The following is a 57,069-nucleotide window of genomic DNA, read 5'->3' as shown; positions in this document are numbered from 1 at the left end:
GGCCGCCGGCTTGACCGGCTTGGCCAGGTAGTCAAGGCCAGCGGCGTGCACCGTGGCCAGGGTTTCCTTGCTGCCATCGGCGCTGATCACCACCCCCGGCACCGGCTCGCCCAGGCGCGTGCGTAGCCAGCCCATCAGCCCGGTGCCGGTTTCGCCGTCGTCCAGGTGGTAGTCCACCAGCGCCAGGTGCGGGCGCATGCCCTGGGCCAGTAGCGTTTCGCATTCGGCGCGGTTGCGCGCGGTGTACACCTGGCAGCCCCAGCGGCTGAGCAGGCTGTTCATGCCCACCAGGATGCTGTCTTCGTTGTCCACGCACAGCACCTGCAGCCCGGCCAGCGGCTGGCTGGCTTGCTCCACCGGGGCGCTCGGCGCCGCCACGGCCTGCCGGGCGATGGGCACATTGACGCGGAACACCGTGCCCTTGCCGGGCCAGGAACGCACCTCCAGGCGGTGGCCGAGTACCCGGCACAGGCCATCGGCAATCGCCAGGCCCAGGCCCAGGCCTTTCTCGGCGCGGGTCTGGTGGCTGTCCAGGCGCTTGAACTCCTGGAAGATCACCTGCAGCTTGTCGTCGGCAATGCCCGGGCCGCGGTCCCATACCTCCAGCCACAGGCGTTCGCCCTGGCGGCGCACGCCCAGCAGAATCGGGCTCTTGCCGTAGCGCAGGGCGTTGGTGAGGAAGTTCTGCAGCACCCGGCGCAGCAGCTTCATGTCGCTGTCGACCCGCAGGCGGCTGCCACGCAGGCGGAATTCCAGGCCCTTCTCGGCGGCCAGCACCTTGAACTCGGCGCCCAGGGTGTCGAACAGCTCATTGAGCGCGAATGGCTTGGCGTCGGGGGTGATCTTGCCGTTTTCCAGGCGCGAGATGTCCAGCAGGTCGCTGATCAGTTCCTCGGCTGAACGCAGCGAGCTGTCCATGTGCTGCACCAACTGCTGGGCCTCTTCGTTCATGCCCTCGGCCTGTTGCGACAGGGCGGCGGAGAACAGCCGCGCGGCATTCAACGGCTGCATCAGGTCGTGGCTGACCGCAGCCAGGAAGCGGGTCTTGGACTTGCTCACCGCTTCAGCCTGGCTCTTGGCCTCCGACAGCGCCTGGTTGAGCTGCGACAACTCCTGGGTACGCTCGGCCACGCGCTGTTCCAGCCCCTCGTTCGAGTCGCGCAGGGCCTGCTCGGCCTCGCGGAACGGGGTGATGTCGGTGAAGCTCATGACGAAGCCGCCACCGGGCATCGGGTTGCCGATCAGCTCGATTACCCGGCCATTGGGAAACAGCCGCTCGGAGGAGTGCGCCCGGCCCTGGCGCATCCAGTGCAGGCGCCGGGCCACGTGCACCTGCGCCTCGCCGGGGCCGCACAGGCCACGTTCGGCGTTGTAGCGAATGATGTCGGCGATCGGCCGGCCAACGCTGATCAACCCCTCGGGGTAGTTGAACAGTTCCAGGTAACGGCGGTTCCAGGCCACCAGGTGCAGGTTCTGGTCGACCACGCTGATACCCTGGTTGATGTTCTCGATGGCGCCCTGCAGCAGGGCACGGTTGAACTGCAGCACCTCGCTGGCTTCGTCGGCGATGCGCACCACGTCTTCGAGCTGCATGTCGCGGCCTTCGATGGCGGCCTTGACCACGGCGCGGGTCGAAGAGCTGCCCAGCACACCGGCCAGCAGGCGTTCGGTGTGCTCGATCCAGTCGCCATCGGCGTTCTGGTTGGGGTTGAAGCCCTTGCCCTGGCGGTAGGCGAAGCGAATGAAACTCTGTCGCGCACGCTCTTCACCGACGAAGCGCGAGGCCAGGTTCAGCAGGTCGTCGATCTGCACCGCCAGCAGCGGCTTGCTGCTGGGCCGGGCGCTGGTTTGCTGGCCAATGAAACGGCCAGCCTGCCAGTGTTCCGAAACCCGCGTACGCGAGAGCATCGACACCCACACGAACAGGGTGAAGTTGCCCGCCAGCGACAGCACCACGCCCTGGGTCAGCGGGGTGATCGGCAGGTCCAGCGGGTTGCCGTGCAGCCAGGCAAGGCCCGGGAACAGGCCCAGCGGCACACCCAGGCTATGGGCGATGATCGGCAGCACCAAGGTGTAGAACCACAGGAAGATGCCTGCCGCGAGGCCGGCGAACACGCCGCGCCGGTTGGCCTGTTTCCAGTACAGCGCACCGAGCATGGCCGGGGTCAGTTGGGTTACGGCGGCGAAGGCAATCTGGCCGATGGTCGCCAGGCTTGCGGTGGAGCCGAGCAGGCGGTAGCTGACGTAGGCCAGCAGCAGGATGACCACGATGGTGACCCGGCGCACCGACAGCATCCAGTGGCGGAACGCCTCGAACGGCCGCTCGGCGTTGGTGCGGCGCAGCAGCCAAGGCAGCAGCATGTCGTTGGACACCATGGTCGACAAGGCCACCGCCTCGACGATGACCATGCCGGTGGCCGCCGAGGCGCCGCCGATGAAGGCCAGCAGCGCCAGGCTCGGGTGCGCCTCGGCCAGCGGCAGGCTGATGACGAAGGAGTCGGAAATCACCGTGCCGGGCAGCAGCATCTGCCCGGCCAGGGCAATCGGCACCACGAACAGCGCGGCCAGCGCCAGGTACAGCGGGAACACCCAGCGCGCCAGGCGCATGTCCTGGGGTTCGATGTTCTCCACCACCGTGACGTGGAACTGGCGCGGCAGGCAGATGATCGCCATCATCGCCACGGCGGTTTGCACCACCATCGACGGCCAGTTGATGGTTTCCTGCCAATAGCTTTCCAGGTGCACCGACTGGCGCGCCTGGGTGAACAGGTCGTCGAAGCCATCGTAGAGGTTGAACACGATGAACACGCCCACCGCCAGGAAGGCCAGAAGCTTGATCATCGACTCGAAGGCAATCGCCAGCACCATGCCGCGGTGGTGCTCGGTCACGTCCAGGCTGCGCGTGCCGAACACGATGGCGAACAGCGCCAGCACCAGCGACACCACCAGCGCGGTGTCCTGCACGCGGGTACCGGTGGCGTCGGCATTGGCGCCGATCAGCAGGTTCACGCCCAGCACGATGCCCTTGAGCTGCAGGGCGATGTAGGGCAGCACGCCGACCAGGCAGATCAACGCCACCACCACCGCCAGGGTTTGCGACTTGCCGTAGCGTGCGGCGATGAAGTCGGCAATCGAGGTGATGTTCTGTTGCTTGCTGATCAGCACCATCTTCTGCAGCACCCAGGGCGCGAAGATCAGCAGCAGGATCGGCCCCAGGTAGATGGGCAGGAACGCCCACAACTGCTCGGCGGCCTGGCCGACCGCGCCGAAGAAGGTCCAGCTGGTGCAGTACACCGCCAGCGACAGGCTGTACACCCAGGCACGCAGGCGCGGCGGCAACGGTGTGCTGCGGCGGTCGCCGTAGAAGGCGATGGCGAACATGACGGCCATATAGGCCAGGGCGACCACGGCGATCAGCCCGCTGGACAACGACATGAAGACTCCGGAGCAAAAAAGATAACGCGGTCCCGATCAATCAGTCTGGCACGCAGGCAGGGGTTCGTCAGCGCCGACGATGGTCGCAGGGGCGTGTTGTCGCAGCCCCCGGTTTATGCTATCCCTGTAGGAGCGGGCTTGCCCCGCGAAGAGGCCCACCAAGGCGCCATCACCCACGACGGGTGCCCAACCCATAAAACACCCCCGCCAGTATCACCGACATCACCAGCAGGTAGAAGACCACCCCCGGCCACCACCGCCCCAGGGCAAACCCTACCAGCACCGGCCCCAGCGCCGCGCCCAGGTTGGACAGGTTCTGCGCCCCGTAATACACCCCACGCAGATGCTCCGGTGCGATCAGGTCGATGAACATGTATTCCGCCGGGATGACGATGATTTCCCCCAGGGTGAACACCAGCATTGCCAGGCACCAGGCCAATACCGAGCCGGCCATGGCGAACCCCAGCAACCCGGCGATGAACAGCGCCATCCCGGCCAGCAGCCACGGCATCAGCTGTTGCCGGCCAATGCGCCGGCCGATCAGGTATTGCAGGGCGATCACCGTCACCGCGTTGGTGGTCACCAGGTAGCCCACCAGCCGCGCTGCCTCGCTGGCGCTGCTGGTCACCACCAGGTATTGCGACAGGTAGGCGGTGAACTGGCCGAACACCACTGCGCTGAGTACACCGCCCAAGGTAAAGCACACCAGCCGCCGGTCGCGCGCCAGGCCCAGCGCCACCTGCGCGAAGCTGGCGCCCGGTTGCGCTGTAGTGCGGGCGTGCAAGGCTCGGTCGCCCAGGCGCCAGTAGGCCAGGCACATGCCAAGGCCGATGAAGGCGGAGGCCGTGAACGGCAGGTGATCGTCCAGTTCCAGCAGGGCCACGCCAAGCATCGGCCCCACGGCGTAGCCAACATTGCTCAGGGTGTATTTGATGGCGAACACCTCGGCGCGCTGCTCGACCGGCAACAAGGCGCAGAAGCCCGCCTTGGCGGCAATGTCCACCACTGCCAGGGCCAGGTTGATCAGCACCAGGCACAGGAAGAACAGCAGCGCCACGCGGCTGGCCATGGCCACGATGAAGGCCAGGGCGAACACCAGCGTGCTGGCGCTGACCAGGGTGTGGTTGCGCACGGTATCGACCAGGTGCCCGCCATACAGGCTCAGCAACGAGGCGACGATCAGGGCACCGCCGATCAACAGGCCGATCTGCCCAACGCCGAGTTGAAAGTTGTCGCTCAGGTACACCACCAGGTAGGGCAGGGTAAGGGCGCGCGCAACCGTCAGGGTAAACGTAGTCGCTAACAGTAGGCGAATACTGGCGGGGTAACCCCTGATTACGGCGAGCATTGCCACATCCTTGTCGTTGGTTAACCCAAGCATAAGCCACGCAAGGCCCCTGTAGGAGCGGGCTTGCCCCGCGAACACCGGCAAAGCCGGTGCCAGCCACCGCAACCCCAACGACCAGCGGAGGATTGACAGCCCGCCACCCACGGGGAATACTCTCGGAAAATTCATATATATGTTTATATAACAAGACGAGAGCCGACCCATGCACCTACTCTCCGGTGATGCTCGACTACCCCGCTACCAACAACTGCGCGACCACTTGGTCGAGCAGATCGCCAACAACCGCTGGCGCCCGGGCGAAGCGATTCCGACCGAAGCCGCCTTGGCCAGCGAGTTCGACATGTCTGTGGGCACCGTGCGCAAGGCTGTCGACGTCCTGGTCGCCGAAGGCGTGCTGGAACGCCAGCAGGGCCGCGGCACCTTCATTCGCCGCCCGCAGTTCCAGTCTTCGCTGTTCCGCTTCTTCCGTTTCGAAACCGTCAACGGCGAACGGGTGATGCCGCAAAGCCGCATCCTCTCCATCGAGCCGGTGCCTGCCCCGTCAGCGGTGGCCGAGGCCCTGGGCCTGGCGGCCGAGGCTGAAGTGATTCGTATCGTGCGTACCCGTCTGCTGGGCGCCCAGCCGGTGCTGGCCGAAGAAATCTGGCTGCCGCGCCAGACCTTCCAGCCACTGCTGGACGTCGCCCTGCACGACAAGGGCCCGTTGCTGTACCCGATCTACGAGGAGCTGTGCGGCCAGGTCGTCGCCTCCGCCGAAGAGACCCTGACCGCCGAAGCGGTCGATGCGGTGCACGGGCGCCTGTTGCAACTGCCGGCCAACAGCCCGGTGGTGGTGATCGAGCGCCTGGCCCGCGACTACGCCGGCAAACCTCTGGAATGGCGCCGCTCGCGCGGCCACGCGCAGCACTTCCGCTACCGCGTCGACATTCGCTGAGTTCATAGCCGGCCGCTTCACCCTTTTACCCGTCTGCGCCGTTCTGCCACGGCGCAGTGGCTTCGCCTGCCCGGTCGCCAGCGTGCCAAGAGCTTCGGCGCGCCCGGCCGTAACACACACGACTAGAAGGATAACAACCATGTTCAGCTGGTACCGCCAGATCACCTCACGGGAGCGCAAGACGTTCTGGGCCTGTTTCGGGGGCTGGTCGCTCGATGCGCTGGAAGTGCAGATGTTCGGCCTGGCCATCCCCGCACTGATCGCCGCGTTCTCCCTGACCAAGGCCGATGCCGGCCTGATCAGTGGCCTGACCCTGGTCACCTCGGCCATCGGTGGCTGGCTCGGCGGCACCCTGTCGGACCGCTACGGGCGCGTGCGCACCCTGCAGTGGATGATCCTCTGGTTCTCCTTCTTCACCTTCCTTTCCGCGTTCGTCACCGGCTTCTACCCACTGCTGTTCGTCAAGGCCATGCAGGGCTTCGGCATCGGTGGCGAGTGGGCCGCCGGCGCGGTGCTGATGGCCGAAACCATCAACCCGAAATACCGCGGCAAGGTCATGGGCACCGTGCAAAGCGCCTGGGCGGTGGGTTGGGGCCTGGCCGTGGGCCTGTTCACCCTGATCTATTCGCTGGTGCCGGCCGAGTACGCCTGGCGCGTGATGTTCTTCGTCGGCCTGCTGCCGTCGCTGCTGATCATCTGGGTGCGCCGTAACGTGCCGGAGCCCGACAGCTTCCAGCGCCTGCAGAAAGACAAGGCCATCCCCGGCAGCTTCTTCAGCTCCATGGCCGGTATCTTCCGCCCCGAACTGCTGCGCGTGACCCTTCTGGGCGGCTTGCTGGGCCTGGGTGCCCACGGTGGCTACCACGCGGTGATGACTTGGCTGCCGACCTTCCTCAAGACCGAGCGCAACCTGTCGGTGCTGAACTCCGGTGGCTACCTGGCGGTGATCATCTTCGCCTTCTGGTGCGGTTGCGTGGCCAGTGGCCTGCTGATCGACCGCATTGGCCGGCGCAAGAACATCCTGCTGTTCGCCCTGTGCTGCGTGCTGACCGTACAGGCGTATGTGTTCTTCCCGCTGACCAACACCCAGATGCTGTTCCTCGGCTTCCCGCTGGGCTTCTTCGCCGCCGGTATTCCGGCCAGCCTGGGTTCGTTCTTCAACGAACTGTACCCGGCCGACGTGCGCGGTGCCGGGGTAGGCTTCTGCTACAACTTCGGCCGCGTGCTGTCGGCGGTGTTCCCGTTCCTGGTTGGCCACATGAGCGAAAGCATGTCGCTGGGCAGTGCCATCGGCATCGACGCCGGCATCGCCTATGGCGTGGCCATGGTCGCCGCCCTGTGCCTGCCGGAAACCCGTGGCCGCAACCTTGAGTCCACCCCTGCGCCGCACATGGCTGGCGCAGTCGCCAAGTAACCTGACCTTGTCCGTATGAGAACCATGCCCGACGTTTCCGCTCCACACCTGACCGCCATCGACAGCCATGCCCACGTGTTCAGCCGTGGGCTGAACCTGGCCAGCGGGCGGCGTTATGCGCCCAGTTACGATGCGCCGTTGGGCGACTACCTGGGCCAGCTGCTGGCCCATGGTTTCAGCCATGGCGTGCTGGTTCAGCCCAGTTTCCTCGGCACGGACAACCGCTACCTGCTGAGCGCCCTGCAGACGGTGCCAGGGCAGCTGCGCGGAGTGGTCATGCTCGACCGCGACGTCGAGCCTGCCACCTTGGAGGAAATGGCCCGCCTGGGCGTGCGCGGCGTGCGCCTGAACCTGATGGGGCAGGCGCTGCCCGACCTCACCGGCGCCGAGTGGCGGCCGCTGTTCGAGCGTATTGGCGAACAGGGTTGGCACCTGGAACTGCACCGCCATGTGGCGGACATTCCGGCGCTGGTGCAGGCACTGGAGCCCTACGGGCTGGACATCGTGGTCGATCATTTTGGCCGGCCTGATGCGCGCCTGGGGCTGGGGCAGCCGGGCTTTGCCGAGCTGCTGACGTTGGGCGGCAAGGGCAGGGTATGGGTGAAGGTGTCGGGCATCTACCGGTTGGAAGGTACGCCTGCGCAGAACCTGGCGTTCGCCCGCCAGGCGCTGGGGGCGCTGGAGGCGCACTATGGCGCCGAGCGGCTGATGTGGGGCAGTGACTGGCCGCACACCCAGCATGAGGCGCAGGTGAGCTTTGCCTCGGTGGTCGAGCAGTTCGAAGCGCTGGGCTGCTCGGCCGAATTGCGCCAGGCATTGCTGGTGAACACCGCCCAGGCTTTGTTCGGTTTCGAATGACGAGGCCTACAGGGTTACGCTGACCGGGTAGGAGCGAGCGTAGCTCGCGATTGGGGCGCGCAGCGGCCCCGGCTGTTCACTTTTGCAGCTCATGATGCCGGGGCTGCCTTGCAGCCCATCGCGAGCTGCGCTCGCTCCTACCAGATGCCCCCCGCTGCCTTCTATCAGAACCGGAACCGGCTGATCATCTGCTGCAACTGCCCACCCAACCGCGCCAGTTCCACGCTGGACGCCGAGGTCTGCTGGCTGGCCTCTGCAGTCTGTTCGGAAATATCCCGCACCGTCACCACGCTGCGGCTGATCTCCTCGGCCACCGCGCTCTGCTGCTCCGACGCCGCGGCAATCTGCTGGTTCATCAGCTGAATTCCCGACACCCGCTGGGTAATCCCCTCCAGCGCCACGCCCGCCTCACGCACCAGCGCCACGCTGCTCTGGGTCAGGCTCTGGCTCTGCTCCATCAGCTCGCTCACCGAGCGGGTGCCTTCTTCCAGGCTGCCGATTGCCGACTCGATCTCCAGGGTCGAGGCCTGGGTGCGCTGTGCCAGGCTGCGCACTTCATCGGCCACCACGGCAAAACCACGGCCCGCCTCGCCGGCCCGGGCGGCTTCGATGGCGGCGTTGAGCGCCAGCAGGTTGGTTTGCTCGGCCACCGCCTTGATCACATCCATTACCTTGCCGATGCGCTGGCTTTCGCTGCGCAGGGCATCCATGGCTTCGCCGGTGGCATCCACCTGGCTGGCCAGGCGGCTGATCTGGGTGACCGCGCGGTTGACCACGCTGTCGCCTTCGCGGGCTTCTTCGTCGGTGGCACTGGCCGCCTGGGAGGCTTCGCCAGCATTGCGCGCCACTTCATGCACGGTGGCGGCCATTTCCTGCATGGCAGTGGCCACCTGGTCGGTTTCCACCTTCTGGTTGTTGGCCCCGGCGCTGGTTTGCTCGGTGATCGCCGACAGCTCCTCGGTGGCGCTGGCGATCTGCGAAATGCCGTCGCGCACCTGGGCGATCAGCTCGCGCAGGTTGCCGGTCATGCCTTGCAGGGCGTTCTGCAACTGGCCGACTTCATCGCGGCGGCGGCTGCTCGGTTGTTCGCCGAGGTCGCCCCCAGCCACCCGTTCCATGGCCCGCAGGGCCTGTTGCAGCGGGCCGCTAACCTGGCGTGCGATCAGCACGGCGGCGAGGCTGCCGATCAACAAGGCGAGCAGGGTGGTAGCAATCTGCAGGTTCTTGGCGAACTGGCTGTCGTTGACCACCAACACCGCCTGGGCATCGAGCAGTTGGCCGATCAGGCCATTGAGGGTGTCGATGTCCCGGGCCATGGCGCTGCGGTAATCCACCAGCTTGCTGACTTCGCCACGGAAGGCCTCCACCGCGCTGGCATAGGCCCGCACCTGCTGCTGCAACTGGGTGAAGGCGTCGGCGGAGCTGCCGTTGAACCTGGCCACCAGGCCTGGCAGGTCGTTCACCGTGGTGGCGATCTGCGTGTTCATCAGCTTTTCGGTTTCGGCGTTGGTGTTACCGGTGTAGCCGCGCACGTGGTAGCGCAGCAGAATCAGGTTTTCGCGGATCTGGTTGATCGCCTCGATGCGCACGAAGCGCTGCTCGGCATCGGGCAGGGCGCGCACCTGCTTGCGGATGTTGTCGATGCTGGCGAACGACTGGGTGGCCAGCACGCCCATTTCCTTCTGCGCCGCACGCATGTTCTGGTACGACTGCAAGCTCAGCGCCTGGTTGTTGGCAAAGGCCTGCAGGCTCTGCTCGGCCTGGCCAACCAAGGCCAGGCTCTGGGGCTTGACCAGCGAACCGCGCAGGGTCGCCAGGGGCGCCTGGAACGCCTGCAGGGCGCTTTGCAGGGCCTGGGTTTCGTTGTCTGCGCCATTGGCCATGGCATGGCGCAGGCGTGCTTCGCGCAAGTCGCCGAGGGCGTCGTTCAGGCGCGACACATTGCTGACCACCTCGCTGCGCCGCACCAGGCTGCCCAGCCCGTCCCAGCCGATCAGCGACTGGATCAGGGTGAGGCACAGCACCAGGCCGAAACCGAGGAAGAGTTTGTGGGCGATCTTGAGGTCGCCGAACCAGGTAAACATTACTGCCGAGCTCCTTTTCTTATGCGTTTGGAGGAGACCTGAGGTCTGTTCCTTCTGTCAGATATAGTCATCTATATGAATTATCGGCATGTGTAACAAAATCTGAACAGCCCTGGCGGTAAAATTAATGTCACTGTGCTATCAAGTTGTGACCCAGTTCCGAACGGCTTGCCAGGGGGCGGCTTTCGCAGGCAGATTTGTGGCTCGGCGCCGCCTGCGTCGCTCTAATGACAAAAGCCCCTCAGGAACAAGGACGATGAGTCACCCCTCGCAATTCACCTTGCTCGGCAAGCGGCGTTTCCTGCCGTTCTTCATCACCCAGTTGCTGGGTGCCTTCAACGACAACCTGTTCAAGCAGTCGCTGATCCTGGCCATTTTGTTCAAGCTCAGCCTGGGCGATGGCGACCGTTCGATCTGGGTCAACCTGTGCGCGCTGCTGTTCATCCTGCCGTTCTTCCTGTTTTCGGCGCTGGGTGGGCAGTTTGGCGAAAAGTTCGCCAAGGACGCGCTGATCCGTGCGATCAAGGTGGCCGAAATCGGCATCATGGCGGTTGGCGCCCTCGGCTTCGCCACCAACCACCTGGCGCTGATGCTGCTGGCGCTGTTCGGCATGGGCACCCACTCGGCGCTGTTTGGCCCGGTGAAGTATTCGATCCTGCCCCAGGCCCTGCGTGAAGAGGAATTGGTAGGGGGCAACGGCCTGGTGGAAATGGGCACCTTCCTTGCCATTCTGGTCGGCACCATTGGCGCCGGCGTTATGATGGCTACCGACAACTACGCCACGGTGGTAGCAGGTGGCGTGGTGGGCACCGCGGTGCTGGGCTACCTGGCCAGCCGCTGGATTCCGCGTGCGGCAGCGGCGTCGCCGCACATGGCGCTGGACTGGAACATCTTCAAGCAGTCGTGGGTGATCCTGCGCATGGGCCTGGGGCAGACCCCGGCCGTGTCGCGGTCGATCGTCGGCAACTCGTGGTTCTGGTTCGCCGGCGCCATCTACCTGACGCAGATCCCGACCTACGCCAAGGACTGGTTGCACGGCGATGAAACCGTGGTCACCCTGGTATTGACCCTGTTCTCGGTGGGTATCGCCCTGGGCTCGCTGCTGTGCGAGCGCTTGAGCGGGCGCAAGGTGGAAATCGGCCTGGTGCCGTTCGGCTCGTTCGGCCTTACCTTGTTCGGCCTGCTCTGGTGGTGGCATTCCGGCGATGTGCCGGTGGCCGCCGCGCCGCATGACTGGCTGGCGCTGCTGGGCATGCACCAGGCCTGGTGGGTGCTGCTGTCGATCGTTGGCCTGGGCGTGTTTGGTGGGTTCTACATCGTGCCGCTGTATGCGCTGATCCAGGCGCGCACCGCCGAGCACGAGCGGGCCCGGGTGATTGCCGCCAACAACATCCTCAATGCGCTGTTCATGGTGGTGTCGGCCATCATCACCATCGTGTTGTTGAGCGTGGCCAAGCTGAGCATTCCACAGCTGTTCCTGGTGGTGTCGCTGCTCAACATCCTGGTCAATGCCTATATCTTCAAGATTGTGCCCGAGTTCACCATGCGCTTCTTGATCTGGCTGCTCAGCCACTCGATGTACCGCGTGGAGCACCGCGACCTGGAGCGCATCCCCGACGAGGGCGCAGCGCTACTGGTGTGCAACCATGTGTCGTTCGTCGATGCGCTGCTGCTGGGCGGGGCCATCCGCCGGCCGATCCGCTTCGTCATGTACTACAAGATCTACAACCTGCCGGTGCTCAACTTCGTGTTTCGCACAGCCGGCGCCATCCCGATTGCCGGGCGCAACGAAGACCCGGCCATCTACGAACGCGCCTTTGCCCGCATTGCCGCGTACCTGGCGGACGGTGAGCTGGTGTGCATCTTCCCGGAAGGCAAGCTGACCGGCGACGGCGAGATCGATGTGTTCAAGGGCGGTGTGAGCCGCATCCTCGAAGAAACCCCGGTGCCGGTGATTCCGTTGGCGTTGCAGGGCTTGTGGGGGAGCTTCTTCAGCCGCGACCCGGCCAAGGGCTTTTTCAAGCGCCTGTGGTCGCGGGTAACCGTGGTGGCTGGCGCCGCCATCCCGGTGGAGGCGGCGCAGCCTGAGGCGTTGCGCGAGCAGGTCAGCCGTTTGCGCGGCAGCCTGCGCTAGGGCAGGGCTCAGCTGGCGCTGACTTTCAGGCCGATCAGGCCGGTGACGATCAGCGCCACGCTAACCAGCCGTACCAGCGCCATGGACTCGCCGAACAGGATGATGCCGGCGATCACCGTGCCGACCGCACCCACGCCGGTCCAGATGGCATAGGCGGTGCCCAGCGGCAGCTCTTTCATGGCCAGGCCCAGCAGGCCCAGGCTGATGGCCATGGCGGCCACGGTGAGGGCGGTGGGCAGGGGTTTGCTGAAGCCGTCGGTGTATTTCAGGCCGACCGCCCAGCCGACCTCGAACAGGCCGGCGAAGAACAGGATGATCCAGGACATGGTGCGTCTCCATCGTGCTTGATGATGGGGCCGTCCCCGGGGTGGTCACGCGGCGCGTCGTGAGGCCGTCCTCACCGTGGCCACCATGGTGCACACCTACAGCCTTCCGGGCAAGCTTGCCAGCCTCATGCTGCCCCTGTAGGAGCGGGCTTGCCCCGCGAAGAGGCCGGCACAGCAACCCTCAATGCCTGACCGGTTCAACCTGTTCAGCCTCACCCGCAGGCGCTTCCATCCGCCGGAACCAGGTCGACAGCAGCGCCCCGGAAATATTGTGCCAAACGCTGAACAACGCACTCGGCACCGCCGCCAGCGGCGAGAAATGCGCCGCCGCCAGTGCCGCCCCCAGCCCCGAATTCTGCATGCCCACCTCCAGCGCCAGCGACTTGCGCTGGGCCAGCGGCAGCTTGCAGCACTTGCCGGTGAGGTAACCCAGCAGGAAACCAAAGCTGTTGTGCAGCACCACCACCGCCATGATCAACAGCCCGGATTCGGCAATCTTGGCCTGGCTGGCCGCCACCACCGCGCAGACGATCATCACGATGCTCACCACCGACACCAGCGGCAATACCTGCACCGCCACCTGCACCCGCGCCCCCAGCAGCCGCTGGGCCAGCACACCGAGCACGATGGGCAGCATCACTAGTTGCAGAATCGACCAGAACATGTCCATGAAGGACACCGGCAACCAGGCCGAAGCGAGGAACCAGATCAGCGCCGGGGTCAGCAGCGGGGCGAGCAGGGTGGTGACTGCAGCAATCGCCACGGCCAGCGCCAGGTCGCCTTTGGACAGCCACACCATCACGTTCGACGCGGTACCGCTCGGGCAGCAGCCCACCAGGATCACGCCCACGGCAATTTCCGCCGGCAGGTGGAACAACTGGCACAACAGCCAGGCCATGCCCGGCATGATCACGAAGTGCGCCACCACCCCCAGGGCCACACGCCAGGGCTGGCGGGCCAGGGCGGCGAAGTCGTCGAGCTTGAGCGTCAGCCCCATGCCGAACATCACCAGGCCCAGCAGCGGCACGATGGCCACCTTCAGGGCGATGAACCACTGGGGTTGCAGGAAGGCCAGCACGGCGAACACCAGTACCCACAGGGCGAAGGTGTTGCCGACGAAGCGGCTTAGGGCGGCGAGGGCACGCATGGGGCAAGTCCTTTTCTATTTATAGCTATATGAATTTCACTGGCCCTTTCGCGGGACAAGCCCGCTCCTACACAGGTTGTCATGCACCTGTAGGAGCGGGCTTGCCCCGCGAAAGGGCCGGCGCTGGCAACCACACAACAGCAGGCCAGCCCCGGCATTTCACACCGAATCAGACCCCTTGCGGAATCTCTTCGCCACCCAGCGCCTCGAACAGCACCGGCAGGAATTCGGCAAAGGTCATCATCATCAGCTGGAAGCTGGCATCGAACTGCTGCGCAGCCTCGTCGCCACCGTCCTGTTCGGCCTGCTCCTGCAGCAGTTCCTCGAACTTCAGGCGCTTGATCACCATCTTGTCATCGAGCACGAACGACAGCTTGTCCTGCCAGGCCAGGGCCAGCTGGGTGACCACCTTGCCGGTGCTCAGGTGCAGCTGGATTTCCTCGCTGGTCAGGTCCTGGCGCTTGCAGCGCACGATGCCACCGTCTTCGGCGGTGTCGCGCAGCTCGCATTCGTCCAGAACATAGAAGCCTTCGGCCGCCTGTTGCGACTTCACCCAGTCGGTCATGGTCGCGGTTGGGGCAATTTTGACCGTGGCCGGGCGCACCGGCAGCGAGCCCATCACTTCGCGCAGGGTCGACAGCAGGTCTTCGGCGCGCTTGGCGCTGGCCGAGTTGACCAGGATCATGCCCAGGCGCGGGGCGATGGCGGCGAAGATCATCGAGCGGCGAATGAACGCACGTGGCAGGAAGGCCTGGATGATCTCGTCCTTGATCTGGTCGCGCTCTTTCTTGTAGACCTTGCGCATTTGCTCGGTCTCGATCTCTTCGACCTTTTCCTTCACTGCATCGTTGACCACGCTGCTGGGCAGGATGCGTTCTTCCTTGCGCGCGGCAATCAGCAGGAACTCGCCGCTGACGTGCACCAGGGGAGCGTCTTCGCCCTTGCCGAACGGCGCGATGAAGCCGTAGGTGGTCAGCTCCTGGCTGGCGCAGGGGCGGGCCGGCTTGCTGGCCAGTGCGGCTTCCAGCGCTTCAGCCTCGAACGGTACTTCCTGGGTCAGGCGGTAGGACAGCAGGTTCTTGAACCACATGGGGGGGAATCTCTCCTTAATGCATAAGGCGGGCATTATTCTCCGAGCAGTGCCCTCAGGCCAACCCTGTCAGAGGGCCAGCAGCCTTATAGAAGGAAAGAAAACCACGGGTTGCGCTAGGTCTTTGAAAGGCCTGGAATTTTTTTTAAAAAAATTTGAAAAAGTGCTTGCCAGGGTGCCAGCCCCTCCGTAGAATGCGCGCCACACCGAGACGAAGGGTGATTAGCTCAGCCGGGAGAGCATCTGCCTTACAAGCAGAGGGTCGGCGGTTCGATCCCGTCATCACCCACCACTCGATGTATAGCGCAGCGGTAGTTCAGTCGGTTAGAATACCGGCCTGTCACGCCGGGGGTCGCGGGTTCGAGTCCCGTCCGCTGCGCCATATTCCACTTCCAGGGCCCACTGAACACCCGGAAGTAACAAAGAAAGCGACCTTAGGGTCGCTTTTTTTGTGCCCGTCGTTTGGCGCGGCAGTGCGTTACGGCCTGAAACCGCATCGCGAGCTTTGCTCGCTCCTACCAGAACGATCATGGCCTTTGCGTAGGCCTTGGTAGGAGCGAGCGCAGCTCGCGAAGCGCCGCAATAGCGGCGCCAACCCCCCAACTCCAACCCATTGAAAAAAATCTGCATCAGGGGCTTGCCAAACATTAACCTGCTCCGTAGAATGCGCGCCTCACCGAGACGAATGGGTGATTAGCTCAGCCGGGAGAGCATCTGCCTTACAAGCAGAGGGTCGGCGGTTCGATCCCGTCATCACCCACCACTCGTTGAATAGCGCAGCGGTAGTTCAGTCGGTTAGAATACCGGCCTGTCACGCCGGGGGTCGCGGGTTCGAGTCCCGTCCGCTGCGCCATATTCCGCTTCCAGGGCCCACTGAATACCCGGAAGCCACAAAGAAAGCGACCTTAGGGTCGCTTTTTTTGTTTGCGGCTTTAGCTGCCGCGTTCCTCTTCCCGCAAGGTCAGCACCTCGACCCCATCCTCAGTCACCGCCACCGTATGCTCCCACTGCGCCGACAGGCAGTGGTCACGGGTAATCACCGTCCAGCCATCTTTCAATGTGCGTGTGCCACGCCCGCCTTGGTTGAGCATCGGCTCGATGGTGAACACCATCCCAGGCTTGAGCTTCATGCCCATGCCGCGCACGCCGTAGTGCAGCACCTCGGGCCCTTCGTGCATTTGCTGGCCAATGCCATGGCCGCAATATTCGCGCACCACGCTGTAGCCGGCGGCTTCGGCATGGGCCTGGATGGCATGGCCGATATCGCCCAGCGTGGCCCCTGGGCGGACTTCGCCAATGCCTTTCCACAGCGCGTCGTAGGTGGTTTCCACCAGGCGCCGGGCCTCGTCGTCGATGATGCCGAGGCTGTACATCTTCGACGAGTCGGCAATGTAGCCGCCTTGCTCCAGGGTGATGTCGACGTTGATGATCGACCCCTCCTTGAGCACTTCGTCGGCCTTGGGCATGCCGTGGCACACCACGTGGTCCACCGAGGTATTCAGGGCGTAGGGAAAGCCATATTGGCCCTTGCTCGCCGGGCGCGCCTTGAGGGTGTTGACGATGAACGCCTCGGCGCGGTCGTTGATCTGCATCGTGGTGACGCCGGGGCGGATGAAGGTGTCGAGGTCGGCGAACACCCGGGCCAGCAACTGGCCGGCGTGGCGCATCAGGTCGAGTTGGGCGGGGGTCTTGAGAATCACTTGGGACATGGGGGTGGGGGCGTCGCTCGTGCGGGAATTCGCTCCAGCATAGCGCCATGGATTGCCGGCTTGCCACCCTATGGTGCATTGCTTGTGCTGGCCTCTTCGCGGGGCAAGCCCGCTCCTACAGGGCTGTAGGAGCGGGCTTGCCCCGCGAAGAGGCCGGCACAGCTGGCCCATTAATTGCTGTCCTCCACCCAACCAGGGCTATCAACGTCGACAGCCCACCACCCACGACAAAGGCGCCGTGTTGCCCGGCTTGCTTACCCAGCAAGCCGGAGCAGCCGGCGCCTTTTTGCATGCCTGAATAAGGGGAACCGCCCATGACCACCCACGAAGTGCGCAGCGTCTGCCCCTACTGCGGCGTTGGTTGCGGCATCGTCATGAGCATCCAGGACGGCAAGGTGGCCAAGATCAGCGGCGACAAGCAGCACCCGAGCAATTTCGGCCGCCTGTGCACCAAGGGCCTGACCGCCCACGTGCCGCTGACCGCCCCCGGGCGCATGGAACACGCCTACCTGCGCCAGCAGCGCAGCCAGCAACCGGTGCGCAGCAGCCTTGACCAGGCCATCGCCGAGGCCGCCGCGCGCCTGCGCGGCATCATCGACCAGCACGGCCCCGACGCCGTGGCCCTGTACGTGTCCGGGCAGATGTCGCTGGAGGCCCAGTACCTGGCCAACAAGCTGGCCAAGGGCTTTATCCGCACCCGCCATATCGAGTCCAACTCGCGCCTGTGCATGGCCAGCGCCGGCAGCGGCTACAAGCTCTCGCTTGGCGCCGACGGCCCGCCCGGCAGCTATCAGGACTTCGAGCACGCCGACCTGTTCCTGGTGATCGGTGCAAACATGGCCGACTGCCACCCGATCCTGTTCCTGCGCCTGCTCGACCGAGTCAAGGCTGGCGCCCGGCTGATCGTCGTCGACCCCCGGCGCACGGCCACCGCCGACAAGGCCGACCTGTTCCTGCAGGTGCGCCCGGGAAGCGACATGGCGCTGCTCAATGGCCTGCTATACCTGCTGCACCGCAACGGCCACACCGACCCCGAGTTCATCGCCCGCCATACCGAAGGCTGGGACGCGCTGCCGGCGTTTCTCGACGACTACACCCCCGAGCGCGTGGCGGCCATCACCGGCCTGGCCGAGGCCGACCTGCTCAAGGCCGCCGAGTGGATCGGCAGCGCCAGCCAATGGATGAGCTGCTGGACCATGGGCCTGAACCAGAGCGTCCACGGCACCTGGCACAGCAACGCAATTTGCAACCTGCACCTGGCCACCGGCGCCCTGTGCCGGCCGGGCAGCGGCCCGTTCTCGCTCACCGGCCAGCCCAATGCCATGGGAGGCCGCGAGATGGGCTACATGGGCCCTGGCCTGCCGGGCCAGCGCTCGGCGCTGGTGGACGCCGACCGAGCCTTCGTCGAGGCGCAGTGGGGCCTGGCCGCCGGCAGCCTGCGTGCAGAAGGCGGCGAGGGCACCATCGCGCTGTTCGAGCACATGAAGGCCGGCGAGGTGAAGGCCTGCTGGATCATCTGCAGCAACCCGGTGGCCAGCGTCGCCAACCGCCAGCAGGTGATCGAAGGCTTGGGCCAGGCCGAACTGGTGATTACCCAGGACGCCTTCCTCGACACCGAAACCAACCGCTACGCCGATATCCTCCTGCCCGCCGCCCTGTGGGCCGAGGGTGAGGGCGTGATGATCAACAGCGAGCGCAACCTGACGCTCATGCCGCGCGCCGTCGCCGCCCCCGCCCAAAGCCTGCCGGACTGGCAGCTGATCGCCCGCATCGCCAGTGCCATGGGCTACGCCGAGGCCTTCGACTACCCCGATGCCGAAGCCGTCTACAACGAGATCCGCCGTTTCTGGAACCCCGCCAGCGGCTACGACCTGCGCGGCATCGGCTACCCCGAGCTGCGCCAGCGCCCCCGCCAGTGGCCTTGTGCACCTGGCCGCGAGGATGACCGCAGCCCCCTGCGCTATATCAACGACGGCGCCAGCCAACAGCTGCTGCGCGATGCCGAAGGCAACCGCCCCGCACTGGCATTCCCCACCCCCAGCGGCAAGGCGCGCTTCTTCGCCCGGCCCTGGCTGCCCGCGCCAGAGCTGCCGGATGCCGACTTCCCGCTGGTGCTCAACACCGGCCGTGTGCAGCACCAGTGGCACACCCTGACCAAGACCGGCAAGGTGCCGGCGCTGAACAAGCTGGAGCCAGGCCCCTTCGTCGAAATCCACCCAGGCGATGCCGCGCGCCTGGGCATCACCGCCAACGACCAGGTGGCCATCCGCTCGCGGCGGGGCCAGGCCGTGCTACCTGCACGCATCAGCGACCGGGTGATGCCAGGCAATTGCTTTGCGCCGTTTCACTGGAACGATGTGATCGGTGAACAGCTGGCAATCAACGCCGTGACCTGCGATGCAGTGGACCCACTGTCGCTGCAGCCGGCCTTCAAGCACTGCGCCGTTGCCCTGGAACGGGTGGCCGGCGAACGCATCGATGCCCTCGACCTCAACCTCGCCCCACCGGAGCTTGCGCGCATGCCAACCGCCACCCTGTCTCGCCTGCTGGGCCTGGACACCTTGCCTGCGCCAGTCCTGGCCGATGCTGAACGCCATTACCTGCAAGGCTTTCTGCTTGGCCTGGAACAGGCCCGGGCCGAAGGCGTGCCCAGCCTGCCCGCCAGTGCGCCACTGGTGGCCGAGCGGCGGCTGTTCGTCGACGGCTTGCTGGCCGGGGTGTTCGCCCAGCCGGCGGCGGCGCCCGCAGCGGCCGAGCAACGGCCGCGCCACCACGTGCTGTGGGCATCCCAAACCGGCAACGGTGAAACCCTGGCCGAGCGTTGTGCCGAGCACCTGCGAGGGGCGGGGCTGCAAGTGCAGTTGGCCTGCATGGAGGCGGTCACCCCGCAGCAATTGCGCGGCGCTGCCAGCGTGATGCTGATCGCCAGCACCTTTGGCGACGGCGATGCGCCAGACAGCGGCGCGGCCTTCTGGCAGGCGCTGCAGGGCGAGCAGGGCACGCCCTGCGCCGAGTTGCCCTATGCCGTGCTGGCCCTGGGCGATTCCAGCTATGGCCAGTTCTGCGGGTTCGGCCGCAAGCTCGACCAGCGCCTGGCCGAGCTGGGCGGCCGTCGCCTGCTGCCCAGGGTCGATTGCGAGCCGGACTTCGACGCCGCCTTCAGCACCTGGCTCGAAGCCCTGTTGCCCGAGCTGGGCAGCGCCGCAGCGCCCGAGTTACCCGCCAAGCCGGCAGCGGCAAGTGTGTTCAGCAAGCAGCAACCCTGGTTCGCCACCTTGCTGGAAAATCACCTGCTCAACGGCCCGGGTGCCAGCAAGGAAACCCGCCAGCTGGTGTTCGACCTGGCAGGCAGCGGCTTCACCTACGCCGCGGGCGATGCACTGGGGGTGTGGCCGCGCAACTGCCCGGCACTGGTCGAGGAGCTGTTGGCCTTGATGCAGCTCGATGGCCACGCCCCGGTAACGCTCAAGGACCAGCCGGCCATGCCCCTGGCGACAGCCCTCGAACACCATCTGGAAATCGCCAAGGTCACCCCGCAGCAGTTGCAAGCCTTCGCTGCCCAGGCGCCAGCGCTGCAGCGCCTGCTGCAACCGCCGTGCAAGGGCGAGTTGCAGGAGTGGCTGTGGGGGCGCCAGCTGGTCGATGTGTTGCGGGCATTTCCCCAGCAACTGCCGCTGGCCACCTGGCTAGGCCTGCTCAAGCCCCTGCAGCCGCGGCTGTACTCGATCAGTTCCAGCCCATTGGTGCACCCGCAGCAGGTGCACTTGACGGTGTCGACGGTGCGCTACGGCGCGCGCAAAGGCGTGTGCTCGGCGTTTCTGGCGGACCGGGCGCAGTCGCTGAAAGTGGCAATTTTCCCCCAGGTGTCGAAGCACTTCCGCTTGCCCGACGACGACAGCGTGCCGGTAATCATGGTCGGCCCCGGCACCGGTATCGCGCCATTCCGGGCCTTTCTGCAGGAGCGCGAGGCACGCGGGGCCGCGGGCGGCAACTGGTTGTTCTTCGGCGAGCAGTACGCGGCCACCGACTTTTACTACCAGCAGCAGTTGCAGGCCTGGCAGGCAGCGGGGCACTTGCGCCTGGACACGGCGTTCTCGCGGGACCAGGCCGAGAAGGTGTATGTGCAGCAGCGCATGCTGGAGCAAGGCGCGCAGGTGTGGCAGTGGCTGGAGGCGGGTGCGTATTTCTACGTGTGTGGTGATGCGCAGCGCATGGCCAAGGATGTGGACGCGGCGTTGCGCGAGGTGATTGCGGTGCATGGGCAGGTGGATGGGGATGCCTATGTCGAAGCGTTGAGCAAGGCCGGGCGGTATCGGCGCGATGTGTATTGATGTGCGCCAGAATGGGGAGGCCTGCACCTTGAATGTGCGTGGGCGGGGCCGGCCCTATCGCAGGCAAGCCTGCTCCTACCGTGCCCCACGCGCCTGTAGGAGCAGGCTTGCCTGCGATAGGGCCAGCAAAGGAAAACCCGTTGGCACATTCCCTGCTTAACCTCTTCTACAACAAAGCCCCCTGGTCAACGGCGATCAACCCGGGCCCCCCACCGTGATGAATACAGGCAAAGGCGCCTGGAGCTTCGGCTCCAGGCGCTTTTTTTTTGATCGAGGATCGGCTTATGAAGGCAACAGCGAACGGGCAACGAGAGCGACTGGTCATCGTCGGCAACGGCATGGTCGGCCACCACTGCGTCGAGCAACTGGTCGAGCGCGGCGCTTTGGCGCGTTTCGAGCTGCACGTGTTCGGCGAGGAGCGCCAGCGCGCCTACGACCGTGTGCACCTGTCCGAGTATTTCGCCGGCAGTTGCGCCGAAACCCTGGCCCTCTGCGAGCAAGGTTTCTACGCAGGCAGCGGCGTGCACCTGCACCTGGGCGAGGCCGTGCTGGACATTGACCGCGAGCGCCGCGAAGTGGTGACTGCCAAGGGCCGCTACGGCTATGACCAGTTGATCCTCGCCACCGGTTCCTACCCCTTCGTGCCGCCGATCGAAGGCTCCAGCGGCAACGCCCGCCTGGTGTACCGCACCCTCGACGACCTCGATGCCATCCGCGCCGCTGCAGCCAACGCCCGGCGTGGCGTGGTGGTGGGGGGTGGCCTGCTCGGCCTGGAGGCGGCCAATGCACTCAAGTCCCTGGGCCTTGAGGCGCATGTGGTGGAGTTCGCCCCACGGCTGATGCCGGTGCAACTGGACGGCGAGGGCGGCGCCGCGCTCAAGGCGCAGATCGAAGCCCTGGGCGTGGGCGTGCACCTGTCGCGGGCTACCCAGTCGATCAGTGACGGCGAGGTGTACCGCTACCGCATGAACTTCGACGGCGGCGAGCACCTGGAAACCGACCTGATCGTGTTTTCCGCCGGCATTCGCCCCCAGGACGCCCTGGGCCGCGCCTGCGGCCTTGCCATCGCCGCACGCGGCGGCGTGGTGATCGACAACCACTGCCGCAGCAGCGACCCGCGGGTGTTCGCCATCGGTGAGTGCGCATCCTGGAATGGCAGCGTGTTCGGCCTGGTGGCCCCGGGCTACAGCATGGCGCGCAACCTGGCGGCGTTGCTGATGGGCGAGGCGGCCGGCAGCTTCACCGGTGCCGACATGTCGACCAAGCTCAAGCTGCTGGGCGTGGACGTGGGCTCCATCGGCGATGCCCATGGCGCCACTCCTGGGGCACGCAGCTACCGCTTCATCGACGAGGCCAACAACGCCTACCGCCGGCTGGTGGTGGATGCCAGCGGCAAGCAGGTGCTCGGCGCCGTGCTGGTTGGCGACAACAGCTACTACGACACCCTGCTGCAATACGCCCAGAACGGCATCGCCCTGCCGGCCGACCCGGCCTCGCTGATCCTGCCGCAAGGCGGTGGCGCGCCGGCCCTGGGCGCCGACGCCTTGCCCGCCAGCGCAACCGTGTGCTCGTGCCACAACGTCAGCAAGGGCGCGGTGTGTGCGGCCATCGACAGCGGCTGTGGCGACCTTGCGGCCGTGAAAAGCTGCACCAAGGCCGCCACCGGTTGCGGCGGCTGCGCGGCGCTGCTCAAGCAGGTGTTCGAACACGAACTCACTGCCCGCGGGGTGGCGGTGGACAAGCGCCTGTGCGAACACTTCGCCTACACCCGCCAGGAGCTCTACGGCCTGGTGCGCGTCGAGGGCATCCGCACCTTCCACGACCTGCTCGCCCGCCATGGCACAGGCCACGTTGGCTGCGACATCTGCAAGCCAGCGGTGGGCAACATCCTGGCCTCGTGCTGGAACCAGCCGATCATGGACCCCGCCCTGGTGCCGCTGCAGGACACCAACGACACCTTCATGGCCAACATGCAGAAGAACGGCACCTACTCGGTGGTGCCGCGCATTCCCGGTGGCGAGATCACCCCCGACAAGCTGATCGTGATTGGCCAGGTGGCGAAAAAATACGACCTCTACACCAAGATCACCGGCGGCCAGCGCATCGACCTGTTCGGCGCCCAGTTGCATGAGTTGCCGCTGATCTGGGGGGAACTGATCGAGGCCGGGTTCGAAACCGGGCATGCCTATGGCAAGTCGACGCGCACGGTGAAGTCGTGCGTGGGCAGCACCTGGTGCCGTTACGGGGTGCAGGACAGCGTGGCCATGGCCCTGCGCCTGGAAGACCGCTACAAGGGCCTGCGCAGCCCGCACAAGCTCAAGTTCGCGGTGTCGGGCTGCACCCGCGAGTGCGCCGAGGCGCAGAGCAAGGACATCGGCGTGATCGCCACCGACAAAGGCTGGAACCTGTACATCTGCGGCAACGGCGGCATGCGCCCGCGCCACGCCGAGTTGTTCGCCACCGACCTGGACGACGAAACCCTGGTGCGCCTGATCGACCGCGTGCTGATGTTCTACATCCGCACCGCCGACAAGCTGCAGCGCACCTCGGTGTGGCGCGAGGGCCTTGAGGGTGGCCTGGGTTACCTCAAGCAGGTGATCCTCGACGACAGCCTGGGCCTGGCCGGCGAACTCGAAGCGCAGATGCAGCATGTGGTCGACCAGTATGAATGCGAATGGGCCAACGCCCTGAAAGACCCCGAGAAACTCAAGCGCTTCCGCACCTTCGTCAACGACCGCCGCGCCGACCCCGACGTGCATTTCGTGCGCGAGCGTGAACAGCGCCGGCCTGCGGCGCCGCTGCACCTGATTCCCGCCATCGAGGAGGCTGTGTGATGAACCTGAGCAATGCGGTTGTAAACCCCCAGGCGAACTGGCAAGCGGTGTGCCGCACCGATGACCTGGTGGCCGACTCCGGGGTGGTGGTGTGGCTGGATGGGGCGCAGGTGGCGTTGTTCTACCTGCCGGGGCAGGGGGTGTATGCACTGGACAATCGCGACCCGCGCTCGGGGGCCAATATCATCGGGCGCGGGTTGCTGGGCAGCCTGCAGGGCGAATTGGTGGTGGCGGCGCCGTTGTATAAACAGCATTTCAGTTTGCACAGCGGCCAATGCCTTGAAGACGCCGGGCAGCAGTTGCGGGTGTGGCCGGTGCGGTTGAACGGAGAAACGGTGGAACTGGCAATAACTTGATCCTCCCATGCCTGCCCCTTCGCGGGCACGCCCACTCCCACAACGCGGTCCTTGTAGGAGCGGGCTTGCCCCGCGAAGAGGCCGGCACAGGCTACCTAGATCACCAACCCCTGCGGCCTGCGCCCAGCAAACACATCCACCAGGCTGGCCACCACCATCTCGCCCATGCGCGTGCGGGTTTGCACCGTGGCGCTGGCCCGGTGCGGCTGCAGCACCACATCCTCACGCCCGAACAGCGCTTCAGGCGCACGAGGTTCATCGGCAAACACATCCAGCGCCGCCCCAGCGATTTCGCCAGCCTCCAGCGCTGCAATCAACGCCGGCTCATCCACCAGCTTGCCGCGGGCAATATTGACCAGGTACCCCTCGGCCCCCAGCGCCTGCAGCACCTCGCGGTTCACCAGCGCCTCACCCTTGTCGGCGGCCGCCGCCAGGATCAGCGCATCACTGTCCCTGGCCAACTGCAGCAAGTTCGCCTCGAACCCATAGGGCACCTCCTGCGCCTGCAGGTCGGTATAGCGAATCGGGCAGCCAAACGCCGCCGCCCGCTGCGCCACGGCGCGGCCAACCCGGCCCATGCCAACGATACCCACGCGCATGCCCGACACCTGCCGGGCCAGCGGCAGGGGCGCCAGGGGCGTGGCGCTGGTGGCCCACTGCCCGGCGCGCACGAAGCGATCCCCGGTGCAGATACCACGGCACAGGCCGATCAACAGGCCGATGGCCAGGTCCGCCACATCGTCGGTGAGCGCGCCGAGGGTGGCAGTGACCTGGATGCCACGGTCACGGGCATAGGCCAGGTCCACCGCATCGGTGCCCACGCCATTGACCGCCACCACTTCAAGCTTTGGCAAGCGCGCCATCAGCGCTTGGCTGATGCCCGTATGGCCACCGGTGATCACGCCACGAATGTTATCGCCATGCTGGCTGACATAGGCGTCCTTGTCGGCCTGCTCGTAATAGCGGTGTACGGTGAACAGCGCCTCCAGGCGCTCGCGAATCTGCGGAATCAGGATCGGGCTCAGTTGCAGAACTTCAGGTTTCATCACTCACTCCTTGAAAACCGGTTAGCCACGGCCGACGAACGGCATGTTGCTGGCCATCACGGTCATGTTCAGCACGTTGGCACTCAGCGGCAGGGCGGCGATGTAGCGCACCGCATCGGCCACGTGGCGCACGTCGAGCATCGGTTCGGCAGCGATCTCGCCATTGGCCTGGCGCACGCCACGGGTCATGCGTTCGGACAACTCGGTCAGGGCATTGCCGATGTCCACCTGGCTGCAGACGATGCCGTAGGGGCGGCCATCGAGCGCCAGTGCCTTGGTCAGCCCCAGCACCGCGTGTTTGCTGGCGGTGTAGGGGCCGGTGAACGGGCGCGGGGTGTGGGCCGAGATCGAGCCGTTGTTGATGATTCGCCCGCCTTGGGGTTGCTGGCGGCGCATCAGGCCGAACGCGGCGCGGGCACACAGGAACACGCCATCGACATTGGTGGCGATGACGTTGCGCCAGTGTTCAAGCGCCAGCTCGTCGATGGGCACGGCAGGGGCGTTGATGCCGGCGTTGTTGAAGATCACATCGAGGCGGCCGTGCACCTCCTCGATGGTGGCGAACAGCTGCGCCACGCTGTGTTCGTCGCGCACATCGGTAGGCACGGCCAGGGCTTCGCCGCCTGCGGCGCGGGCCTGTTCGGCCAGGGCCTGCAAGGGCTCGGGGCGGCGCCCGGCGAGCACCAGGCTGAAGCCGTCTTCCAGCAGGGCGAGGGCCACGGCGCGGCCAATGCCGCTGCCAGCACCGGTGACCAGGGCGATTTTCTTGGTTTGGGTCATGGGTTAGCTCCAGTAGGTTCAGGCTGCGTTGGCTGCTTGCCCGGCAGGGCGGGGGCCGACGCGCAGGTGCAGTTCGCCGATGCCGTCGATGCCTGCGTGAATCGCATCGCCCGGTTGCAGGGGCGCAACGCCGGGCGGGCTGCCGGTCATGATGAGGTCACCGGGGCGCAGCGGCAGTTGCCGGGACAGGCGGCTGATCACCTCGGCCAGGGCCCAGGTCTGCTGGTTCAGGTGGGCGCGCTGGCGCTCCTGGCCATTGACCTGCAGCCACAGTGCGCCTGCCAGTGGCCAGCTGCATTCAGTGGCCGGAACAATGGCGGTCATCGGCGCCGAGGCTTCGAACACCTTGGCTGTTTCCCATGGCAGGCCTTCGGCCTTGGCCTTGCGCTGGTGGTCGCGGCGGGTCATATCCAGGCCTGCGGCGAAGCCGAACACGTGCGCCAGGGCCTGCTCCGGGGCAATGTCGGCACCGCCCTTGGCGATGGCCGCCACCAGCTCGATCTCATGGCAGAACTCATCGGTTTGCGGCGGGAACGGCAGCTCGCCGTGCGCCTCGACCACGTTGCTGGCCGGTTTCATGAAGAACACCGGCTCCTGCGGCGCCGGGCCGTAGGTGGCCGGCCAGGGGTAGTTGCGGCCCAGGCAGAACACCCGGCCGACCGGAAAGCGCGCCGTGCTGCCGCGGATCGGCAGGCTGACGATGGCCGGTGGGTTGAACAGGTAGGTCATGGGGTGAATCCTCCGTGCTGGAGTGGCCAGCGTAGCCAGCGGCTGGCGTTGAAAGTTGGACGAAAGCGGGGTTGGGTTGGACTATCCCGGTAACCTGTGCCGGCCTTTTCGCGGGGCAAGCCCGCTCCTACACCGATTTCAGCAACGCACAAAACCTTTGTAGGAGCGGGCTTGCCCCGCGAAGAGGCCCTCAAATCAGGCGCTACCTTTCAACTCGATGCGATACAACTTCCCAAGCAGCAGCGAGTACGACAGGGTGCCCATCAGCGCCACCCCACCGATAAACCAGAACGCCATCGCGAACGACCCGCTGGCATGCACGATTGCGCCAATCACGATCGGTGTGACGATGCCGCCAATGTTGGCCGCCAGGCTGGTGATGCCGCCGGTGAGGCCGATCAGCTCCTTGGGCGCCACCTCCGACACCGCCGCCCACGACGCCGAGGCGATGCCCTGGGCAAAGAACGCCAGGGTCAGGATGGCGATGCACAGCACATTGGAGTCGGTGAAGTTCACCAGCACGATCGACATGCCGAGCATCGAGCCCACCACCAGCGGCAGCTTGCGTGCGAACGACAGCGAGTAGCCCTTGCGGATCAGCAGGTCGGAAACGATGCCGGCCAACAGAATGCCCACCGTGGCGCCAATGAACGGCATCACCGCGAAGATGCCGACCTTGATCAGCGTCAGCTGGCGTTCTTCGATCAGGTAGGTGGGGAACCAGGTCAGGAAGAAATACAGCGCCGAGGTACTGGCGAACTTGCCCAGGCAGATGGCCCAGACCTGGCGGTAGCGGAACAACTCGGCGACTTGGCGCCAGTCGAAGCGGGTACGTTCCTGGCTGCTTTTCACCAGCCCGCCGCCGTTTTCGATGTAGGCCAGTTCCTCCTTGCTGACCTTCTTGCAGCTCAGCGGGTCGCGGTACAGGAACAGCCACACCACGCCGAACAGAATGCCGACCAGGCCGGTGCTGTAGAACACATGGCGCCAGTCGTAGGTGGTTGCCAGCCACAGCAGCGCGCCGGTGAACAAGGCGGTGCCCAGGTACTGGCCACACACGTAGATGCTGCTGGCCATGCCGCGCTCGCGGGCCGGGAACCACACCGTCACTGCACGGCTGTTGGCCGGGAACGCCGGGGCTTCCATGGCGCCCACCGCCAGGCGCAGGCCGAACAGCGAGGCGAAGCCGCTGGCCAGGCCCTGGGCGACGGTGACCGCCGACCAGCTGATCAGCGACACGCCATAGGTCAGGCGCGAGCCGAAGCGGTCGGCAATGAAGCCGGCGGGCACCAGTGCCAGGGCGTAGGTCCAGGCGAAGGCAGAGAAGATCAAGCCCATCTCGACCTTGTCCAGGCCCAGGTCCTTGGCCATGAACGGCGCGGCGATGGAGATGTTCACCCGGTCGACGTAGTTGATGATGGTCGCCACCAGCAGCAGCGACAGCATGAACCAGCGGCGGCGGGTGGGCAGGCGCTGGGCAGGGGCCGCGTCCAGCGCGTACGACGACGCGGCGCGGGGGGTAGGGGTGCTCGACATGAGTCGACCTCGTTTGTTGTTGTTGGTAGAGGTTGGGCTGCAGGCCTTTTTCTAAGGTGGTCGTACAACGGCGTGAACGCAACGGGGGTTTTAGACCGTTTTTTGCACGACGGGCGGGGGAGGGCTGTGCTGTCCAAGAAAATTCGGGGGCGGGGTTTTGCGCGGTTTTTTTGCTGGAAGTCTTGATTTAAGGCTGCTGCGGGGAGGCGGGGTTGCGTGTTTTTTTGCAGAGGGGTTTAATTTGATGAGTTTAGACATCGTATGACTTGTGTTGCCTGTTCCGGCCCTTTCGCGGGGCAAGCCCGCTCCTACACAACAAAATCGGCCAATGCGCTGCCCCTGTAGGAGCGGGCTTGCCCCGCGAAAGGGCCGGAACACCCAGCACCCCTCTCACAGGAGCCACCTGATGCCGCCCAAGCGCGAGGTCCCGACCTACGTCATGCAGCAGCGCAGCGAGCTGATGGATTTCTACATCCGCGACCAGCGCGGCCGCCCGGCCGAGACCGCGCCGCACCGTCACGAATACTTCCAGATCCAGGTCAACCTCGGCGGCGACACGGTGCAGCACATCGGCAACGTGCAGCGCCCCTTTCGGCGCAACACCCTGGCCTTCATCCTGCCGCACCGGGTGCACGTGATCCCGCACCCGGCCGACAGCGATTTCGTGGTGATCAACTTCTCCCAGACTTTCCTGCTGCCGCACCTGGCCTGCGACCCGATGGACCTGGAGGAAGTGTCGATTCTGCAGGCGCCGGAACTGTCGCCGTTTCGCTTTCAGGAACACCTGGACTTCTGTCTCGACGACGCCGAGTTCGCCGGCGTGCAGCAACTGCTCGATCGCATGCGCGCCCTCGACGCCAACCGCCGCTTCGGCACCCGCGAGGTGCTCAAGGGCCTGTTGCTGCAACTGATCGGCCAGGTCTGTGGCCTGTACGCCGAGCCCCTGCGCGAGCTCGCCGAGAACAACGCCGCGCAGCTCAGCCGGCGCGCCGCGTTGAACCGCATGAGCGAGTACCTGCGCCGGCACATCGACGACCCCGACCTCAACCTGCACAAGGTCGCCGCGGCCACCTACCTGTCGCCCACCTACCTGACCCACTGGCTGCGCAAGGAAATCGGCAAGACCTTCAGCGAGCTGGTGCTGGAGCGGCGCATGCATGCCGCGCGCAACTACCTGCTCAATGGCAGCCGCCCGGTAGGGGAGGTGGCGCGGCTCTGCGGCTTTGCCGATGAAGCCTATTTTTCCCGGCGCTTCCGGCAGATCCATGGCCTGCCGCCGGGGCAGTTCCGCCGCCAGCAGCGCGACCCGGATACGCCGCAGGTGGCGATGCGGTAAGCTTGCCGGCATGAACCTCGACACCCGCATCAAGTACCGCCACCTGCTGTGCTTCCTGGAGATTGCCCGGCAGGGCAGCCTGGCCAGGGCGGCCGACATCCTGGCGATCAGCCAGCCGGCCATTTCCAAGACCCTCAAGGAACTCGAAGACCTGCTGGAGGTGCGCCTGTTCGAGCGCAGCCGCCAGGGTGTCGAGCTGACCCCGGCCGGCACCCGCTTCATGCGCTACGCCGGGCCCAGCGTGCAGGCCCTGCGCGATGGCGTGAGCAGCCTGCGGGGTGAGGCGCGGGCGCCGTCGCAGGTGCGTATCGGCGTGCTGTCGACGGTCGAGGGGTTGTTGATGCCCGAGGTGCTGTGCCGCCTGCACCAGCGTCACGAGGCGCTGGTGATCAGCGTGGTGACCGGGGTCAGTGCACAGTTGCTTGGCCAGCTGCGCCTGGGCGAACTGGAGCTGGTGGTCGGGCGCATGACCGACAGCCCGCAGATCCAGGGCCTGTCGTTCGAGCACCTGTACAGTGAATCGATGGCCCTGGTGGTGCGCCCTGGCCACCCGTTGCTGGCGAGCGCGCCGGTGGAGCGCCAGCGGGTCGGGCGCTATCCGTTGGTGTTGCCGCCGCCGGGCACCACCATCCGCCAGCACGCCGACAGCCTGTTCGTGCAGTGCGGCATCCAGATGCCCGCGCAGCGGCTGGAAACCTTGTCACTGGCGCTGAGCCGGCGCTACCTGCTGGGCAGCGATGCGCTGTGGGTGGCGCCGCGCGATGCGGTGCTGCTGGATTTGCGCCGCGGCGAGCTGGCCGAGCTGGACCTTGGCGTGCGTGAGCCGGGCGGCTCGGTGGGCATCAGCCGCAACGCCGCCTTGCCGCTGAGCCTGCCAGGGCAGTGGGTGTGCGAGGTGCTGCGCGAAGTGGCCGAGCAATACCGGGAAGGGCGCTACCCGTAGCCGAAGGCGCACACCAATCCGGTAGGCGCGAGCAGAGCTCGCGATACGATGTACCAGGCCTGCAAAAGCCTTCAGAACCCCCAGCAATAAAACCTCACAATTTCCAGGCAAACCCGGCACAAAGGGTCAATACTGGCCAATGGCTGTAAACCTTGCATGAAGAAGCGTTTACCTACTGAACTTCCTTACGAAAACCCGCTCCTATGCCGGTAGCCATTGGTCATGGCCGCCTGCTAAGCTCGCGGCTTTACCCTGATTGCCCTTATGGCGCATGAACAAGGAAATAGCATGAAACAGCATCGTTTGGCGGCTGCGGTTGCCCTGGTAGGCCTGGTACTGGCTGGCTGTGATCAACAGACCAGCAGCCCCGAGCTGAAGACTCCGGCACAGAAAGCCTCCTACGGTATCGGCCTGAACATGGGCAAGAGCCTGGCTCAGGAAGGCATGGAAGACCTTGATTCGAAAGCGGTCGCCCTCGGCATCGAAGACGCCGTTGGCAAGAAGGAGCAACGCCTCAAGGACGAAGAGCTGGTAGAAGCCTTCACCGCGCTGCAGAAGCGCGCCGAAGAGCGTCTGGCCAAGGCCAGCGAAGAAGCCGCCAGCGCCGGCAAGAAATTCCTTGAAGAGAACGCCAAGAAGCCAGGTGTGGTCACCACCGCCTCGGGCCTGCAGTATGAAGTGGTCAAGAAGGCCGACGGCCCGCAGCCCAAGCCTACCGACGTGGTGACCGTCCACTACGAAGGCAAGCTGATCGATGGCAAGGTGTTCGACAGCTCGGTCGAGCGCGGCAGCCCGATCGACCTGCCAGTCAGCGGTGTGATCCCAGGTTGGGTCGAAGGCCTGCAACTGATGCACGTCGGCGAGAAGTACAAGCTGTTCATCCCGGCTGAACTGGCCTACGGCGCCCAGAGCCCGAGCCCGCTGATTCCGGCCAACTCGGTACTGGTGTTCGACCTGGAACTGATCGCCATCAAGGACCCGGCCCAGCTGCAGGGTGGCGAGGCGCCAGAGGCCGATGCACCGGCTGAGGCACCGGCCAAGTAAGTGCTTGAGCCTAACGCCGCTGCGCGCTTCTAGCTGATGCTTGCAGTTGCCCCCAACGCCCCGTTTCGACGGGGCGTTGTCGTTTATGAACCATCCTTCACCGAACCTGCTGTTGCACAGGTTGTCCCACCTAGGGCACTGTGAAGCAACGCCACGCTGCTGACGCAAATCGTTTGCGCAGTTGAAACGACTGTGTAAAAAACGCCCGATCTGACCGGGGCCCTTGCCGAGTGGGCACCTGCCGTCAGAAACGTCGCCCTGTTCACAAGGTTATCCACAATAAATGTGGATAACCTGAGCCTGCTGGAGGCCCCATGAGCGCACCCTGGAATTTCGCCCGCTTCCTGCCCCTGGCCGAGCGCCTGCTCAGCCGTGGCCGGTTGCCGGCGCTGTTGTTCGCCGTGGCCCGCAAAGGCCCGCGGCTCGGCCAATTGCGTGAAGACGTCAAGTTGCTGCAGTCGCTGTGCCTGGCCTGGTGGCGTGGCGAGTACCGCGCCATCAGCCCCAAGGCACTGGTGACCATCGTTGCCGGCCTGCTGTATTTCGTCAGCCCCCTGGATGCCATACCCGACTGGATCGTCGGCGTGGGCTTTCTTGACGACATCGCCGTGCTTGGCTGGGTGCTCAAGACCGTGGCCGATGAGCTGGCGCGTTTCAAGGCCTGGCGCGACAGCCAGGCGCCAGAGCGCCTGCGCGTGGTCGAACGCCTGCCCGATTCCCCTGAAGCCCTGCGCCTGGAGCGCAACCCGCACTGAAAAAGAGCCAGTCGCCCACACACTCCCGCGCTTGGTAATATAATTGGCATAAGGGTTATGCCTACGGATTACATGCCGTAATCCTACGTAAGGGGGTTGTAATGGGTATTCAGGTTATTAGCCGGGACGGTCAGCCCGAGTACGCCGTCGTGCCCTGGGAGCAATACCAGGCGCTGCTCAAGGCAGCTGGGCAGGCACCTGCCGAGGTGGCTGCCGGGGCAGAGGAGCAGGGCCCAGCGCCTGCCAGCCTGCCGGCATTCAGTGAAGTGGCGCAGCTGCGCCAGGCCAAAGGCATCGCGCCAGAGCAGCTGGCGCGCAATGTGGGGGTCAGCCCGGCCTACCTGGCCATGATCGAGTCGGGCGAGCGCCAGCCGGATGCGGCGATTCGCCGAGCCCTGGCCTGGCACCTGGGGGTGGCCGGCTGGAGCGAGCCGTCATGAGCCAGGTCAGGATCAGCCGTCAGCATTGGCAAAACCTGCTGGACGAGCTTGACCTGGCCCGACGACAACGCCACCTGCTCACCTACCGTGCGCTGATCGAGCGCTTGCAACTGCCCAGCCCGGCCATGCAGACGCTGACTGCCGCGCTGGAATACCTGGCTGTGCTGGACGCCCGCGCCGAGCAGCCGCTGCGCAGCTCGCTGGTGATCAGCCAGGGGGCAAGCCGCTTGCCACGGACTGGCTTTTTCGAGTGTGTGGAGCGCCTGGGGCGCTTTACCGGGCCTGTGGATGGCATGGAAGCGGCGTCCTGGCATGCTTCCGAGGTGGTCAGGGTGTTCGAGTACAGCTACCCCGAACCTGCCTGAGCGGCCGCCCCGGTAGGAGCGAGCGCAGCTCGCGATGGGCTGCAAAGCAGCCCTGGGGTTATGAGCCGCGAAGCTGAAACCCTGGGGGCGCTGCGCGCCCCATCGCGAGCTACGCTCGCTCCTACCGGGCTTGCCATGCCTCTGTAGGAGCGGGCTTGCCCCGCGAAGAGGCCATGACCGGCAATGCACTTCGATGAACCAGGCCACAAGGCCTGCCATCCACGCCCAGCACTTCCAGGGACTCCAGGTGCTGATGGCGGCCGAACAACTCGATGACTTGGCCAAGGGTGGCATTCAAGCCCACGGTGGGCTGCCCGCCAGAAGCCACCGGCATCACCGGCGCCACCACCTCCCGCACCCCCAATTCCTGTGGCCGCCCCAGCAAGTACCCCTGCACCAGGTCCACCCCCATCTCGGTCAGCACCGCCAGCTCTTCGGCAAGCTCGATGCCTTCGGCAATCACCTGGGCCCTCGACGCCCGGGCAATCTGCAGGATCGAACCCACGAATTCGCGCTTGAGCGGGTCGCAGTGGATGCCGTCGATGAAATGCCGGTCGATCTTCACGTACTCCGGGCGCAGCTCCGACCACAGGCGCAGGCTCGAATAGCCCGCGCCCAGGTCGTCCAGGGCGATGGAAAAGCCCATGTCGCGGTAGTGGTGCAAGGCATTGGACAGCAACTGGAAATCGTCGGTCGGCGTTTGCTCGGTCAGCTCGATCACCACGCGGCTGGGCTCAAGCCCGACCTGTTCGAGCAGCTTGAGGGTGCGCCCGGAAGGGTAGTTCGGCTCCAGCAACGATTCCGGTGAAATGTTCAGGAACAGCTTGCCGCCCAACTGCTGCTCGCTGAAACGCCGGCACGCGCTTTCCCGGCAAGCGGCTTCCAGATCGGTCAGGCGGCCAGCCTGGCGGGCGATGGCGAACAGGTTCAGGGGCGAATGCAGCGGGCTGTTGGACGGCCCGCGGCTCAGCGCTTCATGGCCGTGGATGCGCTGCTCGCTGAGGCAAATGATCGGCTGGAACAGGCTATGGATGCTGCTTTGAGCCAGGATGGCGCCCAAGGCACTGAGCTGTTCGGCAACGGTCATGACGGATTCCTGAAAATGAAAGGGCCGGGCATTTGCATGTCCGGCCCCGCTATTTCACGACAGTGCGATGACTGTTTGATGACAGGTCACATTAATCTGCCATCACTGCCGGGATTACTTTTTCGCCACCGTGCTGCTTTCGCGCAGGTAGTCGATCAGGATGCGACCGGTTTCGGCGAGGTAAGCATCGTCCTCAGGCTTGGTCTTGTCGTCATCTTCCGGCAAGGCGTCCTCGTCGACCTTCTTCAGCTCCTTCAGCGGCTCTTCACCCTTGGCCTTGCGGCGGGTGTTTTCCAGCGCCAGCTGCTTGGCCTCGATGTCGTCGTGGCGGGCACGGCGCTCCTGCTCGTTGAGGCTCACGGTCTTCTCGTCCATCAGCTTCTTGGTCAGGGCCAGGCGGTCACGGATGTAGATGAACTCTGCATCCTTGCCACTGCGCGCATCGTGCTTGGCCTTGAGGTCGGCCAGGAATGGCTTGAACGGGTCGGCCGCAGCCTTGACCACAGGGCGGATGGTGTCCCATGGCATGGCTTCAGGCAGGGCGCTCTCGCCGATTTCCTTGGTGTCGATGATCGACGGGTAGTCGATGTCCGGCAACACGCCCTGGTGCTGGGTGCTCTGCCCGGATACCCGGTAGAACTTGGCCAGGGTCAGCTTCAGCTCGCCATGGTTGAGCGGCTGGATGGTCTGCACGGTGCCTTTGCCGAAGGTCTGGCCGCCGATGATCAGCGCGCGGTGGTAGTCCTGCATGGCGCCGGCGAAAATCTCCGAAGCCGAGGCGGACAGGCGGTTGACCAGCAGCGCCAGCGGGCCTTTGTAGAAGGCGCCGGGGTTTTCGTCTTCGAGCACGTCGACACGGCCGTCGCTGTTGCGTACCAGCACGGTCGGGCCTTTCTCGATGAACAGGCTGGTCAGCTCGGTGGCTTCCTGCAGGGAGCCGCCGCCGTTGTTGCGCAGGTCGATGACCACGCCGTCGACTTTTTCCTTCTGCAGCTCGGTGAGCAGTTTCTTCACGTCGCGCGTGGTGCTCTTGTAGTCCGGGTCGCCTGCGCGGTAGGCCTTGAAGTCCAGGTAGAAGGCCGGGATCTCGATCACGCCGAGCTTGTAGTCACGCCCGTCCTGCTTGAGGTTGAGGATCGATTTCTTCGCCGCTTGCTCTTCGAGCTTCACCGCTTCCCGGGTGATCGAGACGATCTTGGTGGTCTGGTCGCTTGGCGCGTTGCTCGCCGGGATGATCTCCAGGCGCACCACCGAACCTTTCGGGCCACGGATCAGCTTGACCACTTCGTCCAGGCGCCAGCCGACCACGTCGACCATTTCCTTGTTGCCCTGGGCAACGCCGATGATCTTGTCGGCGGTGGCCACTTGCTTGGTCTTCGCCGCCGGGCCTGCCGGCACCAGGCGCACGATCTTGACCTGGTCATTGTCGCTTTGCAGCACCGCACCGATGCCTTCGAGCGACAGGCTCATGTTGATGTCGAAGTTTTCCGCGCTGTCAGGCGACAGGTAGTTGGTGTGCGGGTCGTAGGACTGGGCGAAGGTATTGATGTAGGCCTGGAAGATGTCCTCGGCACGGGTCTGGTCCAGGCGCGCCAGTTGGTTCTTGTAGCGCTTGGTCAGGGTGTCCTGAATCTGCTTGGGCTCTTTGCCGGCGATTTTCTGGCGCAGCACTTCGTCCATCACGCGCTTGCGCCACAGGTCGTCGAGCTCGGCCTGGTCTTTCATCCACGGGGCGTCCTTGCGGTCGATCAGCAAGGTTTCGTGGGTGGTGAAGTCCATCTTGTCGACACCCTTGGCCAGCTCGGCCAGGGCGAAGTCCAGGCGCTGTTTCACCCGGTCCAGGTAGCGCTTGTAGATGGTGAAGCCAGGGTCGAGGTTGCCGCTTTTGAGGAAGTCGTCGAACTGCGTCTTCCACTTGTCGAACTCGGCGATGTCGGCCGCGGTGAAGTAGCTGCGTGCTGGGTCCAGCAGCTTGATGTAGCTGTCGTAGATGATCACCGAACGGGCGTCATCGAGCGGAGGCTTGCTGTAGTGATGGCGCTTGAGCAGTTCCACCACGTTGAGGCTGGCGACGATTTCGTCGCGGTCCGGCTGCAGGCTGTCCCACTTGTTGGCGGCCGCCGCATTGCCGCCGAGCGTAAGGCTACCCAGGCCAACCATCAGGGCCAGGGCGGTGCTTGGAAGGAAATGCTTCATGCTGATTCGACGTGGAGGCAATTGATCACGCATAGTAGGCCGTCTTTTCCGTTCGCCGGTTCCACAGGAGCCGGGCAAATACTGCAAAAAGCCTGGGGAGCGGGCTCCCCAGGCTCAGTCATGTGATTCAACTATGGAGGCACTGTGAAGGCATTGCAAGGCGTTGACGGACATGTGGCCTGGGTCGAGGCCGAACGCCCGGCCTGTGACGCGGGCCAAGTACGCATTCGGGTGGCTGCCGCTGGCTTGAACCGGGCCGATTTGTTGCAAATGAAGGGGCTGTATCCTCCGCCGCCAGGGGCCAGCCCGTACATGGGCCTGGAGTGCGCCGGCGTGGTCGAGGAAGTCGGTGCCGGCGCCGACTGGCGTGTGGGCGACCGGGTGTGTGCGCTGCTGGCCAGCGGCGCCATGGCCGAAGAAGTGGTGGTCGATGCCCGCCATGTGCTGCCGGTGCCCGAAGGCCTGAGCCTGCATGAAGCGGCGGGCCTGCCCGAGGTGTATGCCACGGCCTGGCTGAACATCTTCCAGCTCGGTGGCCTGAAGGCCGGTGAGAAGGTGCTGGTGCATGCCGGCGCCAGTGGCGTGGGCTCGGCAGCGATCCAGCTGTGCAAGGCGTTTGGCAGCCCGGTATGGGTCAGTGTCGGTTCCCAGGACCGCCTGGACTACTGCGAGGCGCTGGGTGCTGCCGGTGGCGTGGTGCGTAACCACAACCTCGACGCGCTGGAAGGCTTCGGGCCGTTCGACGTGATCCTCGATCCGGTCGGTGCCAGCTACGGCGAGCTGAACCTGAAGCTGCTGGCCCGTGACGGGCGTTGGGTGATCATCGGTTTGATGGGTGGGCGCAAGTTTGAGCTGGACCTGGCGCAGGTGCTGGGCAAGCGCCTGGAGATCACAGGTTCCACTCTGCGTAACCGTGACGATGGCTTCAAGGCCGAGCTGCTGCGTGAGCTGCTACAGCAGGTGTGGCCGCTGTTCGGCGAAGGGCGGCTGTCGCCGCAGCTGGTCGACACCTACCCGGTGGAGTTCGCCCAGGCGGCGTATGCCGAGCTTGAGAGCAACCAGGTGTCGGGTAAGTTGGTGATGGTGATCGACCCTAGCCTGGTGTAAGCAGGGCTGGCCTCTTCGCGGGGCAAGTCGGGTCGCCGCACCGCCGCTCCTACAAGATAGAGGCAGTCCCTTTACCTGTAGGAGCGGCGGTGCGGCGACCCGACTTGCCCCGCGAAAGGGCCATCAGCTCCAGCTCAGAATCGGCCAGCCATTGGTCTGGGCATGCTCGCGCAGCACCGCATCAGGGTTCACCGCATACGGGTGATCCACCTTCAGCAACAGCGGCAAATCATTGCGCGAATCGGAATAGAAACTCGCCCCCTCCAGGTTCTCCTGCTCCTGGTCGAGCCATTCCAGCAAGCGGGTGATCTTGCCTTCGCGGTACGTCAGCACCCCATGGGTCCTGCCGGTGTACACCCCGTTCACCGCCTCCAGCTCGATCGCCAGGTATTCATCCACCCCCAGGCGCGCCGCAATCGGCCCTACCAGGTGGGTGCCGCTGGCCGAAATGATCAAGACCCGGTCACCCCGCTGGCGATGCTCGGCGATGCAGCGGCAGGCGTCGCCGTAGATGATCGGCTCGATCACATCTTCCACCCACGGCTCCACCAGGTGCTCGACTTCTTCCAGGGTGCGCCCGGCAATCGGTTCCAGGCTGAAGGCCATGTAGTCCTCCATCTGCAGGTGGCCCCTGCCATAGGTCTCCATCAGCTCATGGTCGCGGCGCAGGAAGTCCTTGCCGTCGACCCAGCCCAGGCGGGCCATCTGCTCGCTCCACAGCGACGCGCAGTCGCCGTGGATCAAGGTTTCGTCCAGATCGAAAATTGCCAGTGCCATCGTGTGTAAGCTCCTTAGGCTACTTCCCGCAGCGCCGTGGGGTCGATCGACAAGGAAACCCGCTGGCCATCGGCGTGCAGGTCTTGTGCCGAGCGGTTGAGCACGTCGACCACCAGTTCCACTTCACGCACGTGCACCCGGTAACGGATCACGTTGCCGAGCAGGCTGTGGCTGCGCACCTCGGCATCCAGGTCGCCGTTGATGCCCAGGGTGATCGATTCCGGGCGGATCGCCAGGCGGCTGCTGACCGGGCGCTGCAGCAGGCGGCTGGCGGCGTCGGCGTCGAGCAGGTTGTAGTTACCGATAAAGCCCGCCGCGAACAGGTCGACGGGCGCCGTATAGAGGGTTTCGGCATCGCCACTCTGAACGATGCGCCCCTGGTTCATCAAGAAGATACGGTCAGACATGGTCAGCGCCTCTTCCTGGTCGTGGGTGACGAAAATGGTGGTCAGCCCCAGCTCACGCTGGATGGCGCGAATCTGCTCGCGCAGGTGCTTGCGAATGCGCGCATCCAGTGCCGACAGCGGCTCGTCGAGCAACAGCAGGCGCGGGCGGGTCACCAGCGAGCGGGCCAAGGCCACGCGCTGGCACTGGCCACCGGACAACTGGTGCGGGTAGCGCCCGGCGAAACTGCCCAGTTCCACCAGCTCCAACGCCTCGCGCACGCGCGTTTGGCTCTCCTGGGCCTTGACCTTCTGCATGCGCAGGCCAAAGGCAACGTTCTGCTCCACGGTCATGTTGGGGAACAGGGCGTAGCTCTGGAACACCATGCCGATGCCGCGCTTTTGCGGGCTGAGCGGCACGATGTCCTGGCCATCGAGCAAAATCTTGCCGCCATCGACCGGGGTCAGCCCGGCAATGCAGCGCAGCAGGGTGGACTTGCCGCAGCCCGAAGGGCCGAGCAGGGTAACGAACTCGCCGCGTTCGATGTGGCAGTCGATGTTTTCGAACACCGGGCTGCCGGCGTAGCTTTTCTGCAGGTTCTGGACGCTGACGAAGCTCATCTCAGGGGGTGTCCTTGTTCAGGCGGTTGGCGACCCAGGTCAGCACCAGCACGAAGGCGAAATAGGAGATCACCAGGGCGCTGTTGAAGTGGCCGCTGCTGTTGCGCATGTTGTTCAGGTACACCTGCAGGGTTTCGTAGCGGGTGCCCACCAGCAGGTTGGCGAACACGAACTCGCCGAACAGGAACGAGAACGACAGCAGCAGCGCCACCATCAGCCCCTTGCGCAGGTTCGGCAGCACCACCAGCAGCGCTGCCTGCCAGGTACTGGCGCCCAGCAGCTGGGCGGCGTCCATCAGGTCGCGCAGGTTGATCGCCTGCAGGTTGTTGGTGATCGCCCGGTACATGAACGGCAGGGCGATGGTGAAGTAGCAGCCGATCAGGATCCACGGCGTGCCGACCATGGCCATCGGGCCGCTGCCGTAGAGCTGCAGCAGGCCCACCGACGACACCACCGGCGGCACCGCGAACGGCAGCAGGATCAAGATGTTCATCAGCGCATCGAGCTTGGGGAAGTGGTAGTGCACCACGAACAGTAGCGGCAGGATCAGCACCACCGACAGCACCAGTGCCCCCACGCACACCAGCAGCGACTGGCCGAAAGCCGCCAGGAAGCGCGGCTCGCTCCACAGCGCGATGTACCACTTGAAGGTCAGGCCGCTGGGCAGCAGGCTGGCCGACCAGCTGGTGGCCAGCGAGTAGAGCAGGGTGCCGGCCAGCGGCAGCAGCAGGATCAGGAACAGCAGGTACACCACCAGCCGGTGGTAGAGCCCGGCAGAGGACGTTTCAACGCGCATGGTAGCTCCTCTTGAGCAGCCATTGATGAATCACCGTCACCAGCGTCATCAGGCCCACCAGCACCATCGCCAGGGCGCTGGCCAGGTTTGGGTCGAGGCTGATGTCACCGGCCACCAGGCCCGCAATGCGGATCGGCAGCACGTTGAAGTTGCCGGTGGTCAGGGCGTACACGGTGGCGTAGGCGCCCAGGGCATTGGCCAGCAGGATGACGAAGGTGCCGAGCAGCGCCGGGGTCAGCACCGGCAGGCCGATGTGCCGCCAGAATTGCCAGTGGCTGGCGCCCAGCAGTGCGGCCGACTCGCGCCAGTCTTCGCGCAGGGCGTCGAAGGCCGGGTACAGCAACAGCACGCCAAGGGGGATCTGGAAGTAGGTGTACACCAGGATCAGGCCGCTCTTGGAATAGATGCTGAAGTCTTCGAGCAGGCCCACTTCCTTGAGCAGCAGGGTCAAGGCACCGTTGAAACCGAGCAGGATGATGAAGGCGAAGGCCAGCGGCACCCCGGCAAAGTTACTGGTCATGTTGGCGAAGGCGCTGACGAAGTCGCGCAGTTTCGAGTCCACCTGGCGCAGCGAATAGGCGCCCAGGGTGGCGATGACGATGCCGAACAGGCTCGACCAGAAGCTGATTTCCAAGCTGCGTTGCAGCGCCTGCAAGTAGAACTTCGAGGCGAACACCTTGCTGAAGTTGTCCAGGCCCCAGGCACCGCCTGACTGCAGGCTGTTGACCGCCACCCAGGCCAGCGGGGCGATCTGGAAGATCACGAAGAACACGGCGAACGGCAGCAGGCACAGCAGGGCCAGGTAGCGGCCGCGCGGGCGGTTGCTGTTGGGAGGCGTCACTTGAGCAGCTCCCGGCAGAACGACTTGTCGTGGGCCGCGCCCAGCAGCTCGCAGATGGTGCCGCACAGCTCGGTTTGCAGCGGCTTGGCGGCCGGGTCCAGGCTGAATGCGTCGCCGAACACGAACAGCGGCACCTCGCGTTCCTCGGCCAGCAGGCCATTGTGCGAGCGGTCGTTGTTCATGCCGTGGTCGGCGGTCACCAGCACCTGGTAACCCTCTTCGAGCCAGCGCGGCAGGTAGTCGGCCAGCAAGATATCGACACTGCGCGCGGCGTTGCGGTACTGGCTGCTGTCCAGGCCGTGGCGGTGGCCGATGTCGTCGATGCTCATCGGGTGTACCAGCAGGAAGTTCGGTGCGTGGCGGCGGCGCAGGTATTCGCCGTCGGCCAGCAGGTGCGAGTCGGGGTAGCGGTCGTCCCAGTAGAACAGGCCGTGCTGGATCGGCAGCTTCGGCGCGTGGGTATGGCGGTCGCGCTGGGGGTCGAAGGGCGAGCGGTTGTACAGCTCGCTCATCCAGTGGTAGGCCGCTGCCGCGGTGCCCAGGTTGGCCTCGCGGGCGTAGTGGAACACGCTGCGCTGGTTGGACAGGCGGTTGACGTTGTTGTGCACGATGCCGCTGTCGATGGGCGGCACCCCGGTGAGGATGCACTCGTACAGTGGGCGCGACAGCGACGGCAACTCGCACTCCACGCGGTACAGTGCGGCGCGGTCGGCCTCGACGTAGGCGTGCAGGTGGCCCATGGCGTGGTGGGCGACCTGGTAGTTGAGGCCGTCGAGCAGGACCAGGATGACGTTGTGATGCATGGTGGCTCCAGTCTTGAACCGCGTTGGCTCTTTCGCGGGGCAAGCCCGCTCCTACAGCGCGCAAACCTGTAGGAGCGGGCTTGCCCCGCGAACGAGGGCGTAGCCCTCGCTATCATTCCATCTCGATGATTACCTGCTCCTGCCACTTCTGCGGCAGGGCCTTGGAAGTGGCCTCCCAGGCGGCAGCATCCTTGATCGGCTGCGCCGCCTTGTACTGCGCGTTGGGCAGCAGCTTGGCCTGCACGTCTTCCGGCAGCTTCAGGTGCTCGGCACGAATCGGCCGCGCATGCCCCTTGGCCAGGTTGATCTGCCCGGCATCGCTGAAGATGTATTCGCGGGTCAGCTTGGCCGCGTTCGGGTGCTTGGCGTACTTGTTGATCACCGTGGTATAGCCGGAAATCACCGAACCATCGGACGGAATCAGCACTTCGAAGCGTTTCGGGTCGATCTGCTCGCGGTAGCTCAGGCCGTTGAAGTCCCACACCACGCCCACTTCCACTTCACCCTTTTCCAGGGTCTGGATGGTTGGGTTGGCCAGCGACAGGCGCTTCTGCTGGGCCAGCTTGGTGAACAGCTGCAGGCCAGGCTCTATGTTGCTCTCGCTGCCCTTGTAGGCGATGGCCGCGGCCAGTACGCCGTTGGCCGCCTGGGCGGCAGTACCGACGTCGCCGATGGCGACCTTGTACTTGCCTTTTTCCAGGTCGTGCCAGCTGCTCGGGCGGTCGCCTTCCTTGACCAGGTCCTTGTTGATGATGAAGGCAATGGTGCCGGTATAGGCCAGTGCCCAATGGCCGTCCTGGTCCTTGGCCCATTCAGGCACTTGGTCCCAGGTGCTGGGCTTGTACGGCTGGGTCACGCCCTTGCTCGCGGCAATCGGGCCAAAGGCTGCGCCCACGTCGCCGATGTCGGCGCTGGCGTTGTCCTTCTCGGCTTCGAACTTGGCGATTTCCTGGGCCGAGCTCATGTCGGTGTCGCTGTGCTTGAGGCCGTATTTGCTGGCCAGGTCGTCCCAGGTGCCTTTCCAGTTGGCCCAGGCATCGGGCATGCCCACGCTGTTGACGTTGCCTTCCTTGCGGGCGGCGTCTTCCAGGGCCTTGAGGTCGGGGCCGGCGGCCATGGCCGAGGTGCACAGGGTGATGGCCGAGCCGAGCAGTGACGCCATGAACAACTTTTTCATCCGAAGCTCCTTGAATGGGATGCCTTTAGCGATCGTTGTTATAGGTGAAGCCGGTGAGGGGTGACCGTGGTCTAGGTCAGCAAAGCTTGAGCCAAGGTAGGCCGCTTGCGTGACAGTTTGATGTTGGGCAAGGCCACGGCTGGCCCTGAAACTACAGCGTAGACCACCTGCTTGCCCCGGCTTTGCTGGCTTGGCGCGTTTCTGGCAAGGCCTGCCCAGGCCTTTGTCACAGGATGTTCATCAGCCCTGCCTAGGCTTGCACTATTCTCCACAGGCCCCGTTTTGGGGCTGGACTAGTCCAGATAGGTAACCTTTTGATGCAGTCGACGCCCCCGCGTGCGGTAACAGCCATCTGCCATGCCCTGCAGGAGCAGATCGAGCACGGCTTGCTGGCGCCGGGTGGCAAGTTGCCCGCCGAACGCAAGCTTAGCGAGGTATTCGATACCACGCGCATCACCCTGCGCGAGGCGCTGGTGCAGCTGGAGGCCCAGGGGTTGATCTACCGTGAGGAGCGGCGCGGCTGGTTCGTCGCGCCCCAGCGCCTGACCTACGACCTGATCGAGCGCAGCCATTTCCATGCCATGGTGCGCGACCAGGGGCGGGAGGCGAGCACCGAGTTGCTGTCGGCCCGCCTGCAACCGGCCCCGGCGGCGATCTGCGCGCGCCTGCAGCTGCCGGGGTTGTCCAGCGTGGTGCGGATCTGCCGGCTGCGGCGCATCGATGGGCGGGCGGTGCTGTACGCCGAGCATTACCTGAACCCTGCGTTCTTCCCCGATATCCTGGAGCAGGACCTGGCGCAATCGCTGACCGAGATCTATGGGCGGGTGTATGGCATCGCCTATGGGCAGGTGTGCTTCGAGATCCTGCCAACCGCCTTGCCGGTGGAGGCGGCAGCGGCGCTCAAGGTGTCGGTGGGCAGCGCGGGGCTGCATATCACCCGGGTCAACTGCGACCAGCATGGGCACTTGATCGACTGTGATCTTGAGTATTGGCGGCACGATGCCATTCGTATCCGTGCCCAGGCCGGCTGAGCGATTGGCTTGGTAGGAGCGAGCGCAGCTCGCGATGGGGCGCGCAGCGGCCCCTGGTTTTCAGCTTCGCGGCGCAGGATGCTGGGGCTGCTTTGCAGCCCATCGCGAGCTGCGCTCGCTCCTACCAGGCCTACCGTCAGCGGGGGAAAATGCGAGAGGGCCCTAGCTGGAAGACCCCGTATCCGCCATGCCACCACCACCGGTGGTCACCACCTGCACCGACAACCGCGGCGTGGCCAAATCCAGCCCGGCCTCGTCCAGCTGCCGCTTCAGCGCCAGGTTGAACGCCCGCGACACTTCCCACTGCTTGATCGGAGCCGTCTTGAACCGCGCGCGCAGAATCGCCGAGCCCGACTCGAAGCTCTCCACCCCCTGCAGCTCCAGCGGCGACCAGATGTTGCGCCGCATCAACGGGTCGTTGCGCAGTTTCTGCCCCACCTCGCGCACCAGCGAGATGGCCTGGTCGATGTTCATGCTGTGGGGGATGGCCACGCGGAAGATCGCATAGCCGAACTCGCGCGAGTAGTTCTTGATGCTCTTGATTTCGCTGAACGGAATGGTGTGCACGATGCCGTCGATGTCGCGCAGGCGCACGGTGCGGATGGTCAGGCCCTCGACCGTGCCCAGGTGGCCGCCTACGTCGACATAGTCGTCGATGGCCAGCGAGTCCTCAATGATGATGAACAGCCCGGTGATCAGGTCGGCTACCAGCGACTGCGCGCCAAAGCCGATGGCCAGGCCGATCACACCGGCACCGGCCAGCAGTGGGGTGACGTTCATGCCCATGTTGGCCAGGGCGACGATCACCGCAATGATGAAGATCACCACGAACATCACGTTGCGGATCAGCGGCATCATGGTTTGCGCACGGGCGTTGGCCAGGCCCCGGCGCGAGCGCACCAGGGCATGGTGCACGGCGGTGTCGGCCAGGATCCACACCAGCCAGGCGACGATCAGCGTGCCGGCCAGGCCCAGCAGGCGCAGGCTCACTTCATGGCCATCGCCCTCGGCAAAGCCGATCATCGACAGCCCCCACACGCGCAGGCCCAGCTCGATGAACACCAGCCAGATGAACAGGTGCACCAGCAGGTAGCCGAAATTGCGCAGGCGCTCGGCATACACCGCCTGGCGCTTGCCGGCGCGCTTGGGGTTGGCGGCGTGGCGACGTACCAGGCCGTTGAGCACCATGCACACCACCACCAGCACGGTGCACATCAGCGATTGGCGCAGGGCGGTGCTGGTGTCACCGGCGGAGACGAAGGTGGCGAACAGCGACACCGCCACCAGGATCAGCGCCGGGATGAACCAGAAGCTGCCAAGAATCTCGATGGTGTCGCTCAGCGTGCGCCGGGTCAGGCGCCGCGACAGCGGCTGGTTGCGGATCAGGTGGGCGATGGGCCGGCGGAAACGCAGGATGAACAAGCCCGAGGACAGCGCCGCGATCACGTTGGCCAGGGTCGCCAGGGCATGGGCCAGGTGCGTGCCCAGGGCCACCAGCATGCGCGGGTCGCTCATCGCCTCGCCGAAGGCGGCGAAACTGCCGATCAACCACAGCGGGCGAAACGCCTGGTGGCGCAGGATGTGCAGGGCGCGGTGGCGGTGCGGGCCGTCGAGCAGCGAGAAGGCGATCACGCAGATGGCCGAGAAGCAGGTACCCACCACCAGGGCATAGGCCAGCACCATGGCCAGCGACTTGCCCAGCGAGGGCGGCAGGGCGAAGCTCAGGTACACGGTGAAGATCAGCGCCACCAGCCACGGGCCCAGCTTGCGCAGGGCGAAGCGCACCAGGTCCCAGGTGCGTGGGTGCTGGGGCAGTTCCTCGGTGAGGCCGAAGCGCACCCGCACGCGGTGGCCCACCCAGTTGAAGGCATAGGCCAGCAGGCTCCACACCGCAATTACCGCCGCGAAACCGAACAGAATGGCCGGCCATTGGTGCACCGGCACGATCAACTCGGCCAGCTCCGCCTGGGCCTGGTCAATTTCCTGTGACCAGCGGTAGAACGGGCTGGCATCGCCGCTGAACTGCTTTTCGAAGTCATGCAGGGCGCCGCCGATCAGGCCGAGCACGCCTTGCTCGACGCTGGGTTGCGATTGCTTGGTGGCGTCGCGCAGTTTCTTCAGGTCGGCCAGTAGCTTGGCGCGTTGCTGGTCGTTCTCAAGGTTCTTGATCACCTCGTCCAGCGATTTGCCCAGGGGCTCGCTGGCTTCGGGTTGGGCGGGCGTGTTCGAACCCAGCAGGCCAGGCAGGCCCGCGGCCTGGACGGGGGCGATGAACAGCAACAGCAGCAGGGCAAGGCAACGCAGAAGGGCAGGCACCGGAAAATCTACCTCAGGTCAAACGATTGACCGAGTGTAGAGGTTTATGTCGGCAGTTTCTCCAGGATCTTCCAGCAGGTAAGGCCAAAGATGCCCAGGGTGCCGACCCACATCATCAGCACGCCGATGTTGCGCTCGCGCAGGCTGAAGCCGATGGTCAGCAGCATCAGGAAGCCGAACACCGGAATGAAGAGTGACAGGAACGGGGACATGGGCAGCGGTCCTTCTGCTTTTTGGGGGCCATGTAACAAGCATAGCGGGTTGGGCAGAAGGGGGTATTGATCCTGGGCATGGGGTTGGCAGGGCCGGCCCTTTCGCGGGGCAAGCCCGCTCCTACACCCGCGAAAGGGCCAGGCCTGCCTACACCGACCTCAAGGCAACTCGCGGCTGCGATAGAACGCGGTCAACACCTTCACCAGGTGCGCCAGGTCATGGCTGCCGCACAGCTCGCGAATCGAGTGCATGGCAAAGGTTGGCAGGCCGATGTCCACGGTGCGTACCCCCAGGTGGCTGGCGGTGATCGGGCCGATGGTCGAGCCGCAACCCATGTCGCTGCGCACCACGAAGCTCTGCACCGGCACTTCCTCGGCCATGCACAGGTGGCGGAAGAACCCGGCGGTTTCGCTGTTGGTGGCGTAGCGCTGGTTGTTGTTGACCTTGATCACGGGCCCGGCATTGAGCTTGGGCCCGTGGTTGCCGTCGTGCTTGTCGGCGTAGTTGGGGTGTACGCCGTGGGCGTTGTCGGCCGACACCATCAGCGAGCGCTGGATGGTGCGCACATAGGCATCGCCGTCCGGCAGCAGGCGCTGCAGGGTCTGTTCGAGCATCGGGCCGTCGGCGCCACAGGCCGAGCAACTGCCGACCTCTTCGTGGTCATTGCACACCAGCACGCAGGTTTCGTCGCTGTCGGCCGCCAGCAGCGCCTGCAGGCCGGCGTAGCACGACAGCAGGTTGTCCAGGCGGGCGCCGGCGATGAAGTCGCTGTGCAGGCCGATCAGTGCGGCGTCCTGGGTGTCGTAGAAGCTCAGTTCGTAATCCAGGACCACGTCGGCATTGAGCTGGTGCTCGCGGGCCAGTTGCTCGGTGAGCACGGCGCGAAAATCGATGCGCTCGTCGCCGGCCACCTGGGCCAGAATCGGCGGCAGCTCGTTCTGCGGGTTGATCTGCCAGCCTTCGTTGGCGGTGCGGTTGAGGTGAATCGCCAGGTTGGGAATGATCGCGATCGGCAGCTTGAAGTCGATCAGCTGGCTTTCCACCTTGCCATCACGGCGGAAGGTGACCCGGCCCGCCAGCGACAGGTCGCGGTCGAACCACGGCGCCAGCAGGGCACCGCCGTACACTTCCACGCCCAGTTGCAGGAAGCCCTGGCGCTGCAGCTCGGGCTGCGGCTTGACCCGCAGGCACGGGCTGTCGGTGTGGGCGCCGACCATGCGGATGCCGTTCTGCAGCGGTGGCTGCTTGCCCAGCTTGATGGCGATGATCGAGGAGTCGTTGCGGGTGACGTAGTAGCGCCCGCCGGGCACCGTGGCCCAGCTGTCGCGCTCGTCCAGGCGCTGGTAGCCGGCGGCCTCCAGGCGTTGGGCAAGGCTAGCGGTGGCGTGGAAGGGCGTCGGGGAGGCCTTGAGGAATTCGATCAGGCCGGTATTCAGTACTTCGCGCATAACTCGCTCCAGACAGCAGTGGCGCGAGTTTAGCGTATAAAGTCGAACATTTGTGTCGCAGCTCACCGCCCCTGCAGGCGCGGGCCATGCTCGCTCCAATCAGAACGGTGCAGGGCACTCGAACTTCAACCGCTCCCCGGAAACCGGGTGGGTAAAGCTCAGCATCGCGGCATGCAGGCACAGCCGTTCATGGGCCGCCAATGCCTCGGGGTTGGCATACAACCGATCACCCAGCAACGGGTGGCCAATCGACAGCATATGCACGCGCAGCTGGTGCGAGCGCCCGGTAATCGGCGTCAGCTCCACCCGGCAGTAATCCCTGCAACGCTCGACGATGCGCCAGAAGGTCAGCGCATGCTTGCCTTGCTCGTGGTCCACCACGTGGCGCGGCTTGGTCGGCGGGTCGTAGCGCAGGGGCAGGTCGATGCTGCCGCTGTCCAGTGCCGGTTGGCCCCAGCACAGCGCGGTGTAGGCCTTTTCGGTTTCACGGTCGTGGAACTGGCGCGACAGCTCGCGGTGGCTGTCGGCATCGCGGGCCAGCAGGATGATGCCGGAGGTTTCCCAATCCAGGCGGTGCACGATCAGCGCGTCCGGGTAGCCGTTTTCCTGCAGGCGGGTGATCAGGCAGTCCTTGTTGTCCTCGGCGCGGCCGGGCACCGACAACAGCAGGGTCGGCTTGTTGATCACCAGGATGGCGGCGTCTTCGTGGAGGATCTGGATGTTCGACAGCGGCATTGCTTGGTCTCGGTCAAATCGGGGAAAACCATTGGGGCCGCCTTGCGGCCCTTCGCGGGTCAAGCCCGCTCCTACAGGCCCGGTGAGGATCCTGTAGGAGCGGGCTTGACCCGCGAAGGGCTGCAAGGCAGCCCCAATGATCGAGCCAGGTCGCTGGATCAGCGATCAGGCAAGGTGATGTTCAATTCCAGAATCGAGCAGCTGCCTTGGTTTTCCAGCTCGATATGCACGTCATCGTTGCCGATGTTCACATACTTGCGGATCACTTCCAGCAGTTCTTTCTGCAGTTCCGGCAAGTAGTCCGGTTCGCTGCGCTGGCCGCGCTCGTGCGCCACGATGATCTGTAGACGCTCTTTCGCTACCGACGCACTGGTCTGTTTCTGCCTGCCACGAAAGAAGTCAAAAAGGTTCATGGTTTACTTGCCTCCAAACAGGCGCGCGAAGAATCCTTGCTTCGGCACTTCGATGAAACGCAGGGGTTTCTCTTTGCCCAGGAGGCGGTCGACCGTGTCGCTGTACGCCTGGCCGGCATCGCTCTGGTCGTCGAGGATCACCGGGATACCCTGGTTGGACGCCTTGAGCACGGCCTGGGACTCGGGGATCACGCCCTTGAGCTTGATTGCCAGGATTTCTTCCACGTCGGCGATGCTCAGCATTTCGCCCTTTTCCACGCGCTCTGGGTGGTAGCGGGTGATCAGCAGGTGTTCCTTGATCGGCTCCTCGCCGTTTTCCGAGCGGCGCGACTTGCTCGACAGGATGCCCAGCATACGGTCCGAGTCACGTACCGACGACACTTCCGGGTTGGTCACGACGATGGCTTCGTCGGCGAAGTACATCGCCAGGTGCGCGCCCTTCTCGATACCGGCCGGGGAGTCGCAGATCACGTAGTCGAACTGCTCCTTGAGCTCCATCAGCACCTTTTCCACGCCTTCCTGGGTCAGCGCGTCCTTGTCGCGGGTCTGGCTGGCGGCCAGCACGAACAGGTTTTCCAGGCGCTTGTCCTTGATCAGGGCTTGTTGCAGGTTGGCTTCGCCGTTGACCACGTTGACGAAGTCGTACACCACGCGGCGCTCGCAGCCCATGATCAGGTCGAGGTTACGCAGGCCCACGTCGAAGTCGACGATGACAGTCTTGTGGCCGCGCAGCGCGAGGCCGGTGCCGATGGCGGCGCTGGTGGTGGTCTTGCCCACACCCCCCTTGCCGGAAGTAACGACGAGAATCTTGGCCAAGGTGTTTCACCCCTAAATAAGATGGGACAGGTGTCCCTGCAATAAGCAAAAAAAACGGCAACAGGTAAAAAAGTTGCTCTAAAAATGACGGCAAGTATCCGTTAAAGACGGGTGATGTTCAACACGTCACCGGACAGGCTGACTTGCACGCCCGCACCCCACAACGGGTCGCGGCGCAGGTCTTCGCATACCTTGTACTGGCCGGCGATGGAGACCATTTCGGCGGTCATCTGCTGGCAGAAGATACGCGCCCGGGTATTGCCCTTGATGCCCGCCAGCGCGCGGCCGCGCATGGCGCCGTACACATGGATGTTGCCATCGGCGAGAAGTTCCGCACCCGGGCTGACGGAGCCGGTGACCACCAGGTCGCCCCCTTGGGCGTAGATCTGCTGGCCGCCACGCACGGGCGAGGTGATGATGCGCGTTGGCCGCACCTCTGGCTCGGCGGCAGGCGCCGGGGCAGGGGTGGGCTCGGGTTTTTTCGCTTCAGGCTCTGGCTCCAGCGGCCGCTCGCGGGCGCCGGACGGCGGCAGCACCGGCAGGTCGATGGCGATCGCCGCGGCGATGTCCTCGATGCGGCTGGCACGAATCGCCAGGGTACGCAGGCCATGGTGGCGGCAGATACGCATCAGCCCGGGCAGGTCGATCGCCCCTTCGTCGGCCGGCAGCTTGTCCAGCGCCAGCACCAGCGGCGTATTGCTGAAGAAATTGGGGGCCTGGGCCACTTTCGCCGCCAGCTGGCGGTCGAGGGCTTCCAGGTCGTTACGCCCCAGTTCCAGCACGGTGATGGCGAGCATGCTGCCCTTGAGCTGGAACACGGAGGCGGTGTCGGGAGTGTGGTTTGGGCTCATGGTCTGCATAGACGGCTTGTTGCGAAAAAAGTGCCCTGACTTATAACGATAAGACCGGTTGGCCGCAACCGGCGACGAACCGATGTAGAATGCGCGGTCTTTGTCTTGCCGGAAGCTTCAATGGAACGCCCGCGTTTTCGACCCTATTTCCTTCACCCGCGATTCTGGGGCCTGTGGCTGGGCCTGGGCCTGCTGTGGCTGGTGGTACAGCTGCCCTACCGCGCCTTGCTGTGGCTCGGCAGCGCCCTGGGTGCGCTGATGTACCGGGTGGCTGGCGAGCGTCGGCGCATTGCCGCGCGCAACCTGGAGCTGTGTTTCCCGGAGCTGTCCGACGACGAACGGCGCCGTTTGCTCAAGGCCAACTTCGCCTCCACCGGCATCGCTTTCTTCGAAATGGCCATGAGCTGGTGGTGGCCAAAGGCACGCCTGGCGCGCCTGGCGCACATCGAGGGCCTGGAGCACCTGCAGGCGGCGCAGCAGGCCGGGCAGGGCGCCATCTTGATGGCGGTGCACTTCACCACCCTGGAAATTGGCGCCGCCTTGCTGGGCCAGGCGCACACCATCGATGGCATGTACCGCGAGCACGGCAACCCGCTGTTCGACTTCATCCAGCGCAGTGGCCGCGAGCGGCACAACCTCGATTCGCTGGCGGTGGAGCGTGACGATGTGCGCGGCATGCTCAAGCTGCTGCGTTCGGGCCGGGCGATCTGGTACGCACCCGACCAGGATTACGGCGCCAAGCAGAGTATCTTCGTGCCGCTGTTCGGCATTCCGGCGGCAACGGTCACGGCCACCACCAAGTTTGCCCGCCTGGGCAAGGCGCAGGTGATTCCGTTCACCCAGAAGCGCCTTGAGGACGGCAGCGGCTATCGTCTGGTGATTCACCCGCCGCTCCAGGGCTTCCCGGGTGAGAGCGAAGAGGCCGATTGCCTGCGCATCAACCAGTGGGTCGAAGGGGTGTTGCGCGAGTGCCCGGAGCAGTACCTGTGGGCGCACCGGCGCTTCAAGTCGCGGCCGGAGGGTGCGCCGCGGTTGTATGACAAGAAAAAACGCTGATTGTTGTAGTGCCTGTACCGGCCCCTTCGCATGGAGCGGGCTTGCCCCGCGAAAGGGCCCGGCCTGAAAACACCACAACCCCAGGAAGGACGCCATGGCCCCACCCCCGGTAACCGGTCTTATCCTTTCTGGCGGCGGCGCCCGCGCCGCCTATCAGGTGGGCGTTCTGGCCGGCATCGCCGAACTGCTCCCGGCCGCTTCCACCAACCCCTTCCCGGTCATCGTCGGCACCTCGGCCGGCGCCATCAACGCCGTCACCCTGGCCAGCGGTGCCACCCGCTTCAACGACGCCGTGCAGCGCCTCACCACCTTCTGGCAGAACTTTCGCAGCCACCTGGTGATTCGCAGCGACTGGCCCGGGGTGATGCGCCAGGCCAGCCGATTCGTCGGCCACAGCCTGCTGGGCCTGGGCGGCCAGGTGCCGGTGGCCCTGCTCGACAGCAGCCCGCTGCGCGGCCTGTTGGAAGCGCACCTGAACCTCGACGGCATCGGCCAGGCCATCGCCGCCGAACAGCTGCGCGCGGTGGCGGTCACCGCCTTTGGCTACGAAACCGGCCAGGCGGTGACCTTCTACCAGGGCCGCGGCACCATCGACGCCTGGCTGCGCCACCGGCGCATCGGCGTGCCCACGCCGTTGACCATCGACCACCTGCTGGCCAGCGCGGCGATCCCGCTGCTGTTCGCACCGGTGCGCCTGGGCGATGAGTTCTATGGTGACGGCGCGGTGCGCCAGTCGGCGCCGATCAGCCCGGCGCTGCACCTGGGCGCCAGCCGCGTGCTGGTGGTGGGGGTGAGCGGCAACCCGCAGCGCCCGGCACCGCCGCTGCCCACCCAGCGGGTATTCAGCGGCCAGCAGCCGAGCCTGGCGCAGATTGGCGCGCACATGCTCAACAGCACCTTCATCGACAGCCTGGAAGACGATATCGAACTGTTGCAGCGGCTCAACCACCTCAGCCGTTTGCTGCCGGGGCACCTGGACGCGCGGCGCCTGGGGCTGGCGCCGGTGGATGTGCTGGTGGTGGCGCCGAGCCAGCCGCTGGATGAAATTGCGGCGCGGCACCGGCGTGAGTTGCCGGCGGCGTTGCGCTTGTTCCTGCGCGGGCCGGGGGCGACCCGCACCAGTGGCGCGGGGGTGTTGAGCTACCTGTTGTTCGAGGCCAGCTACTGCAGCGAGCTGATCGAGCTGGGGCGGCGTGATGCCTTGGCCAAGAAGCGCGAGTTGTGCCAGTTCCTGGGGATTTGAGTTTTTCTGTGCCGGCCCTTTCGCGGGGCAAGCCCGCTCCTACAACGCGAAAGGGCCGGCCCTGCTTACTCTGCTATCTGCAACTTGCGCGCCTGGGTATACACGTACCGCACTTTCTCGTACTCGAACGGTGAGTTCAGCTCGCCATAGCGGAATTTGGTGGTATAGCGCTTGTCCACCACGCGCAGGGCGAAGATTTCCGGGTGGTCGGTGCTGGTTTGTGCCACGTCCAGGTAGTTGATCGCCTGTTCCCCGGCATAGTCCACCACCAACCCGGTGGTGTCGCGCAGGTTCGAAGGGCCCAGCACCGGCAGCATCAGGTAAGGCCCCTCGGGCACCCCGTAGAAGCCCAGGGTCTGGCCGAAGTCCTCGCTCTGGCGTGGCAGGCCCATCTTGGTCGCGGGGTCCCACAGCCCGCCCACGCCGATGATGGTGTTGAACATCAGCCGTGCGGTGATTTCCGCCGAACGCTTGGCCTTGAGCTGCAGCACACTGTTGAACAGGTTCGGCACATCGCCCAGGTTGTTGAAGAAGTTGCTTACCCCGGTGCGCACGAAGCGTGGCGTCACGTACTGGTAGCCGCTCACCAGCGGCAGCAGTACCCATTGGTCGAGCCGGTAGTTGAAGTGGTAGATACGCCGGTTCATCGACTCCAGCGGGTCGTACACGTTCAGTGCTTCCAGGGTCGAGCGTTCGAACTCGCGCTGGTCCAGCCCCGGGTTGAATTTCAGTTCACGCAGTGGGTCGAGGAAACCGTCGCTTTCCGGGGCCAGGGTTGCGGAGCCGGCCACGTGTGGGTCGGCTTCGACCACGCTGGCCCGTGGCGCGGTTTCAGCGGCCATGGCATGGCCGGCCAGCAGCAGGGCCGCGGCGAAGAGGCATTTGTTAACCACGGAAGAACTCCAGCATGGCGTCGCTGTTGACGCGGTAATTGAGGTTGCCGCAATGGCCGCCATGGGGGTAGAGGGTCAGGCGATCGCCAAACACCTTGCGCAGGAACCCGATGTCGCCGGGGCCGAGGATCACGTCGTCGGCGTTGTGCATCACGGCGATCTTGTCGCTGCCGTGCAGGTAGTCGGCCAGGGCGTACAGGCTTACCTGGTTGACCAGTTGCAGGATGCTGTTGCCGTCGGTGCGGGCGCGCCACATCGGGATCACCTGCTCGGTCATGTAGCAGTCGAAGTCGCACTGCAGGGCGCGCTTGAAGAACGGCGTGAGGCTGCTGCCCTCGGTGATTGGGAACTTCGGCGGAATAATCAGGCCGCGGCGGTTGATCAGGTCGGAGGTAAAGGCGATGTCGGCCGCCGAGAAACGGAACGAGGTGCCGATCAGCATGGCCATCTGTTCATTGGACAAGTGCTGCTTGGACTGCTGGAAGTCATACAGCAGGGCGTCGTTGAGGTCGATGTAGCCCTTGTCCTGGAAGTAGCGGGTGAGCTTCTGCAGCATCAGTTCGTAGAAGGTGGTGCTGCGGTCGATGCCCTTGACCTGGGTTTGCACCAGCTTGTCGAGGTTGTTGATCGAGGTGTACAGGTTCACCGGCGGGTTCAGCAGCAGCACGCGCTTGAAGTTGAAGCTGCGGCGGGTTTCGTCCAGGTGGCTGACGAAGGCTGCATCCAGCGCGCCAAGGCTGTAGCCGGTGAGGTAATACTCGCTGACCGGCAGGCGCGGGTGCTGGGCTCGCACGGCCTGCATCACCCGGTACATGTCCTCGGCGTCGTCCTGGCTGATGCCGGGGGTAGCGAAGCGCGAAGCGGCGCTCATGAAGTCGTAGCTGGTGGGCGAGGACAACTGCACCACATGGAAGCCGGCCTGGTAGAACAGCTTCTTCAGGTATTCGTTGATGCTGCTGGAATAGGGCGCACCGGTGCCGGCAATGATGAAGATCAGCGGCGCCGCGTGGTCCTGGCGGGCCAGGCGATACTTGAGCTTCTTCACCGCCCAGAAGTTGTCGGGCAGGGTGAAGGCCCGCTCCGGGCGCAGGTTCAGGCTGTAGTCGGACTGGTTGATGTCATCGTCGCTGGGCAGGGTCGGGCGCTGGTCCGGCGGCGTGGTGGCAATGGTGGCCTCGAACGGGTTGGTCAAGGGGTAGCCATAGCTTGCGGCGTCGATATCCCGCGCCGAAGCGGCGGCAGCCATGAGCAGGCCGCCAAGAAGGGCGACTAGGCGCCAGGATCGAAGCATGTATTCCCCCAGAAGGATCAAGGTCGTGCGGTACGCAGGCTAGGACCATCGCTCTACCGGCAAAGTTGCCCGGTGCAGTGGCCTTTGGTGTGCTTGTTATCTGCAACATAGCTGCAGGGTTGTGATTTTGCCTTAGAACAGGGCTTGGGCGATCATGGATGATTTCGATTACCGCTATTGGAGAACGGGATGTCTCGATCGCTGCCAGCCGCTCTGTTGCTGGTGTTTCTGGCGTTGTGGCTCGCGGCCAGTTATGGCGTGCGCTATGGGCTGATGGAGGATGGCCAGTGGGTTGGTCTGTGCACGGTGCCAGCCGACCACTGGCAGTGCCAGGCGCGGGCGTGGCTGGGGCTGGGGATTCATTGGCAGGTGCTGCCCTGGGCCGGGCTTGGGCTTTCGCTGCTGGCGCAGCTCGTGGCTGGCCGGGCAGGGTGGTGGTTGGCGGTTCTGGGGCTGCTGTTCGGCATTCCCGCCCTGGTGCTGTATACCGCCAGCATCGCGGTGTTTGCGGTGGTATTGGCGGGCTTGCGTTTGGTCCGGTGACCCGCGCAGCCCCAACCGGCGCCTGCACATCCCTGGTAGGAGCGAGCGCAGCTCGCGATAGGCCCTCAAGCCTTACGCGACCTCAGGCTGCGCCACAAAGCCGCGGTCATCAGCACACTGACCAACGCCCACCCCCAGGCCTGCTGGTTTTCCAGCCCTTCCCGATACAACTGCGGCAACACCCCGGCGCCGACGATAAATGCCAGCAACGCCACCTCCGCCCGCCGCGCCGCGACCGGCCACAACAGGTAAACCACGGCCGGCAGTGCCAGCGCTGCGGTTGGGAAACTGCGATAACGCGGGTCGAACACCATCGCCAGCATGCTCACCGCCGCCGCGAACCCAGCGGCCAGCAGCCACCACCCCGCCCGTGCCTGCAACCAGGCGAACAGCCGCTTGCGCCAGCCCTCGCGGTGCACCAGCCCCAAGGCGACGTGCATCAACACCAACACGTTCAACCCAGCCAGCACCATCGCCCACAGCCACTCCCCGGCAAACCGTGCGTGAGTACGCATCAGCTCGCCCCACAACCCCAGGCACCCTGCGCCGAACGCCACCAGCAACGGCAACAGCAGCGCCGCCAGCGGCGTGGCGGGGCGCCCGACGGCCAGCAGCAGGGCCGCCAGCAGTGCCGCGCAAGCCAGCAGCCACTGTGGCCACAATGGCAAGTTGCTGACCGGGCCTTCGAGCACGCCCTTGTCCTGCCGGTTGGCGTCGTACAGCCCCCAGTAGCCGCCCACCGCGCCCTCGTTGGCCCGCTTCCAGGGTTGGTCGAATGCCTCGATCAGGTTGTAGTGCCAGCCGTTGGCCTCGGCCAGGGCCACGAACCCGCGAATGAAACGCGCCTCGTTGGCCCGGCTGGGAATGGCGGTTTCGCGCTGGCGGCCTTCACTGGGCCAGCCAGTTTCGCCAATGAAGATGTCCTTGGGCGCAAAGCGCGTGCCGAACACCCGGCGCACCTCGGCTACATGGGCCAGGGCATCGTCGATGCCGCGCGGGTCGTCTTCCCAATAGGGCAGCAGGTGGATGGTCAGAAAGTCCACCGCCGGTGCAATTTGCGGGTGCTGCAGCCAGAACTCCCAGACATCGGCGTAGGTCACCGGCACCTTGACCTGGCCTTTCACCTGTTCGATCAACCCGGCCAGGCGCTCGCCGGTGACTTCCTTGCGCAGCAGCGTCTCGTTGCCCACGATCACCGCGCTGACCACGTCGGGGTTGGCATTGGCAGAGGCAATCAGCGCCTTCACTTCCTTGTCGGTGTCGGCGGGGTTGGCATTGACCCAGGCACCGAGCATCACTTTCAGCCCATGCTTGCGTGCCAGGGCCGGAATGGCCTCAAGCCCGGTCATGGAATAGGTGCGGATGCACTGAAATCGCTCAGCCAGCAGGGCAAGGTCGGCGTCCATGCGCGCCGGGCGCAGGCGAAACGGCTGGTCGTAGGGCGACTGGTCCTTGTCG

At 65.1% G+C, this 57,069-nt stretch carries 45 protein-coding genes, 4 tRNA genes and 1 pseudogene (2 of these 50 running past the window's edge); 21 read left to right on the top strand and 29 right to left on the bottom strand.

The annotated features are described in order from the left end of the window. Both F3J44_RS24655 and F3J44_RS24650 read right to left on the bottom strand, forming a co-directional pair. Positions 1-3,435, bottom strand: partial view of a hybrid sensor histidine kinase/response regulator gene (locus F3J44_RS24655; RefSeq protein WP_167068059.1) — the 5' portion only. It extends 42 nt beyond the left edge of the window; the window shows 3,435 of its 3,477 coding nt (coding positions 1-3,435); it begins with the start codon at positions 3,433-3,435; its stop codon lies beyond the left edge, outside the window. Between the two features lie 169 nt (positions 3,436-3,604). Further along, positions 3,605-4,783 carry an MFS transporter gene (locus tag F3J44_RS24650; protein ID WP_167276899.1) on the bottom strand — a complete coding sequence of 393 codons (1,179 nt, stop codon included), beginning with the start codon at positions 4,781-4,783 and terminating at the stop codon, positions 3,605-3,607. Between the two features lie 202 nt (positions 4,784-4,985). On the opposite strand from F3J44_RS24650, the gene F3J44_RS24645 reads away from it, so the two are divergent. The 3 genes from F3J44_RS24645 to F3J44_RS24635 all read left to right on the top strand — a co-directional run bounded on the left by F3J44_RS24645 (position 4,986) and on the right by F3J44_RS24635 (position 7,989). Then, positions 4,986-5,717 (top strand): GntR family transcriptional regulator, encoded by a 732-nt coding sequence (locus F3J44_RS24645; protein WP_167068053.1) that lies wholly within the window; start codon positions 4,986-4,988, stop codon positions 5,715-5,717. Between the two features lie 139 nt (positions 5,718-5,856). Next, the gene (locus tag F3J44_RS24640; RefSeq protein WP_167068050.1) at positions 5,857-7,131 is read left to right on the top strand and encodes an MFS transporter; all 1,275 of its coding nucleotides are present in this window, start codon (positions 5,857-5,859) and stop codon (positions 7,129-7,131) included. A gap of 24 nt (positions 7,132-7,155) precedes the next feature. Continuing rightward, positions 7,156-7,989: an amidohydrolase gene (locus F3J44_RS24635; RefSeq protein ID WP_167276896.1), complete on the top strand. Its 834-nt coding sequence runs from the start codon at positions 7,156-7,158 to the stop codon at positions 7,987-7,989. 164 nt (positions 7,990-8,153) lie between these two features. On the opposite strand, the gene F3J44_RS24630 is transcribed toward F3J44_RS24635, so the two are convergent. Beyond that, the gene (locus F3J44_RS24630) at positions 8,154-10,073 is read right to left on the bottom strand and encodes a methyl-accepting chemotaxis protein (protein ID WP_167276894.1); all 1,920 of its coding nucleotides are present in this window, start codon (positions 10,071-10,073) and stop codon (positions 8,154-8,156) included. A 256-nt stretch (positions 10,074-10,329) separates the two neighbouring features. On the opposite strand from F3J44_RS24630, the gene F3J44_RS24625 reads away from it, so the two are divergent. Further along, on the top strand, positions 10,330-12,207 hold the full coding sequence (locus tag F3J44_RS24625; RefSeq protein ID WP_167276891.1) for a 1-acyl-sn-glycerol-3-phosphate acyltransferase: 1,878 nt from the start codon (positions 10,330-10,332) through the stop codon (positions 12,205-12,207). 8 nt (positions 12,208-12,215) lie between these two features. On the opposite strand, the gene sugE is transcribed toward F3J44_RS24625, so the two are convergent. From sugE to rdgC, 3 genes are all read right to left on the bottom strand, one after another. Continuing rightward, positions 12,216-12,533, bottom strand: coding sequence for a quaternary ammonium compound efflux SMR transporter SugE (gene sugE, locus F3J44_RS24620; protein WP_167068038.1), 318 nt, complete (start codon positions 12,531-12,533; stop codon positions 12,216-12,218). 181 nt (positions 12,534-12,714) lie between these two features. Further along, positions 12,715-13,680 (bottom strand): bile acid:sodium symporter family protein, encoded by a 966-nt coding sequence (locus tag F3J44_RS24615; RefSeq protein WP_167276889.1) that lies wholly within the window; start codon positions 13,678-13,680, stop codon positions 12,715-12,717. 169 nt (positions 13,681-13,849) lie between these two features. Next, a complete protein-coding gene (rdgC, locus tag F3J44_RS24610; RefSeq protein WP_167068032.1) occupies positions 13,850-14,770 on the bottom strand; it encodes a recombination-associated protein RdgC in 921 nt (306 codons plus the stop codon). A 216-nt stretch (positions 14,771-14,986) separates the two neighbouring features. Here rdgC and F3J44_RS24605 point away from each other — a divergent pair. The 4 genes from F3J44_RS24605 to F3J44_RS24590 all read left to right on the top strand — a co-directional run bounded on the left by F3J44_RS24605 (position 14,987) and on the right by F3J44_RS24590 (position 15,623). Continuing rightward, positions 14,987-15,062 (top strand) — tRNA-Val (locus F3J44_RS24605). Positions 15,063-15,075: 13 nt separating this feature from the next. Next, positions 15,076-15,152, top strand: a tRNA-Asp gene (locus F3J44_RS24600). A gap of 305 nt (positions 15,153-15,457) precedes the next feature. Beyond that, positions 15,458-15,533: transfer RNA gene (locus F3J44_RS24595), tRNA-Val, on the top strand. A gap of 13 nt (positions 15,534-15,546) precedes the next feature. Next, positions 15,547-15,623 (top strand) — tRNA-Asp (locus tag F3J44_RS24590). A 79-nt stretch (positions 15,624-15,702) separates the two neighbouring features. Here F3J44_RS24590 and map read toward each other — a convergent pair. Next, on the bottom strand, positions 15,703-16,479 hold the full coding sequence (map, locus tag F3J44_RS24585; protein ID WP_205300165.1) for a type I methionyl aminopeptidase: 777 nt from the start codon (positions 16,477-16,479) through the stop codon (positions 15,703-15,705). Between the two features lie 314 nt (positions 16,480-16,793). Here map and F3J44_RS24580 point away from each other — a divergent pair, with 314 nt between their 5' ends. After that, complete coding sequence (locus tag F3J44_RS24580) at positions 16,794-20,810, top strand: bifunctional nitrate reductase/sulfite reductase flavoprotein subunit alpha (RefSeq protein ID WP_167276886.1); 4,017 nt, start codon at positions 16,794-16,796, stop codon at positions 20,808-20,810. Between the two features lie 239 nt (positions 20,811-21,049). Continuing rightward, positions 21,050-24,000, top strand: a pseudogene (nirB, locus tag F3J44_RS24575) (nitrite reductase large subunit NirB); the annotation flags it as partial. Positions 24,001-24,095: 95 nt separating this feature from the next. Here nirB and F3J44_RS24565 read toward each other — a convergent pair. The 4 genes from F3J44_RS24565 to F3J44_RS24550 form a co-directional block, all read right to left on the bottom strand. Beyond that, positions 24,096-25,046 carry a 2-hydroxyacid dehydrogenase gene (locus F3J44_RS24565; protein WP_167276878.1) on the bottom strand — a complete coding sequence of 317 codons (951 nt, stop codon included), beginning with the start codon at positions 25,044-25,046 and terminating at the stop codon, positions 24,096-24,098. Positions 25,047-25,067: 21 nt separating this feature from the next. Then, a complete protein-coding gene (locus tag F3J44_RS24560; RefSeq protein ID WP_167068017.1) occupies positions 25,068-25,826 on the bottom strand; it encodes an SDR family oxidoreductase in 759 nt (252 codons plus the stop codon). Positions 25,827-25,844: 18 nt separating this feature from the next. Continuing rightward, a complete protein-coding gene (locus F3J44_RS24555) occupies positions 25,845-26,555 on the bottom strand; it encodes a fumarylacetoacetate hydrolase family protein (protein WP_167276876.1) in 711 nt (236 codons plus the stop codon). 195 nt (positions 26,556-26,750) lie between these two features. Then, positions 26,751-28,091 carry an MFS transporter gene (locus tag F3J44_RS24550; RefSeq protein ID WP_167068011.1) on the bottom strand — a complete coding sequence of 447 codons (1,341 nt, stop codon included), beginning with the start codon at positions 28,089-28,091 and terminating at the stop codon, positions 26,751-26,753. A gap of 406 nt (positions 28,092-28,497) precedes the next feature. On the opposite strand from F3J44_RS24550, the gene F3J44_RS24545 reads away from it, so the two are divergent. From F3J44_RS24545 to F3J44_RS24520, 6 genes are all read left to right on the top strand, one after another. Next, complete coding sequence (locus F3J44_RS24545; protein WP_167068008.1) at positions 28,498-29,427, top strand: AraC family transcriptional regulator; 930 nt, start codon at positions 28,498-28,500, stop codon at positions 29,425-29,427. 10 nt (positions 29,428-29,437) lie between these two features. Next, positions 29,438-30,370, top strand: coding sequence for a pca operon transcription factor PcaQ (pcaQ, locus tag F3J44_RS24540; protein WP_167276873.1), 933 nt, complete (start codon positions 29,438-29,440; stop codon positions 30,368-30,370). 288 nt (positions 30,371-30,658) lie between these two features. Further along, positions 30,659-31,414 carry an FKBP-type peptidyl-prolyl cis-trans isomerase gene (locus tag F3J44_RS24535; protein ID WP_167068002.1) on the top strand — a complete coding sequence of 252 codons (756 nt, stop codon included), beginning with the start codon at positions 30,659-30,661 and terminating at the stop codon, positions 31,412-31,414. Between the two features lie 314 nt (positions 31,415-31,728). Then, a complete protein-coding gene (locus F3J44_RS24530; RefSeq protein ID WP_167067999.1) occupies positions 31,729-32,169 on the top strand; it encodes a YkvA family protein in 441 nt (146 codons plus the stop codon). 101 nt (positions 32,170-32,270) lie between these two features. Further along, positions 32,271-32,609 (top strand): helix-turn-helix transcriptional regulator, encoded by a 339-nt coding sequence (locus tag F3J44_RS24525; protein ID WP_167067996.1) that lies wholly within the window; start codon positions 32,271-32,273, stop codon positions 32,607-32,609. Then, entirely contained in the window at positions 32,606-32,974 is a 369-nt protein-coding gene (locus tag F3J44_RS24520; protein ID WP_167067993.1) for a hypothetical protein, read from the top strand. Before F3J44_RS24525 ends, F3J44_RS24520 begins: the two co-directional genes overlap by 4 nt. Positions 32,975-33,095: 121 nt before the next feature. Here F3J44_RS24520 and F3J44_RS24515 read toward each other — a convergent pair whose 3' ends face one another. Both F3J44_RS24515 and F3J44_RS24510 read right to left on the bottom strand, forming a co-directional pair. Beyond that, positions 33,096-34,061: an EAL domain-containing protein gene (locus tag F3J44_RS24515; RefSeq protein ID WP_167276872.1), complete on the bottom strand. Its 966-nt coding sequence runs from the start codon at positions 34,059-34,061 to the stop codon at positions 33,096-33,098. Between the two features lie 114 nt (positions 34,062-34,175). Beyond that, positions 34,176-36,290 (bottom strand): carboxy terminal-processing peptidase, encoded by a 2,115-nt coding sequence (locus F3J44_RS24510; RefSeq protein ID WP_167067987.1) that lies wholly within the window; start codon positions 36,288-36,290, stop codon positions 34,176-34,178. 111 nt (positions 36,291-36,401) lie between these two features. Between F3J44_RS24510 and F3J44_RS24505 the strand changes: the two genes are divergently transcribed. Beyond that, positions 36,402-37,364 (top strand): NAD(P)H-quinone oxidoreductase, encoded by a 963-nt coding sequence (locus F3J44_RS24505; protein WP_167276869.1) that lies wholly within the window; start codon positions 36,402-36,404, stop codon positions 37,362-37,364. 123 nt (positions 37,365-37,487) lie between these two features. Here the strand turns inward: F3J44_RS24505 and F3J44_RS24500 are convergent, their stop codons facing one another. The 6 genes from F3J44_RS24500 to F3J44_RS24475 form a co-directional block, all read right to left on the bottom strand. Next, positions 37,488-38,141, bottom strand: a complete 654-nt coding sequence (locus tag F3J44_RS24500; protein ID WP_167276866.1) for an HAD family phosphatase — start codon at positions 38,139-38,141, stop codon at positions 37,488-37,490. A gap of 14 nt (positions 38,142-38,155) precedes the next feature. Beyond that, a complete protein-coding gene (locus tag F3J44_RS24495; RefSeq protein ID WP_167276864.1) occupies positions 38,156-39,145 on the bottom strand; it encodes an ABC transporter ATP-binding protein in 990 nt (329 codons plus the stop codon). A gap of 1 nt (position 39,146) precedes the next feature. Continuing rightward, positions 39,147-39,941 carry an ABC transporter permease gene (locus F3J44_RS24490; protein WP_167067975.1) on the bottom strand — a complete coding sequence of 265 codons (795 nt, stop codon included), beginning with the start codon at positions 39,939-39,941 and terminating at the stop codon, positions 39,147-39,149. Further along, positions 39,931-40,782: an ABC transporter permease subunit gene (locus F3J44_RS24485; RefSeq protein ID WP_167276861.1), complete on the bottom strand. Its 852-nt coding sequence runs from the start codon at positions 40,780-40,782 to the stop codon at positions 39,931-39,933. Before F3J44_RS24485 ends, F3J44_RS24490 begins: the two co-directional genes overlap by 11 nt. Beyond that, positions 40,779-41,585 (bottom strand): alkaline phosphatase family protein, encoded by an 807-nt coding sequence (locus F3J44_RS24480; RefSeq protein WP_167067969.1) that lies wholly within the window; start codon positions 41,583-41,585, stop codon positions 40,779-40,781. The genes F3J44_RS24485 and F3J44_RS24480 overlap by 4 nt, the downstream gene beginning before the upstream one ends. A gap of 112 nt (positions 41,586-41,697) precedes the next feature. Then, positions 41,698-42,762 carry an ABC transporter substrate-binding protein gene (locus F3J44_RS24475; protein WP_167276858.1) on the bottom strand — a complete coding sequence of 355 codons (1,065 nt, stop codon included), beginning with the start codon at positions 42,760-42,762 and terminating at the stop codon, positions 41,698-41,700. 317 nt (positions 42,763-43,079) lie between these two features. Between F3J44_RS24475 and F3J44_RS24470 the strand changes: the two genes are divergently transcribed. Next, complete coding sequence (locus tag F3J44_RS24470) at positions 43,080-43,793, top strand: UTRA domain-containing protein (RefSeq protein ID WP_167276856.1); 714 nt, start codon at positions 43,080-43,082, stop codon at positions 43,791-43,793. Between the two features lie 162 nt (positions 43,794-43,955). Here the strand turns inward: F3J44_RS24470 and F3J44_RS30450 are convergent, their stop codons facing one another. From F3J44_RS30450 to minC, 7 genes are all read right to left on the bottom strand, one after another. Continuing rightward, positions 43,956-46,109 carry a mechanosensitive ion channel domain-containing protein gene (locus F3J44_RS30450; RefSeq protein WP_167276853.1) on the bottom strand — a complete coding sequence of 718 codons (2,154 nt, stop codon included), beginning with the start codon at positions 46,107-46,109 and terminating at the stop codon, positions 43,956-43,958. A gap of 44 nt (positions 46,110-46,153) precedes the next feature. After that, positions 46,154-46,321 carry a hypothetical protein gene (locus F3J44_RS24460; protein ID WP_167067957.1) on the bottom strand — a complete coding sequence of 56 codons (168 nt, stop codon included), beginning with the start codon at positions 46,319-46,321 and terminating at the stop codon, positions 46,154-46,156. Between the two features lie 159 nt (positions 46,322-46,480). Next, positions 46,481-47,770, bottom strand: a complete 1,290-nt coding sequence (locus F3J44_RS24455; protein WP_167067954.1) for a M18 family aminopeptidase — start codon at positions 47,768-47,770, stop codon at positions 46,481-46,483. Positions 47,771-47,869: 99 nt separating this feature from the next. After that, on the bottom strand, positions 47,870-48,505 hold the full coding sequence (locus F3J44_RS24450) for an RluA family pseudouridine synthase (protein ID WP_167276850.1): 636 nt from the start codon (positions 48,503-48,505) through the stop codon (positions 47,870-47,872). Between the two features lie 158 nt (positions 48,506-48,663). Next, positions 48,664-48,918, bottom strand: coding sequence for a cell division topological specificity factor MinE (gene minE / locus F3J44_RS24445; protein WP_009682849.1), 255 nt, complete (start codon positions 48,916-48,918; stop codon positions 48,664-48,666). 3 nt (positions 48,919-48,921) lie between these two features. Continuing rightward, complete coding sequence (gene minD, locus F3J44_RS24440) at positions 48,922-49,734, bottom strand: septum site-determining protein MinD (protein ID WP_054893840.1); 813 nt, start codon at positions 49,732-49,734, stop codon at positions 48,922-48,924. A gap of 101 nt (positions 49,735-49,835) precedes the next feature. Then, positions 49,836-50,594: a septum site-determining protein MinC gene (gene minC, locus F3J44_RS24435; protein ID WP_167067948.1), complete on the bottom strand. Its 759-nt coding sequence runs from the start codon at positions 50,592-50,594 to the stop codon at positions 49,836-49,838. Positions 50,595-50,705: 111 nt separating this feature from the next. Here minC and F3J44_RS24430 point away from each other — a divergent pair, with 111 nt between their 5' ends. Both F3J44_RS24430 and F3J44_RS24425 read left to right on the top strand, forming a co-directional pair. After that, on the top strand, positions 50,706-51,641 hold the full coding sequence (locus tag F3J44_RS24430; protein WP_167067945.1) for a lipid A biosynthesis lauroyl acyltransferase: 936 nt from the start codon (positions 50,706-50,708) through the stop codon (positions 51,639-51,641). Positions 51,642-51,735: 94 nt separating this feature from the next. Continuing rightward, positions 51,736-52,884 (top strand): patatin-like phospholipase family protein, encoded by a 1,149-nt coding sequence (locus F3J44_RS24425; protein ID WP_167276847.1) that lies wholly within the window; start codon positions 51,736-51,738, stop codon positions 52,882-52,884. A 65-nt stretch (positions 52,885-52,949) separates the two neighbouring features. Here the strand turns inward: F3J44_RS24425 and F3J44_RS24420 are convergent, their stop codons facing one another. Together F3J44_RS24420 and F3J44_RS24415 are read right to left on the bottom strand one after the other, a co-directional pair. Then, positions 52,950-53,726 carry a VacJ family lipoprotein gene (locus tag F3J44_RS24420; protein ID WP_205300169.1) on the bottom strand — a complete coding sequence of 259 codons (777 nt, stop codon included), beginning with the start codon at positions 53,724-53,726 and terminating at the stop codon, positions 52,950-52,952. Between the two features lie 43 nt (positions 53,727-53,769). Continuing rightward, entirely contained in the window at positions 53,770-55,068 is a 1,299-nt protein-coding gene (locus F3J44_RS24415) for a serine/threonine protein kinase (RefSeq protein ID WP_167067935.1), read from the bottom strand. A gap of 189 nt (positions 55,069-55,257) precedes the next feature. Here F3J44_RS24415 and F3J44_RS24410 point away from each other — a divergent pair, with 189 nt between their 5' ends. Then, positions 55,258-55,611 (top strand): hypothetical protein, encoded by a 354-nt coding sequence (locus F3J44_RS24410; protein ID WP_167276842.1) that lies wholly within the window; start codon positions 55,258-55,260, stop codon positions 55,609-55,611. A 65-nt stretch (positions 55,612-55,676) separates the two neighbouring features. On the opposite strand, the gene F3J44_RS24405 is transcribed toward F3J44_RS24410, so the two are convergent. Further along, a protein-coding gene (locus F3J44_RS24405; protein WP_205300164.1) for a hypothetical protein crosses the window boundary here: on the bottom strand, positions 55,677-57,069 show its 3' portion. The gene runs 161 nt beyond the window's last position; only the last 1,393 of its 1,554 coding nucleotides appear in the window; the start codon falls outside the window, past its right edge; the stop codon is at positions 55,677-55,679.

The organism is Pantoea sp. Tr-811, assembly GCF_011752535.1.
Lineage (GTDB): Bacteria > Pseudomonadota > Gammaproteobacteria > Pseudomonadales > Pseudomonadaceae > Aquipseudomonas.
This window is presented reverse-complemented; position numbering and strand designations above follow the sequence as displayed.

Bases quoted from the DNA above. Each gene is read 5' to 3' on its own strand.
- F3J44_RS24525 (WP_167067996.1), top strand. From the start codon at position 32,271: ATGGGTATTCAGGTTATTAGCCGGGACGGTCAGCCCGAGTACGCCGTC.
- F3J44_RS24515 (WP_167276872.1), bottom strand. From the start codon at position 34,061: ATGACCGTTGCCGAACAGCTCAGTGCCTTGGGCGCCATCCTGGCTCAA.
- F3J44_RS24510 (WP_167067987.1), bottom strand. From the start codon at position 36,290: ATGCGTGATCAATTGCCTCCACGTCGAATCAGCATGAAGCATTTCCTT.
- F3J44_RS24565 (WP_167276878.1), bottom strand. From the start codon at position 25,046: ATGAAACCTGAAGTTCTGCAACTGAGCCCGATCCTGATTCCGCAGATT.
- F3J44_RS24460 (WP_167067957.1), bottom strand. From the start codon at position 46,321: ATGTCCCCGTTCCTGTCACTCTTCATTCCGGTGTTCGGCTTCCTGATG.
- F3J44_RS24500 (WP_167276866.1), bottom strand. From the start codon at position 38,141: ATGGCACTGGCAATTTTCGATCTGGACGAAACCTTGATCCACGGCGAC.
- F3J44_RS24645 (WP_167068053.1), top strand. From the start codon at position 4,986: ATGCACCTACTCTCCGGTGATGCTCGACTACCCCGCTACCAACAACTG.
- F3J44_RS24530 (WP_167067999.1), top strand. From the start codon at position 31,729: ATGAGCGCACCCTGGAATTTCGCCCGCTTCCTGCCCCTGGCCGAGCGC.
- F3J44_RS24520 (WP_167067993.1), top strand. From the start codon at position 32,606: ATGAGCCAGGTCAGGATCAGCCGTCAGCATTGGCAAAACCTGCTGGAC.
- F3J44_RS24630 (WP_167276894.1), bottom strand. From the start codon at position 10,073: ATGTTTACCTGGTTCGGCGACCTCAAGATCGCCCACAAACTCTTCCTC.
- F3J44_RS24625 (WP_167276891.1), top strand. From the start codon at position 10,330: ATGAGTCACCCCTCGCAATTCACCTTGCTCGGCAAGCGGCGTTTCCTG.
- sugE (WP_167068038.1), bottom strand. From the start codon at position 12,533: ATGTCCTGGATCATCCTGTTCTTCGCCGGCCTGTTCGAGGTCGGCTGG.
- minE (WP_009682849.1), bottom strand. From the start codon at position 48,918: ATGAACCTTTTTGACTTCTTTCGTGGCAGGCAGAAACAGACCAGTGCG.
- F3J44_RS24455 (WP_167067954.1), bottom strand. From the start codon at position 47,770: ATGCGCGAAGTACTGAATACCGGCCTGATCGAATTCCTCAAGGCCTCC.
- F3J44_RS24555 (WP_167276876.1), bottom strand. From the start codon at position 26,555: ATGACCTACCTGTTCAACCCACCGGCCATCGTCAGCCTGCCGATCCGC.
- F3J44_RS24410 (WP_167276842.1), top strand. From the start codon at position 55,258: ATGTCTCGATCGCTGCCAGCCGCTCTGTTGCTGGTGTTTCTGGCGTTG.
- F3J44_RS24635 (WP_167276896.1), top strand. From the start codon at position 7,156: ATGCCCGACGTTTCCGCTCCACACCTGACCGCCATCGACAGCCATGCC.
- F3J44_RS24640 (WP_167068050.1), top strand. From the start codon at position 5,857: ATGTTCAGCTGGTACCGCCAGATCACCTCACGGGAGCGCAAGACGTTC.
- F3J44_RS24550 (WP_167068011.1), bottom strand. From the start codon at position 28,091: ATGTCGAGCACCCCTACCCCCCGCGCCGCGTCGTCGTACGCGCTGGAC.
- F3J44_RS24495 (WP_167276864.1), bottom strand. From the start codon at position 39,145: ATGAGCTTCGTCAGCGTCCAGAACCTGCAGAAAAGCTACGCCGGCAGC.
- F3J44_RS24430 (WP_167067945.1), top strand. From the start codon at position 50,706: ATGGAACGCCCGCGTTTTCGACCCTATTTCCTTCACCCGCGATTCTGG.
- minC (WP_167067948.1), bottom strand. From the start codon at position 50,594: ATGCAGACCATGAGCCCAAACCACACTCCCGACACCGCCTCCGTGTTC.
- F3J44_RS24560 (WP_167068017.1), bottom strand. From the start codon at position 25,826: ATGACCCAAACCAAGAAAATCGCCCTGGTCACCGGTGCTGGCAGCGGC.
- F3J44_RS24425 (WP_167276847.1), top strand. From the start codon at position 51,736: ATGGCCCCACCCCCGGTAACCGGTCTTATCCTTTCTGGCGGCGGCGCC.
- F3J44_RS24490 (WP_167067975.1), bottom strand. From the start codon at position 39,941: ATGCGCGTTGAAACGTCCTCTGCCGGGCTCTACCACCGGCTGGTGGTG.
- F3J44_RS24615 (WP_167276889.1), bottom strand. From the start codon at position 13,680: ATGCGTGCCCTCGCCGCCCTAAGCCGCTTCGTCGGCAACACCTTCGCC.
- F3J44_RS24580 (WP_167276886.1), top strand. From the start codon at position 16,794: ATGACCACCCACGAAGTGCGCAGCGTCTGCCCCTACTGCGGCGTTGGT.
- F3J44_RS24480 (WP_167067969.1), bottom strand. From the start codon at position 41,585: ATGCATCACAACGTCATCCTGGTCCTGCTCGACGGCCTCAACTACCAG.
- pcaQ (WP_167276873.1), top strand. From the start codon at position 29,438: ATGAACCTCGACACCCGCATCAAGTACCGCCACCTGCTGTGCTTCCTG.
- F3J44_RS24650 (WP_167276899.1), bottom strand. From the start codon at position 4,783: ATGCTCGCCGTAATCAGGGGTTACCCCGCCAGTATTCGCCTACTGTTA.
- F3J44_RS24420 (WP_205300169.1), bottom strand. From the start codon at position 53,726: ATGGCCGCTGAAACCGCGCCACGGGCCAGCGTGGTCGAAGCCGACCCA.
- rdgC (WP_167068032.1), bottom strand. From the start codon at position 14,770: ATGTGGTTCAAGAACCTGCTGTCCTACCGCCTGACCCAGGAAGTACCG.
- F3J44_RS24470 (WP_167276856.1), top strand. From the start codon at position 43,080: ATGCAGTCGACGCCCCCGCGTGCGGTAACAGCCATCTGCCATGCCCTG.
- F3J44_RS24415 (WP_167067935.1), bottom strand. From the start codon at position 55,068: ATGCTTCGATCCTGGCGCCTAGTCGCCCTTCTTGGCGGCCTGCTCATG.
- F3J44_RS24535 (WP_167068002.1), top strand. From the start codon at position 30,659: ATGAAACAGCATCGTTTGGCGGCTGCGGTTGCCCTGGTAGGCCTGGTA.
- map (WP_205300165.1), bottom strand. From the start codon at position 16,479: ATGTCCCAAGTGATTCTCAAGACCCCCGCCCAACTCGACCTGATGCGC.
- F3J44_RS24545 (WP_167068008.1), top strand. From the start codon at position 28,498: ATGCCGCCCAAGCGCGAGGTCCCGACCTACGTCATGCAGCAGCGCAGC.
- F3J44_RS24450 (WP_167276850.1), bottom strand. From the start codon at position 48,505: ATGCCGCTGTCGAACATCCAGATCCTCCACGAAGACGCCGCCATCCTG.
- F3J44_RS24475 (WP_167276858.1), bottom strand. From the start codon at position 42,762: ATGAAAAAGTTGTTCATGGCGTCACTGCTCGGCTCGGCCATCACCCTG.